The following is a 57,671-nucleotide window of genomic DNA, read 5'->3' as shown; positions in this document are numbered from 1 at the left end:
GACCGTACCGCCGCTGCAGGCGCGGGTGATGAGCAAGGCCGAAGGGGCAGCCGCTTTGGCGTCAGCCGCCAACATCGGAGCCTTCAATCTCGGCAACGCCTGCGGGGCCTGGCTCGGTGGCCTGGCCATCGGAGCACGCCTCGGCTACACCGCCCCGAACTGGGTCGGGGCACTGCTCGCAGTCGCGGGACTAGCCGTTGCGGCCTCTTCCGGACTTCTCGACCGCCGGCATACAAGGCGCCGCAACGCCTCACGGCAGGCCATGACCGACGTCGCGGCCACGCATACCTCCGTCGGCGGAGGTGTGTAAACGATGAACCCACACTCCAGAATCCGAGGTGCATGACCATGAGAGGCGTCAACCGCCGGACGATGCTGACCCGTTCCGCGGTACTGCTCGGCGGAACGGCGATGGCAGGCACGATGGCAGGTCCCGCACTCGCTGCTGCCCCTGGGCACCGCAGTCCCGCAGAGCAGACCGGGGCGACCATACAACCTGGTGACCCGCGGTATCCGCTGCTGACGACCGGTAATAATCAGCGCTTCGTGGCCCAGCCCGACTACATCAAGATGATCAGGTCGACCGCTGATGCCGAGCAAGCCCTGATTGAAGCGGTCCGGGCCGGCAAACGGATCTCGGTCCGCAGCGGAGGCCATTGCTTCTCCGACTTCGTCTGCAACCCCGAAGTCGAGGTCATCCTCGACTTCTCCGAGATGACCGACGTCTCCTACGATCCCGGCCGACGGGCCTTCGCCGTGGAACCAGGCGCCCGCCTGATGAATGTGTACGAGGCCCTGTACAAGGGCTGGGGAGTGACCATCCCCGGGGGAATCTGCTACAGCGTCGGAGCCGGAGGCCACATAGCCGGCGGGGGCTACGGCCTCCTGTCTCGCGCGCACGGCCTGGTCGTCGACCACCTGTACGCCGTCGAGGTCGTCGTCGTCGACGAGGCAGGCCGTGTCCGCACCGTGACCGCCACCCGCGAAGCCGACGACCCTAACCGCGACCTGTGGTGGGCCCACACCGGCGGCGGAGGGGGAAACTTCGGCCTCGTCACTCGGTACTGGTTCCGCTCACCGCATGCAACCGGCAGTAACCCGACCCAACTGCTGGTCCAACCGCCCTCGGAAGTGCTGGTCAGCGCCATCTCCGTCCCGTGGGACCAGCTCACGCAGAAGTCCTTCAGCCGGCTGCTGAAGAACTTCGGAGCCTGGCACGAGGCCAACAGCGCCCCCGACTCCCCATACACCAAGCTGAGCAGCCTGTTCAACGTCTGCCACAAGGCGCATGGAACCCTCGACATGTTCACCCAGGTGGACGCGACCGTTCCCGGCGCCGAGAAGCTGCTCGATGACTATCTCACCGCGATGACCGCAGGTACCGGCATCAAGACCGTGGCCATGACCAACCCTTCGGGCGAGCTGACCGCCATGCCGTTCCTGGCCAGCCCCCGCCGCATGCCCTGGCTGCAGGCCACCCGCCTCGTCGGTACCAACAATCCCACGATCACCAATCCGACCTCACGCGGTGCCCACAAATCCGCGTACATGCGGAAGAACTTCTCCGACCATCAGGTGTCCGCGATGTACCGGCACATGAGCGACCCATCGTTCGAGAACCCGAACACGATGATCGTACTGTTCTCTTTCGGCGGACAGGTCAACGCAGCCGCGGACGATGCGACCGCAAACTCCCAGCGGGAGTCCGTCTTCAAGATGTGCTTCCAGACGTTCTGGCCCGACGAAGCCGGGGACGACGCCAACCTCGGCTGGGCACGCAGCATTTACGAGGACTTCTTCTCCACTACCGGCGGAGTCCCGGTCCCCAACGACGCCACCGACGGCTGCTACATCAACTATCCGGACAAGGACGTCGCCGACCCTCACTACAACAAGTCCGGCGTCCCTTGGTCCACCCTTTACTACAAGGGAAATTACGCCAGGCTGCAGCAGGTCAAGCGGCAGTGGGACCCCGGCAACTTCTTCCGCCACTCGCTGTCCATCGAGCCGGCCGCCCACTAGGGAACCAAACTCCCGCTGCGGGGAGGATGGGCCAATTCCCCCGTCTCCCATCTCCCCGCAGCGGGTTCCCCGGCTGCCCACGAACGCGCCTGCCCACACTTTCGGTGTGGGCAGGCGCGTTCTGTTGCCTGGGCCGGCGAACTCGACCTTGGTTCTCGTCAGTGTGCAAGTAGCAACGTTGACACCGGGAATTGGGGACAGGAAAGCTGTCCGATGAGCGATAGGTGAGCAAGCCCGGATGAGTAGACCGGGCCCGCCCGGCTTCTTCAGTCGACAAGACACCGACGGCTGATACCCGATCAACTGAGCGCGTCACCCGCGACTGCTTGCCAGCCGATACTCAAACAGAGCAGCTATTACATGAACCAGGGGAGAGGGTCATGCGAACCATTGCTGTCGTTCTCGGAACCAGGCCGGAGGCTATCAAGTTCGCGCCGGTCATCCGGGCGCTCAAGGAAGATCCCCGCTTCGACCCCGTCGTCATATCGACCGGACAGCACCGACAGATGCTCGACGAGGCATTGCACGCATTCAATCTCAAGCCCGACATCGATCTGGGAATCATGGCGCCCAGGCAGACATTGTCCCAAGTCACGTACCGCGCCATCCGCGGGCTGTCGGAAAAGCTCGGACCGCTGGGCGCCGAGGCAGTGCTGGTGCACGGCGACACCGCCACCACCCTTGCCGGCGGGCTGTCTGCATTCCATCACCGGATCCCGGTCGTGCACGTCGAGGCCGGACTGCGCAGCGGCAACCTGCACTCGCCGTTCCCCGAGGAGGCGAACCGCCGCCTGGTCGGGCAGATAGCGGACCTGCACCTTGCACCGACACCGGGCAACAGCGCCAACTTGATCCGTGAAGGCATCAGCCCGCACCGCATCGTCGTCACCGGAAACACCGTGATCGACGCCCTGCGCTGGGCCAGTCAGACAGCCAACGACTACGGCCATCCGGCGCTGGAGGACCTGGACCGCGACCCTCGCCGGATCGTGCTGGCCTCCGCCCACCGGCGAGAATCCTGGAACAACCTGCCCGAGATAGCACATGCCCTGGCCCGCATTGCTACCGAACCGGGTATCCGCGTCGTCACACCGTTGCACCGAAATCCGGTCGTCAGGGAAGCCATGCTGCCCGTCATCGGCAACCACCCGAACATCACGGTTGTCGATCCCCTGCCATACCTGCCCTTCTGCCGCCTCATGCAACGCTCGGACATCATCGTCTCCGACAGCAGTGGCTCCGAAGAGGAAGGGCCTGCCCTGGGCAAGCCGACGCTGGTGCTGCGTGACATCACCGAGCGTCCTGAGGCGGTCATCGCCGGAACTGCCCGACTCGTCGGGCGGACCACGGAGGGCATTACGGCAGAGGTCATCCGACTGCTGAGCGACGCTGAGGCGTACCGCCGTATGGCGACTGCGGCGAACCCCTACGGCGACGGGAAGGCGACGGAACGCTCCGTCGCAGCGCTCGCGCATTTCTTCGACGAGGGGCCAGCGGTCATGCCGTTCGTCCCGGGCAGTGCGATCGATCAGCTTTCTGCGGAACTGGCAGACCTGCCCGCGTACATGAACGTCTGACCTCTGGATCTTCAACGGAAGGACACCTGCCCCGTGGCCAACACAGGGAACATCGTCACGCCCCTCAATTTTTCCGGGAAGAGCGTTGAAGCAGAGCTCGTCCAGAACGCTACAGATTTCCGCGTCCAGGGGCGGAACATCGTCATCAACCTGGGGATGAGCGGCATCCCCATCGGGGAAGCTCCCGGGAAAGCGATCCCGCCTCTTTCGTCCACCATCCTCGTCGACACCACCATCGAACAGGCGGATTCCCTGGTCCTCCTTCGGACAAAGCCGGACAGCATCAGCGTCATCACAGGGGAGCCCGGTTGGAGCCTGCTCGCCGATCTCCCTCCTGGCTCAAAGGCAACCCCGTTTCCCAAGGACATCCCGCTCTGGAAGAGCCCACAGGACGACGCAGGGCGCATCACCTTTGACCCTGCTGTAGTCCTGGAGGAAGCCACCGCACCCGAACAGCCGCAAGAATTCCAGATCAAGGTCAACCTGTGGTTCGCGCCCGCCGGAACCGACTGCGCCATCCATAACCAGCACGACTTCATCGAAGTCCACACCCAGGTGCACGGAACAGGCCGGATGCAGAAATTCCGGGCCCAGGACCCGAGCACGCACTATGAGGACATTCTGATGAGCCCCGGGTACACCACCCCGGATCCCTTCTGCTCGACCGGACCTGACGGGACGTTCATCTACCCCTGGCACCAGTACCACGCCGACACCGACTGCGTCTGGCTTGCCGTCGAATACCACGCACAAGCCTCCTGAAAGCTCCATGCTCCGGCCACCTGTCCCGGCAGCGACCCGGCGCATACGCCCCACTACCTTTCTGGGAAAGGAATCTGCAGTGTCCGACAAGCGTGCAGCGTGCCTGCGTGTCCCGAAGTTCGCCCCCGAGATCGTCTCCGATCAGTTGCGCGACGGTTACTGGCTGGAGGCCCCGGACATCGACAACGACTCCAGGCCGGACCTCTTCGGGTACGGACTCAGGCTCGGCGAAATCTACTGGTACCAAAACAACGAGAACTGGACTCGACGCCTCGTCGCCGACAAGATCAAGATGCCCGTCGGTGCCGACTACGCCGACATCAGCGGCAACGGCCACCCAGACATCGTCGTGTGCTACGAGCTGTACGGCCCGATCGGCACGATTCATGACCCCGACACCTCCGGCGGCAAGATCGACTGGCTGGAGAATCCCGGCAGCCCCGACAAGGACGAGTCCCGATGGAAGCGCCACTACATCGGGCGGGCAACCGGCATGCACCGCCTGCGCGTCGGCCACTTCACCCGGACCGACCGACTTGAGGTCATCGGCCTCCCCATCGTCGCCAAGGAAGACGTGCACGCCGTCCTGCCCGTGGTGATGTTCACCCAGCCCGACGACGTGCACAACGCCGACGAGTGGCCGATGACCATCATCGACGACACCCACTTCCGCATGATCCACGGAGCAGAGAAGAAGAGCGGCCTGATCCCCGGCTCCGACCTCGACTCCCTTCTGCTCGCGTCGGACGAAGGCGTCACCTGGCTCTACTACGACCCGAACACGCGGGCCTGGGTGCGGAAGCTGATCGGAGCCGGCGAGCTCACCCAGTTCGAGCAGACAGGCTTCCGTGGCAGCGGAGACCTCAACGCCGGCCGCATCGGCGACGACCCGATGGCATACGTCACGGCAATCGAGCCCTTCCACGGCAACACCGTTGCCGTGTACATCAAGCAGGACAACCTGCCCGCAGCCGAGGCTCAGTGGAAGCGCATACTCCTCGACGTGTACGGCGACCCCAACGAAAACGGCGAAGGCCCCGGACACCAGATCGTGTGCGCGGACTTCGACGGCGACGGCGACGACGAATTCCTCGTCGCCCTGCGCGGTCCATGGCCCTGGCAGGGCGTCATGTACTACAAGGCCATCGACATCGAAAACGGCGTGTTCACCAAATGGCGGGTCTCCGATGAATCCGTGGCCCGCATCGCCACCGCCGACTTCAACGGCGACGGTCGCCTCGACTTCGCCACGATCGCCTACTCGGTCGACAACTACTACGTCGCCAAGGACGCCAAGCTGATGCTCTACCGCAACCAGATCGACAGCTGATCGGCCGCGCGCACTCCCGGCTTTGCCCCGGGCCGCAGCCTTGGCTCCGCGCTGCGGCCCGGCCCTCGTCCCCGGCATCCCGAACCCCTGGAAGGTCTTCGCGCCGTGTCCTCAACCATCCCCACAGCAGCGCCCAGCGCGCCGGCCCGCCGGCCACCCCTGCCATCCCTGACCGGCCTGCGGTTCCTGGCCGCGTTGCTGGTGTTCTTCTTCCACACCTCGCTGGCCAACTCCCCGATACCGCCCAACGCGCCGATCAACCCGTTCGCAAATCGCAGCCTGGCAGCCTGGGACGAACTGGTCTTCAGCAAGGCAGGCTACGTCGGAGTCTCCTTCTTCTTCGTCCTCAGCGGCTTCGTCCTCACCTGGGCATCCAAACCGAATGAGCCGGCGACAGCCTTCCTCCGCCGCCGACTGGTGAAGATCTTCCCCAACCACCTGGCCGTGTGGGCCGTAGCCATGGTCCTCTTCGCCGGCGCAGTTACCGAGCCGTCCGCATGGCTGCCCAACCTCTTCCTGATCCACACGTTCTTCCCGCAGCCCGCGATCAACCTCAGCGTCAGCCCGCCCACCTGGTCCCTGTGCAGCGAACTGCTGTTCTACCTCTCCTTCCCCCTGCTGATCCGGCTGTTCCATCGCACGGCCGGCAAACGGCTGTGGGCCTGGTCGGCGGTCATGGTGGCCGGCATGGTCGGCATCCAGCTCCTCGCACAGTTCTGCATCCCCGCCACCCCCAAGTCGGCCATCACCCCCATCTCCGACCTCCAATTCTGGTTCGGCTACCTCTTCCCTCCCTCCCGCATCTTCGAGTTCGCCCTGGGCATCCTTCTGGCTCGCATCGTCATGACCGGACAATGGCCACGGACCCTCGGCATCATCCCTTCGACCATCTTGATGGTCCTCGGCTACGCACTGGCCCTGGTCCTGCCGTTCCAGTACGGCTTCAACGTCGCCACCATCATCCCGGTCAGCGCACTCATCGGCGCCGTGGCACAGGCCGACGCGGAAGGGCGCCGGACCCGGCTGCGCAGCCGGGTCATGGTCTGGCTCGGAGAGGTTTCCTTCGGGTTCTACCTCTGCCAAGGCATCATGATCTTCTACCTGCGCAAGCTCATGGGAGATGCCCAGTTCGGCATCCCGGCGGGCATAGCCGTCGTCATCGGCTTCTTCTGCACGGCACTGCTCGGCGGCTGGCTCCTGCACACCTTCGTGGAGCAGCCAGCCATGCGCCGCTGGAGCCGCAGTCGAAAGTCCCGGCCGCAGGTTCCGCCTGCCCCGCAGACCCCCACCCACCCAGCGGCCTACACCCCGGTCGAGTCCGGCCCGTCGACATTCGCCCCTGACCGCAGGTGACAGCCGCCCACCACCAGCTCCTGCACCACCCGCAACCAAAAGCCCGGCCACCCACCAGGCCGGAGAGAAGGAGACCAATCATGAGCACCGAGTACCTGACTGACCTACCCCTGGCCGGCGTGCTGATCGCCGAGGATTTCGAGGGCTGGCCCCCGCACATCCTCCAGGAATTCGAAGAAAACGCCTTCAGCGGCTCGGTCGGCCAGCGCCTTCTCAGCGAGACCGACCGCGTCCGGGTGTGGGAAATCCGACTTGCGCCAGGGGAGCGCGTGGCCGCCCACCGGCACGTCCTGGACTATTTCTGGACCGCAGCGACAGCAGGAAAAAGCCGCCAGCACACATTCGACGGAACCACGCGGGAAGTCAGCTACGCCCCAGGCGAGACCCGGCATTACACATTCGGTCCCGGAGAATTCCTGCTCCATGATCTGGAGAACATAGGAGCCACCACCCTGGTATTCACCACCGTGGAATTCAAGGACAGTGCCAACCAGCCGCTGCCCGTCGACAACTGACGATAATTTCCCTGAAGATAACAAGCGCGCCTCCACCATCACGCAGAACTCTCGGAAAACCAATCACGCGCGGCGCTGCCCGGAGGATGCAGCGGACCCGGGCCACACAGCGGTTGTCCACGCATTCTTCAACGGCGCGCATCCTGTCACCGACAGGGTCAGGCTCACCGCTCCCACAACGGCTTCAGGCAAGGGACACTAGTGCTCATGGACGCACCTACCGAGTTGGGAGACTTCCTCCGCAGCCGCCGCGCGCGCCTGCAACCCGAAGACGCAGGACTGCCTGCCTACGGCGGGCGGCGGCGCGTGCCGGGTCTGCGCCGCGAAGAGCTCGCTCAGCTCGCAGGCATGAGCCTCACCTACTACACACGCCTGGAGCAGGGGCAAAGCACCAACGCCTCAGAGGCAGTCCTGGACGCACTCGCCCGCGCACTGCAGCTGAGCGAAGACGAGCACGCCCACCTTCGCAACCTCGCCCACCCAGCGCGCCGGCCCCGGCGCACTGCGCCACGCGCCGAGTACGCCAGGCCGGGGATGCAACAGTTGATCAGCGCCGTGGAGGGCGTACCGGCCCTCGTCGTAGACCGACGCAGCGATGTGCTCGCCTGGAATCCGCTGGCGCATGCGCTGCTCGCCGGTCATCTTGCGCTGGACAGTCCGGATCGCCCGTCCGAGCGGCCGAACTTGCCGCAGATGCTTTTTTTGGATCCGCACACACGCGAGCTGTTCACCGATTGGGATGAGGAAGCCCGCCGCACGGTCGCGTCATTGCGTCTGGTGGCCGGCCGCTTCCCTGATGACCGGCGGCTGGCCAGTCTGATCGGGGAGCTGTCGATGAAGAGCAGCGAGTTCGCCGCCTTGTGGTCACGCCATCCCGTGCACAACTGCCTGTCGGGGGTGAAGCAGTTCCACCACCCGATCGTGGGCTCGATGGAGCTGTCCTTCGAAGTCATGCACGTACCCGACGAATCCGGCCACCGTGCTCTGATGTACAGCGCCGAGCCCGGATCTCCTTCCGAAGCAGCCCTGGGGCTTCTGGCAGCTGAGATCAGCAACCGCCGACTGTCTGAAAACACGAGCTCATACGACAGCGAGCGGCACACCGGCCTCTCCCTGTGACCGTACACAAGACCTGAGGGCGGCGGGCGCACCATCACAGGTCGCAACCGCGCATTCTCAGTCAGAGCCTTCACCGGAGCCTGCTCCGCGTTCATGCCGCGCAGCCAATGGCGATGCTCAGGAACTGCTCGCTGACCGCTCCTGCCAAGCGGGACTTTGCCGTGCCCCGACTGCCCCGCCGACGCCCGCAGCGCCGACAGCAAGGAACAGTGATGCCCGAGTTCAGACACACAGATACCGTGCGGTGGGAGTCCACCACTGTGCCCGGCCAGCATCGCGTGCCCGTCCGCATCTACCACCCGGACTCCAAGAACTACGGCTGGTTGGTATGGGCACACGGCGGAAGCTGGCGTGCAGGTTCGGCTGCTGACTGGCATCAGGCGTGCGCGGCCCTTGCCCTGGCCGCCTCATGCACCCTGGTCAGCGTCGACTACCGCCTGGCTCCGCGACACCGTCATCCGGCTGCCCTCGCCGATGTCATAGCCGCCTTGGAATGGGCACAGACCCAGGCTGCCTGCGAAAATCCACACACCCCGGTTGCCGTCGGCGGCGACAGCGCGGGAGGGACCCTCGCCGCATGCGCCGCGTTGGCATGGCGTGATCAGCAGCGGCCGCTCGCGGCCCAGGTGCTCGCCTACCCACCGCTGGACCCGCAGTGCCAGGCACCGTCCTACACCCGTACCCCGGACAGCTTCCCCACACGGGCATGGATGATCGCCGCATGGCAGGACTACCTCGCACAGATCCCGCCGGGCACTGCCTCCGGCCTGTACAGCACACCACTTCACGCCGAAGATCTCACCGGCATGGCCCCCGCGATCCTCGCCGTCGGAAAGCTTGATCCCGTCTCGGATGATGTTCGCCTCTACGCACGACGCCTGCGAGCGGACGGCAATCACGTCGAACTACGCGTGTTCCCGGAACTGCAACACGGAGCCTTCCTCCACCCCAACAACTCGGACGCCACGAGCGGTCAGCCGCAAGCCAGCCCGCTTCACCGCTGGCTCGGCACCACCTTGCGGCATCACCTGCTCGCCATCACCTCACACCGCTGAATCCCCAGCTGCCTCACCAGGAAAAACACATGAGCAACTACGGTCACACAGGCCTGTCTGCCTCCACCGCCCCGACCAGCACCGAAGCACTCCTGCGGCACTTCGCCGACCTTCGCGACGGCACCCACGGCGGCTCCGCCTCCCGACAGGGCAAGGAGCGCGCATTCCGCGACACTGTCCCGCTCCTTGACCCGTACGCCCGCGAAGCCCTGGAGGATATCGGCAGCCATCTCCTGCTGGGCAGTGGCGAGATCACCGCCACAGGCGTTCGCCGCTCGCGCGATGGCGGACTCGACGCGATCTGGGCACTCACCTGGCCCGAGCAGCGCAACACCGGCATCGCGCCGATCACCATCCACGCCTTCTACGGAGCCGGCTTTCACCACCCCCACTTGCAGGGCGCGACCGTCGGCCAATGGCCCCTGAACGTCTCCACCCCCGAGCAGGCAGCCGCCGAACTGCCCACCCTGCGTGCCATCGCCGCTGCCGACCTGCACAACCTGGTCTTCCAGCGCGACTATCGCATCATCCCCGCTACCGTGCGAGGAGCCGACCGATGAACCTGCGGCTTTCGATCCTGGACCAGTCGCCGATCCCCGCAGGTGCGACACCAGCCCACGCCCTCGCCGCCACCCTCGACCTCGCCCGCGTCGCAGACACTCTCGGGTACCACCGTTACTGGGTCGCCGAGCACCACAACTCACCCAGCTTTGCCGGAACATCGCCCGAGATACTCGCCGCCACCCTCCTTGATCGCACTCAGAACCTGCGTGTCGGCACTGGCGGGGTATTGCTGCCTCGCTATTCGGCCCTCAAAGTTGCCGAGGACTTCCGGCTCCTTACCTACCTGCACCCAGGTCGCGTCGATCTCGGTATCGGTCGTGCGGGCGGCATCGCCGACCACTTCCCCGAACAGGTGCGGGACCTCCTACACCACTTGGCCAAACCCTGCGACGGATACACGCCGCCCCCTGTGTGGCTGCTCGGCGCAGGTACCAGCTCCGCCGGACTGGCGGCCGAACTCGGCACGCACTTCTCTTACGCCCACTTCCTCAACCCGCGTCTGGGCGGCGCCGCCTTCGACGCCTTGCGACGAGGTGCTCGCAGCAACGACCCCATCGGTGCCTCCCTGGCCGTCCGCGTCATCACCGCCGACACCGAGGCCAAAGCTGCCGAGCTAGCCACTTCCTACCTGCTATGGCGCAGCCGCAAGGATCTGGGGCACGACGAGCCAATTCCCTCTCCCTCGGCCGCCCGTGCCCACCGCTGGACAGGCGACGAAGCGCAACGGGCCGCCCACAATCGACGAGCCGTCATCGTCGGAGAGCCGGAACAGGTTCACACCGCCCTCAACACCCTTGCGCAAACCTACGGTGTGGACGAACTCGTGATCAATACCATCACCCACCACCCCACTGACCGACTGCGCTCGTACGAGCTGCTTTCCGAACTCTTCCTCACACCCGCTCCCATCGCATTGAGGTAGTCCGGCGGCGCGCATCGACGACTTCACCGAACCCAAGCCGATCGGCAAGGAAGATGACGCCGGTGAACAGAGGCCCGGCCCGATCGACGACGCCGAAGCCCGCCGACCGGGGTGGGTTGGTGGTGCTTGGGCTGTTAGCCTGCTGCCGCTGATCATGTGTGGGGGAGGGGGAGTGATGAGCGATCTGAGAAGCCGTTGTCGTACCGATCACGGGGCTTGTTGATCGAACGGGAGTCCCGATCGAGTGATCGCGGAACCACCCCCGCTGCACCAGGCGTTTCGCCTTCGACCGCACCCCTTCGACCTTCGCCGGGACCGGATCGAGCCCCAGTGCGTCGGCGATCTGCTGGCAGCTGACCGGACCAGCAGCGGTCCGTTCGTGGTCGGCCACGATGTTCGTGATCCGCTGGTAGTCCACGGCCAGCACGGCTACCTCGAGCCCTTCGCGCCGCACCGGCACCACCGACCCGGGTACAGCACCAGTGCGCGACTTTGGCGCAGCCGTCGTCGCGGCCCCGGTCGCCTGCCCAGGCCCCACCTCACACGGCGCGGCCAGGACCTGATCGACCCGCTCCCGGGCGATCACCCACCGCTCCCAGTCGGTCTCCGCCTCCTGAAGCGCGGCCTGGATCCGGTCCGCTTCCTCGCGCAGTTCCTCCACCCGCTGGCGGGCAACCAGCTCGCGCTCCTCCAGCAGTCCAACCACCGACGGCACCCGCAACCTCCACGGACGAGACGACGCCACGCGTCATCTCTCCCGCGAAATCACCGAGTTCATGCCTGACCAGCAGAAACGCAACGATCACGTTCGGTACGACAACGGCTTCTCATGCATGAAGACCACCGGCCTTTTCACTCGTTGGACATCTTCGGGGAGACGACTTCACCCCGCGCAACGAGCAGTCCCGGGCGCGCGGCGGTGACCTGGACCGCCGGGCCCGCGCTCGGCAGGAACTCGCCGTGTCTGCACACAGCGCGCATCTCCTCATCGGCGAGGTACGCATGGCCTGGCAGCTGATGTGAGTGGGCCCGTCCGAGCTGGACGTGAGCCGACAACCAGGTGGTGTCGCCTCTCGCGGTTCGCGGGCCAGCTCGCGTGCTCTGCCGCCGCACCTGGCCCTTACGTATCGCGCGGCGACGTACCCTCCATCCTTACGTATTGCATGCTAGAGTCCTGACGAATAGCTCGCACGCCCTTACGTGTCTTTGTGGGATAGGGGAGTGACGGATTGTCTGAGCAGGAGCCGGGCCAGGCGTCACGGGCCGCAGAAGTGTTGCTGATCGAGGATGCGCGTAAGGCGCTGTACCAGCTGGTGGGGGCCGCGGAGACGGGCACGGTCACGCTGATCGCGCGAGGCTCCCGCACCGCCGTACTGGCGCCGCTGGTCCGCTTGGGAGAACAACACGTAGCAGCGCTGCCGTCGTTGCCGGTGACTGAGGCACGAAAGAAGCTGGGGGAGCTGGTCGATGCTGCAGCCGGGGGGGAACCGCAAGTCCTGCGACGCCGCCGGACTCCGGTCGCGGTCCTGCTTCCCGCCACGGCCATCGAGACAGACCACAGCACGCCTGCCCCCGCCGCCGCATCCCCGGCCGCCTCTGGGCGGGCGCTGGCCACACTCAGCGACGTGATGGGCGACTTCCTCGGCCCGGACACCACGGTCGGCGTCAGTTTCGGCCTGGATGGGCTGGATGCCGCCACCGGAGGGCTGTTGCCTGGCCGGTTGGTGTTGATCGCCGCTGCGCCAGGGGCCGGAGGAAGCTTGCTTGCCGCGGCAGCGGCCCGCCAGGTAGCGCTCGAGGACGGTAAGCCGGTGCTGTACGCGGCCTCGGGACTGACCCGCGCCGACGTCGCGGCCAGAGTGATCGCCGCTGAGGCGGGTGCCGATTACCGTCGCCTACGCGCCGGTGCCTTGACGGCGAGCGAGCACGTGGCGGTCGCCGAGGCGACCGCTCGCCTGTCCCAGGCTGCGCTGCACATCGATGACGGAGGCGACCTGACCGCCGAGGCGATCGCCGCTACCGCCCCGGACGTGGAGCACCTGGCGCTGATCGTGGTGGACCGCCTCCAACACCTCCATGACCCCCAAGTCCCCCTGTCCGGCCCCGTCCTGCCCGCAGCCGCCCGTACTCTGGCACACCTCGCCCGCACCCAGCAGGTGCCCGTCCTGGCCGCCGTGGACACCGACGACCCGAACGTGATTGGCACACTCAATGCTGACGTGACCTTGACCCTGGTCCGCAGCGATCAGGTGGCCGAAGTCACCATCGCCGAACGCGACTTCGGCCAGGTGGCGACGATCATGCTGCGCGCCGACTTGGCCCACGCCCGGTTCGCCGACCCCGGCGAACAGCCGCCCTCCAGCACCACCACCACTGCTGCCCACACGCCCGCCCCTGCACCCCCGCTACCAGGCAACCCTCCCGCCGAACCGGACGAGCCCCCCGCCGCGTCGACGCCGCCGGCAAGGCCCCCGCGCCGCAACACAGCCGAGCGGCCCGACCTGGTCTCCTTCATCCCCGACCGCGTCGCCAGCGCCCTGGAGTCGCATGGCGGCGATCGGGACGCGGCCCTTGTCTACCTCGCTGGTGAGCCCAACAAGGCGGGGCAGTCGATTGAGGACGTGATGGAGCTGTGGGATGCAACCCGTGTCGGCGGCCGCTATGAACCCACCGCCTACCCAGAGCTTCCCGACCCGCTGATCCGCAAGCGCCGCGGCAACGCTGACGAGGTGTGGGAAGCACGCCCGAAGTACACCAACCCCGCCAAGGAACTGATCAGGCAGACCGTGACGCCGCTCGACGTGAACGGCGCCTACCTGTCCGCCCTCGGCGCCGCAGCCCTGCCGGTGCGCTCGATCACCCACAATCCGGTCGTCACCGATCCCAAGGGCCGCGAGTGGTCGTGGGAGAACCCCGACGCTTACGGCCGCGGGGTCAACCTCGCCGGCATCGTGCTGATCGACCAACCCAAGTGGCCGCACGCGCATCTGCCGCACCCGCTCGGCGACGACCGGGAGACCGCAGGACGACTCTGGGTGCCCACCTCGGTGTATGCCAAATTGAAGGACGCCAAGAACGCCGGCCTGCTCGAGGAGCTGCCGCGCATCCGTGAGGCGTATGTGGCGAAGGGAACGGACAACCTGTTCAAGATCCTTGTGGGTATCCTGCGGGACGCCCGCTCGCGGGCCATCGCCGACGGCGACGCGCTCACCAAAACCTACGTCGCGAAAATGTACGCGGTCCTCGTCTCGACGATCGGCGACTCGGGCGCCAACCACCACATCAAGCGTCCCGATTGGGAGCACATCATCCGCGGCCACGCGTTTGCCAATCTGTGGCGCAAGGCGATCCGGGCACACAGGGCAGGGCTGATCGTTGCCTACGCCGGGGGCACCGACGAACTCCACCTGGCCGGAGGCGTCGAGGACGTCTTCGGCACGCGCCTGGACGGCAAGCCGGTCTTCGTCCAGGGCACGAGCCTGAATGAGATCAAGGTCAAGGGCGAGCCGTACGAGTGGAGCGGAAGGGCGGTGCGTAACTGATGCCACGCCCACCACGCAGCGGCGGAGACCTGGGCAACTGGGGCCGAGGCGCCGACAGCGGCGGAAGGAAGTTCGCCGCCAACCTCGACGCGCAGGTCCGCGAGGCACTCGCCTCCGGACGCCTCGTCCCCGACCGCGCCGACTCACCCTCCGTCATCCGCCAGCTGAAGTACCTGGGCACCCGCACCGGCGGTGACGAGGCGTTGCTCGCGGCAGGCGTACCGAAGAGCACCCTGCGCCGCTGGCACCGCGAAGGCAGCCGCCCGTCCGGCGCCAACCTGGAGCGCGTCAACCGCGCCTACTGGCAGCTGCGCGGCTCCAACCTCCGCTTCTCCCGCGGCCGCCCGCTGTCGGCCGAGGTCCGAGGGGCCGTCGCCCCCCAGGTACGGACACGGATGCGCGGCCGGTCCATCACCGTCATCCCCATCACTGGCGAGCAAGTCCACCCGCAGGCCCAAGGTGCCCAGCAGGTCGCCGCCGACAAGCACCACACCGCCTCGGAACGCACCATGCGGCCCAGCGCCGCACGGTGGGAGGCGTTCATCGACACCTGGGCCACCGGCGACGTCGAGGCCATGGACGTGGAGTGGATGGACTACGCCGGCGACATCGACTCGCCCCCAGAGCCCTACTTCGAGGTACGTCACGTCGGATTCATGGTCTGACCCGGATGATCGGTGGGCACCGGGCGCGGGAACGGCGCCCGGGGCCGGGAGTGGTACGCACCGTGGAAGAGGTGCCGGAGGTGCGACGCACTGGTCGAAGCGGGAGCTGGCCAAGCGGGTGGGGATCTCACCGAGCAGTGTGTTGCGCATCTGGCGGGCGTTCGGCCTCGAGCCATGGCGGACCGAGACCTTCAAGATCTCCCCGGATCCGCTGCTGATCGACAAGATCCGGGACGTGGTGGGGTTGTACCTGACGCCGCTGGCGAACGCGGTGGACGAAAAACCGCAGATCGTGTGCCACGAACGCTGAAGGAGGCGTGATGTAGCAGCTTCTGGAGGTGGCTCGATGAAGCCGTCCCGGGCCAGCTCGAGCATCTGCGGCACATACCACTTGCGCGGTGCCCGCTCACTACCCGTCCTCGCTGGTGCGGAAAAGCCGTTGCTCTGGAACCTGTTAGGGCTGATAGACAGGGGTATGGACGACAAGGTCATGCCCCCGGTCGAGCGGATGCTCGCGGAACGCGCCTGCGAGCGCATCATTGTGGACTTCATCCACCGCCTTGACCTCGGCGACCCGAGTTCGGTGGCCGAGTTGTTCACGCCCGATGGTGTCTGGCACTGGCCTTTCGGGGACCGGCGCATCGAGGGGCGCGAGGCCCTGCGCGGCTATTTCGCCTCTCGCCCGGCGGACAGGCTGTCGCGCCGTCTGATGACGAACATCCTGGTCACGGTGGAGTCCGAGGCGACAGCGCGGGCGATCTCGTATCTGACGACATATCGGGTCGATGGCTACCCAGGTGGAATGATCGAGCCCAGGCTCCCGGCGAACGTTGGCCACTACGAGGACATCTTCCGCAAGATCGACGGCGCCTGGTTCCTCGCCAGCCGCACTGTCTTCCTTCCCTTCGGCGGCGGAACGGAACGGCTCCCCGTCGCGGATGCATCACCCGCCTGACGACGCCGCTTTCGGCCCGGCGACCGAAGGTCGCCGGGCCCTGGTGATGGGTGAGGGTCAGCTGAAGTCGAGCGCGTGGTAGGCGCGAAGGAGTGGTTGAGCTCGGGGATCAGGTCGCTGATGGTGATGGTGTCGATCCAGCGGTGCGGGATGTCGCCGGTCCAGCAGAGGCTGTCGGGCTGGTCCATGGTGGTCGAGAAGACGAAGGTGCGGGTGCCGTTGTCGGCGTCGACGAGGCCGAGGAAGCCGGTGATCTCGATGCCCGAGTAGCCGAGGGTCTGCGCGAGGATGCGGTGCAGGCCGTCGACCACGGTTTCCCCTGGCAGGACCGGGCCGGCCGGAAGGCCCCAAGCCGGTAGCGTGTCCAGATCCCGGATCACCGTGCGGACGAGCAGGAACTTGGCGTCGTGCTCGATCAGCGCGGCCGCGGCGAGGTCGGTGATGCCGTCGCCGTGGCTGCGGGTGACCAACTCGTCGACCTGCGCGAGCGTGAAGGGGCCGGTCATGGGGTCCGCCGCAGCGGGACGACGTCGGTGCGGTGGTGCGGCATCGTCGGACGGGCGGCCTCCGGGGTGGCCAGCAGGGCGACGATTGTGACGGGCTGCTGGCAGTGGGGGGCAGTTCCGGGTCGCGGTCGGCTCCAGCGGGTCACGGACGGCCGCGGGCTGCCGGGAGGTGGTGCGGACCGGTGGCGGCGGAGGGAGCTCGATCCGGGCCGGCAGCGCGGGTGGTGCCTGGCCGAGGCGGCGGGCCCGATCCTCGTCCAGGGCCCGGTCGCGGCGGTGCTCGGCTTCGCGGCGGCAGACCGCCGAGCAGTAGCGGGTGCGGACCGTTCGCCCGGCCTGGAAGGGGTTCTCGCAGACCGGGCAGGTTCGGGTTTCCGTCTGGGCCTCGCGGGCGGCGGTGCGGCAGTCGGGCGAGCAGAGCATGCGCTTCGGACTGAGGGTGGTGGTGAACTCCCGCTCGCACTGGGGGCAGGTCCGCTGCGTGGGCAGGTGCGAGCGGGCCTTTTCCCGGCAGGTCGGCGAGCAGTACTTGCGCCGGCTGGTCACGGAATCGACCCTGAACCCGGTCTGGCACTCGGGGCAGTTGCGGTCCAACTCGCCGCTGGTGGTGTCGAGTTCATGAGACACGGGCGTTCACTCCCTGGCGAAGGCTGTCGGCGCGGTTCTGGTGGTGGCGGAGCCGGTAGGAGGGGCCGTCGATGCCGACCACGGCGGCCCGGTGCAGGAGCCGGTCAGCGGCGAGCTCCTGGACGAGGCGTTCCGGCTCGTCGGGGGTGATGACGGGCCTGACGCGCCGGCCGAGGTCGATCTCCGCCGAGGGTGCCCGGTTCGGCGGCTGGCTGGTAGATGGCGGCGGCCTCGAACGGGTGCAGGTCCGGCAGGGTGGGCAGCAGCAGCCGCTGGAAGTGTTCGGCGCTTTCGCGGAGCTGGCGGAATAGGTGGGCGTTTTCGATTGCGATGCCGGCGGCGGTGGCCAGGGTGATCACCGTGTGCTCGTCGGTGGCGTCGAAGGGCTGCCCGTCGTAGCGCTCGGACAGGTACAGGTCGCCGTAGATCTCGCCGCGGAAGCCGATCGCGACCCCGAGCAGGGTGCGCAGGTGAGGGTGGCCGGGTGGGAAGCCGATGGAATCGGGGTGGGAGGCGATGTCATCGACCCGCAGCGGGGCAGGATCGCGCATCAGATGTCCCAGCAGGCCCCGGCCGCGGGGGAATTCCAGCCCGTCGAGTGCGGCCCGCTCCTGTTCGGATAGGCCGGCGGTGAGGAACTGCTTCAGATACTGCCCGGACTCATCCAGTACTCCCAGCGCCCCGTAGCGGGCCCCGACCAGCTCCATGGAGGTGATCATGAGGCGGTGGAGCACCGCGTCCAGGTCCAGCTCGCGGCCGAAGGACAGTGCGGCGTCCAGAAGGTCCTGCAGCCGGTTCTGGGTCTGGCCCATCACCTGCAGTTGTTCGGCGATCTGGTCCAGCTCGGTATCCAGTCGCTGGCGCAGATCAGGAAAGCGCGGTGTCCGGGGCGGCTCTTGTGAGTCCGTCACGGGCGGGCCTGGCGTTCTTCGGCGGCCTTGCGCCGATGGCAGTCATGGCGGATCCGCTCGTACAGCTCCTCACGCGAGCGGCACACCTTCCGGCCTCCAATGGGGAGCGGCCGTGATCCAACACGACAGCGTGACACGACCGAACAGCCCAACCAACCCATTACACCAAAAGCGGCATGCCGCACCCGAACAGACCGAGGTGGCTCCCGCACACACCGCCCCACACGACTCGCCACAAGATCATCCCGACGACCCTGGCTACTAAGGCCGCGTGACAACGATGGGCCCGGGCGGCCGGTCGGTGCGGGCCCGCCGCCCGGGCTCCCGAGTGCCGCCCAGGCGTCACCGAGCTCTCGGCACGGGTCCTTCCTCATGGCTACGGGCTATTTTCGGCTTCTTGCGACACGGCGGCGTGGGCCGCGCGGATGAGGTGCTGCTGTGCTTCGGTGAGGCCGCACAGGACCACTTGTCCGCTGCCGGGAGCGACCCGGCTGCCGCAGATGGTCAGGCTGCCGACGATGCGCCGGTCCGGGTCGCCGAAGGCGGCCACGAGCGAGCTGGCGGCCGACGCGATAGGGCCAACCAGACCCGATCCGAGCGCCATCGGCCCCTGTGCCGACGCCGCCACGATGTGCGCCCTGCCAACGCACACGGGGGCGATGTGGGCGCGGTTGCCGGTGCGAACTCCGACCAGCGAGGCGGTGCCGCCCGGAGCGGTGACGGTGAGCTGGCTGTTCGAGACCACGGTGATGTTCGTGGCCGGGTTGGGACCGAACGACACGGCGCTGGCCGTCGACAGGTTGGTGCCGTTGATGGTGACGGTGTTTTCGCCGGCTGTCGGGCCCATGCCGGGATCGACCCCGGTGACGACCGGGGCCGCGACATAGAGGTATGCCACGGCGTTGCTGGTGCCGGCGGTGGTCTTCGCGGTGGACGAAAAACCGCAGATCGTGTGCCACAAACGCTGAAGGAGGCGTGATGTAGCAGCTTCTGGAGGTGGCTCGATGAAGCCGTCCCCGGCCAGCTCGAGCATCTGCAGCACATACCACTTGCGCGGTGCCCGCTCACTGCCTGTCCTCGCCGAACCAGACCAAAGACGGATCGTCGCCGTCCTCGGCGTTCGGGAGACAGCGCAGGGCCCACACCGCAACGGGTGCCCCAGCGGCAACGAGGGCGGACGCGACACAAAGGCCGGCCTGATAGCCGGAAAGGAAGGCGCCTGCGGGACCGGCTCCCGCCGACGCTGCTGCATGCTGCACGAACGTCACAATCGCACCGACGAACGCGATGCCGAAGACTCCGGATGCCTCACGAGCGGCGCTGAACAAGCCGGCGGCGATGCCGGACATATGACGCGGAGACGATTCCAGTGCCCGGGTGGTGAGTGGGATAGCCAAAGCCGAGCCGAAGCCCACGGCCGACAGGCCCGGCAGGATATGGACGAAGCTTCCACTGGTGCTCCCCAGCGCAACCAGTAGCAGACCGAGGGCCACCAGGAGCAGACCTGTGGCAGAGATTCGCCCGTCCCCCCAACGTCGCGCCATGCGGGCGATGAATGGCGCGGCGGCCAGAACGGACAAGGCCACAGGGGCGAAGGCCAGCCCGGCGGACGTCGGACGGAGGCCGAGATTGTTCTGCAGGAACTGGGAGGTGAAGAAATAGACACCGCTCACACCCAAGCCCCACAGGAGCTGAGTGATGATCCCGCCCGTGAAAGGACGCTGACGAAACAGTATCCCCAGCGCCACGCTCCGATGCAGCTTCATTTCGCACCACAAGCCTCCGGCTGACATCACAGCAAACACACCAGAGATTAAGACAGGAAGGCTGGCGAACCCGATCTCGGGTCCTTCGATCAGGCAATAGGCGACGGCCGCCAGGGAGAGACATGCCAGCACGACGGCGCGGATCGACACTGTAGACGACAACGTCTGGGAAGCACGGGACCCGCGGGCATGGCGGGGGACTGCAAGCGCAATGACGAGCAGACTCGTGAACCCCAGGGGTGCGTTCATGGCGAAGAGCCACGACCAGCCCAGGTGCTGGGTGATGACACCGGAGAGCACTGGCCCGCAGGCGAGCGCTGTGGCCATAATGGCGGTCGTGGCGCTGAAACCCGTATTTCGTGCGCGGGGCGGGAGATCGTGCGACAGGACTGCCAGGGACGCGGGCATGATGAGTGCTGCGCCCGATCCCTGCAGTCCCCGGAAGACGATCAGCGTCCCCCCCTGGGTTGCGGTGCTGCAGCCCACCGACGACATGGTGAAGAGGGCGACGCCCAGCAACAGGGTCGCGCGCCGCCCGATGGTGTCAGCCAGGCGTCCGCCCAGCAGGAGAACGCTGGCGAGCGTGAGAGGGTAAACGGCTGCGACCCACTTGAAATCGGTTCCGTCCAGTGCGAGTTCGTTGCGGATTTGAGGCAGGGCCACATTGACGATGGCGCCATCCAGTGCCGTCATAAATGTCGGCACTAGGGCAGCTACGAGGATGGCGACGCTACGCATTCGACTCATGGAACCTGCTTCGGGCTGCCGGGTGCTGGAAAGGGATCTGGTTCTCGGCGACGTTTCTGCCTCTTCATCGTGCATACACAGGGACTGGCATCCCACCGCACCATACGCTGAGCCCGACGCCGAGAGCATCCGGCCGTCGCGATGCGCGGCCCTTTGTCTGCCTCTCCTTGCGGACTGCGTGGTACGCCCTCGGCGTGTCACTGGAAGCCCGGCACGACTCCGTGTTTGGTTGAGTATTGCCGGTCGCCATGAAGAAAACGGTGAGTGGCGGCAGCGCTGACCTATGTGCTTCTCCTCCAGGCGCGCGGGCGGTAGCGAACACGTCGGGTGCGGCCTTGCGCGGGTAGGGCAGGCGCATCCGTCGCAGCAGCCAGTCGAGCTCCTCGGACAGGGCGGGGCGGCGGGACAGGTCACAGGTGGGGTTCTTAAGAAGCTGTTGTCTTTTCGATCTTGAGCGGTGGCGGTCGAACGGGAGTCTCGATCGGGTGGTCGCGGGGCGCTCGGCGCATACGAGCAGGACCTCCTGAACAGCTCGTTGGTGTCTAATCACCGAGCAGCATCAGGAGGTCCCGGTGGAGCAGTCTTCCGTGCCGGTGCCCGGGCAGTCCAACTCGGCCACCCGAGAGCGTGGCCGCCGCGCACCACCGCCTCGCGCTGATCTGGGCCGACGGCGGCTACACCGGCAGCCTCGTCGAGCACTGCCTGGCCGCGCTCGCGCTGGTGCTGGCGATCGTCAAGCGCAGCGACGACCACAAAGGCTTCGTGGTCCTGCCCAAGCGGTGGATCGTCGAGCGTCTCTTCGCCCACCTGACGCGCACCCGCCGCCTGGTCCGCGATGTCGAACGCCGCACCGCCAGTGCCGAGGCGATGGTCTACGGGTCGATGACCATGGTCATGACCCACCGCCTGGCGGGTTCACACCGCGGGCGGGCGTGAACCGGCCCGCAGCCGGCTCGGCCAGCCAGCCACGCGCCACCAGGCGTTTCGCCTTCGACCGCAGTGCCTCCACCCGCGCCGGCACCACGTCCATGCCGAACAAGGCGGCCATCTCCTGGCAGGTCACCGGCCCCTGACCGAGCCGGGCCCGATCAGCTGTCACCTGCAGAATGCGCTGGTAGTCCACCGACAACGCCGACCAGGCCAGCCCCTCGCGCCACATGGGCACCTGCGACTTCGCCTTCGCCGCCTCCGGCACCTGCGGCGTCTTTCCGGTCTGCTCCTCGGCGGCCGGCACGCTCTGGTCGGCCCGGGCGTGGTCCTGCCCGGTTTCGCCCGCCGGGGCCAGCACCTCGCAGACCCGCGAGCGGGCAATGGCCCATTCCTTCCATTCCCGCTCGGCCACGGCCAGCTCGGCCTGGATCCGGTCGGCCTCCTCCCGCAGCTCATCCACCCGACGGCGAGCACCCAGCTCACGCTGTTCCAACAGCCTAACCACCGACGGCATCCACGACCCCCACAGCAGCAACGACATGACACACCGTCACTCCCACCAGATCACCACCCCTATGCCCCACCAGCGAAAACGCAGCCCTCACGTCCGGAAAGACAACAGCTTCTAATCTGTCGTGGTGGCCGCACTGGGCGCCTTCCAGGCCGAGTTCGAGCCGGGCGGTATTCAGGAACAGATCGTGCAGGAGCCGGGGGCAGAGGCGGCCGTGGATCAGGTCGTCGGCGGCGCGGGTCAAGACGTGGGGTGCAGTTCCTGGTCTGATTGGGTGTCAGTGCCAGGGAGGGGGCGGGTGGGGTCATTGGCCCAGGGCTTGCCAGCCGCTGGTGCCGGGCTGCACCGAGTGCACCTCGTCCGCGCGGACCAGTTCGCCCGCGGGCTTGTTGGCTGCCAGGTGGTCCAGGATCGAGGGCAGGTCCTCATCGCCGAACCGTCCCGCTGCCGCTGCCAGCCCGAGCGCCTGGCCGACCTCGTCGCTGCCCAGGACGGCGGCGAGTTCGACGGCGCGGGCCATCTTCGCCCGGATCCGGCTCACACCGGCGGGTCCGGCTTCCTTCAGCCAGCGCCCGTGCCCCGGGACCCAGGCCGACAAACGCGATATCCGCATCAGTGCGGGGACGCAGCCTCGGCAGGTGGACGCTGCGGCCGTCGGGGTGGTCGGGGTAGTGCTCGTCGAGGATCTGGGGGCAGGGGTGGACAAGCGGTGCCGCCAGATCTCGGTCAGGTCGCCGCAGGCGGTGATGGACTGTTCCTCGCCGACCACCTGGCACCACACTCGCGCGCCGGCATAGCCGGGCGGGGTCAGTAGCGCACCAAACCGAAGCTGATCGTGCGGGTCGTTCGCGCACCACACGCTCCTTACCCAACGCGAGCGCCAGCGGCTCGATGGGCAGCACGTGCAGCGTGGTGCGTTCGACATCGAGGGGGCTCGCGGGTATCTGCCCGGTCGCCCGGTGCAGACGGGAGTTGACCTGCAGGCATCGGCCAGCTCGGCAAACGTCTCGTACTGCTCGCGCAGGTTCGCGCTCGTCGGCACCAGGTCGGCTTGGCGATGCGCACGGTCGCCTCCGCGCCGCCCTTTGACTGCGGGTCGGAGGCACATACGTCATCACCTGACAGCCGTAGTGACGTCCGGCGGCGACCATCTGCGGGTGGCGGACCGGGATCCCGGCGACGTGCTCGACGGTCACTTTCTGGGCGATGTCGGTCAGCACATAGCTCGGCGCCCCACCAATCCTGCGCAGCACGGTGTCCAGGCAAGCGATCAGGGTGCCGAGCGTGCAGTCCCAGACCAAGATCAGGACCCGGAAGCAGGACCAGGACAGCCACGCGCAAAACAGGCAGGTCCACCGTCCGCCGATCCGGGGCCCCTCGCCCCAGTCGAACTGCGGCCACATCCCCGTCTCGGGGATCCACGGCCGCCGTCACGTGCGTCATCGCTCGTTTCCCTTCGTGGGGAAAACAGGAGAACTTGGCGTCGAGACCGTGGCGAAAGCGTCATGTGGTCCCTGCCGGCACATACTTGTTCACTTGGCGGCGTGGGGAGTTGGCCACGCCTGGTCACGGGGGTCTCACAAGCCTTGCACGGGGTCGGGGCCCTTGCTCGCCGGCGGGCACTGCGTGCGTCGCCCGGCGATGCCGGGGGATTGTGCGGGTTCTCCATGTTTCGGGAGCTGGCACGAGGCGCCACCGTAATGCGCCTACGGCGCGGGTGGCGCCCGTACGGGGTCGCTTATACCGTGAGGCGCAAGCGGCACACCCCCGACAGAGCGAGGCGGAGATGGGTCGAACCGTAGTGATCATTGCCGCGGGGTCCCGCGGGGACGTCCAGCCGTGTCTGGCGCTGGGCGCGGGCTTGACCGCCCAGGGACACGCGGTGCGGGTGATCGCCAGTCCCCGCTACCACGACCTGATCACTGAGGCGGACTTGGATTTCCACGCCCTCTCCCATGATCCCGCTGAGATCATCGCGTCGCCCGAAGGACAGGAACTGCTGGCCGGCGGACGCAACCCAGTCGCGTTCATCCGCGGTTTCCACCGGGTTCTGGGGCCATTGCTGGCACCCATGCTCACCGAGGTTCAGGCGGGTGCCGAGCAGGCAGATCTCGTCCTGGCCCCTTCGTTCAGCTTTCTGGGCCTTCACTTGAGCCAATACCTCCATGTCCCGCACGCGGTTGTGCACCTCCAGCCGAGCCAGCCCACCAGGGCCTTCCCGCACCCCCTGGCCCCGGGCGCGCGGTTCCTGGGGGCGCTGGGAAACCGCTGTAGCTTCGAGGCGGTCGATCTGGGCTCCTGGATGGTGAGCCGTCGCATCGTCAACACCTGGCGCCGCAAGAACCTGGGTCTTCCCTCCATGTCCCCGCTCGCCCCGTTCTCCCAGGTGCGTCGCGCGCCCGTGCTGTGCGCGTTCAGCCCCGCCGTCGTACCTCGGCCTGCAGACTGGGGACCGAACGTCCACCTCACCGGCTTCTGGTTCCACGAACAGTCCCGGTGGAAACCGCCGCAACGGCTTCTCGACTTCCTGGACGCCGGACCCCCGCCTGTGTACGTGGGGTTCGGCAGCATGCGCACCGGTGACCCCGAGGCCACCGACCGCGCCGTACGGATGGCGCTTCGACGCGCCGGCCTGCGCGGTGTGCTGGCCGGAGACCCTGCCACGAGCGATGACGACACCTTCGTGGCCGAGGGAATCCCCCACCACTGGCTGTTCCCCCGGATGGGCGCAGTGGTTCATCACGGCGGGGCGGGCACCACCGCCACGGCGCTGCGGGCCGGAGTTCCGTCGCTGGTCTGCCCTTTCTTCGGCGACCAGCCCTACTGGGCCGAGCGCGTGCACCGTCTGGGCGCAGGTCCGAAGCCCCTGCCAGCCCGCCACATCACGGTCGAAGCCCTCACCGACCGGTTGCGCACTGTCACCGCCGAGCGCGGTCACACCGAGGCGGCCCGTCGGCTGAGTCTGGCGCTGAACGCCGAGGGCGGAGTCGCACACGCCTGCCGCGCCCTGAACAGGATGCTCGCCCGGTAGCTCGTCATGCCCGGCGCGGAGGGGCGGTACGCGGCCCCTCCGCGCCGGACTCTGGCCCCGGAACATCTAGTGTTCGAGTTCTCTCATCACCGTGCCCCAGATGAGATGGAGCTCGCGTTCCCAGTAGGGCCACGAGTGTGTCCCTGGGCTGTAGATGTGCGTACTGACATCGACACCTGACGCCCGGAGCGAGGCAGCGAACTTCTCCACATCGGGAAGAAGGACGCCTTCCAACGTCGAGGCAGCCTGGGCGACCGGATCACGGTTCTGGTCCAGTGGCCCCAGCCCGCCATTCCCGACGGACAGGTGCACTTTCATACCGCGGTAGGCCCACGCCATGGCGGACGGGTTGTGCGCCTCCCAGTTGGCAGCTTGCTGTGCCGGGTCGCCCCAGACCCGGCTGTAGTCGACGTCGTTGCCGGCCAGCACGTTGCCCAGGAGGATGTAAGCACGGATCGACGGGTCGTCGATGTCGACGGTCGGGCTGAAGGCGGCTACGTACCGGTACATACCGCGATGGCGCGCCGCATAGTTGAGAGCGCCGAGTCCGCCCATCGACAGGCCGATGATGGCCCGGTGGGAATTCGCCCGGAATCTCTGCTCCATGAGGCGGACAAGTTCACTGGTATGAAAGGTCTCCCAATTGGGCCAACCGGCGAACCAGTCGGAGTATTGGCCCGCTTCCCCGCCGTCGGGCATCACGATCAGCACGTCGGAATTTCGTGCCAGCGCCTCGATGTCCGTCTCCCGGGTCCAGGAGGTGTAGTCGTCGTTTCCACCGTGGAGCATGTAGAGCACGGGGAAGGTACGCGTCTTGTCGCTGTTCCAGCTCTCGGGGAGGATGACACGCACCGGCACGGAGCCGCGCATGGCCGGGGACTGGATGGTCAGATCGAGCATGCGGGCATCGAGTCGCTTGACGGCCGTGATCCGGGCATCTGCCGGGCTGGAAGCCGACGCCGCCGTCTTTGGTACCCATAGCAGCGAGAGGAGGACCAGGCAGACGAAGAGACCGCTGGTCAGTCCCGCTCGGCCGGTCGCCTTCTTGAAGGTGAATGGCATGGTCTGAGGACCTCCTGAGGAAGCCGCAACGTCGCCTCGCACTCTCCCGACACAGGTGCGAAGGGCATGTGAGGAACCCTTGCTGCAACCCGAGCGCACCTCCTGGGTCCCGTGCAGCGGTCAGGGCGGCTCATCGTTACATAACGCTGCGTCAAACCGGCCTCTCCAAGCGGCATCCTTCCTGACTGAGGCACAGGATCACTCAACCAGCGGACAAAGGATTCACGGTGACGGGAAGCCGGTTGCCGATCGCCTGGAGCACATCCTCACCGCTGAACCACGAGGTGCCGAAGTCACCGCGCAGCGCTGCCCGAGCCAGTCGAGGTACTGCACGGTGACCGGACGGTTCAGGCCCAACTGGTGGTTCTGGGCCGCTATGGCCGCAGGTGCGGCGTCCTCGCCCAGCAGTTGCCGGGCGACGTCGGTCTGGGGAAGGGAGGACAGGACGTAGGAGAGAAACGAGATCACGAACAGGAGCAGCACTCCTGCCGCGATCCTGCGCACGATGAAATGGAATCGGGGTGGCAATCGTCGGTGGGTAGCGGCCAGGGGCTACTGGGCGGTGGTGTAGTCCTAGATCGACGACACGGCCATGCCGGACTGGAGGGCGGCCTTGACGTTCTTGTCGGTCACCAGCAGGTAGGTCATCCGGTAGAGGGGTGCGAACCAGCCCTGCTGCACCAGGTGGGTGTTGAGCGCTTGGAGGTCCGCCGTCGCGGCCTGCTCGGGCTCGCTCTGGATCTTGGCGAGAAGGCCGACCACGGTGGGGTCGGTCGAGCCGAACATGTTGAACGGGCCGGGCAGGATGAGCGTCTGCGCGACGATCCACGGGTCGCAGGACTGGCCGATGTTCATGACCATGCCGGAGTAGTCCCGATCCACGAAGATCTTCTGCTCCACCGTGGAGGGGTCGGTCGGGTCCCAGACCACCTTGATACTGACGGCTGCGAGGTCGGACTGGATGAAGGAGGCCAGGGCGTCGGGGACGATGGCCGGTATCAGCGGGAACTTGAGGGTGAACCTTCGCGTAGCCGGCCTGCTGGTCGAACAGCAGCAGGCCCTGGAAGTCGAACTGCTTCGGGGTGGTGGTGAGTGACGGGTCGGCCTTGGCGGTGGCCTACTGGTGGCGGTCTGCAGCAGGGCGGTGTCGATCTGGCCGGTCTTCAGGCCGTTGACGAATCGCCGTCTCGTTGTTGAAGACGCTCATCGTTACGGTGTCGAAGGGCGGCTTGGTCCCCAGTACTTGGTGTTGCGGGTGTAGACCCACTTGGTACCGAAGGCGGTCTTGCCCGTGGAGGAGGTACGGGCCGGTGCCGTCCGGCATGGTCTTGAGCGCGTCGCCCTTGCTGAACGCGGCCGGACTGGCCATCAGCCCCGCCGAGTCGCTGAGGCGGACAGCAGCGACGGGTCCGCCTCGGCCAGGCCGAGGCGGACATGGGCGGAGATCGATGACGTCCACGGACTTCAGTGTCCGGTTGTAGCTTCAGGCGGTGGCCAGCATCGGGCTGTAGCCGCGTCGGCGTTGCGCTTGATCAGCGTGTCGTACACGGCCTGGAAGAACGGCATCGCGCGGCCCGTCGCCACCTCCGGGTCGAGGCTCTGCGGCAGCGTCATGGTGGCAATGTTGAGGGTTTTCGTTCCGCTGGCGCTGGTCGTGCCTGACGAGCCGGTGCAGCTCGTCAGGACGAGCGCAGTGGATGTCAGGACGGATGCGGCGGTGACGGCTCTGGCATATCGCTGCATGTCGGCCCTCCGATGCGAGGGCGGAAGGGATGGCTGCGCCATGGATGCAGCATGAGCATAGCCACGAAACTAACCGGCTGGTAGAATTTGGACCCAAGAAATAACCAGATGGTAGGTTTCTGTGGCCCGGAGAACGGTGTGCGGTCCTACGGTTGCTGCGCGCGCCCATCCAGGCAGTCGGCCCGCCAGACACACTTCAGTGGCAGGAGAACGACCGTGAGCCGACCGGAAGACCCGCCCGCTCCACGTCTGTCCAAGGGGGAGCGCACCCGGACACGGATCCTGGACTCGGCGACCGAGCTGTTCTCCAAGTCCGGCTTCTACGCGGTCTCGCTGCGGGACATCGCCGCGCATGCGGGACTGACCCACGCCGGACTGCTGCATCACTTCCCTGGCAAGGAGACGCTCCTGATCGAGGTGCTCAGCCGCCGCGACCGGGATGACGCCGAGGTCCTCTTCGATTCCGACCCAGCCGATGAACCGGAGCAGCTGCTCACCCACATCGTGGGGATTGTGGAGCGGAACATGCGCACGCCCGGCCTGGTCGGCCTGTACGTCAAGATCTCGGGAGAGGCGGCCGATCCGGATCACCCGGCGCACCAGTACTTCGTCAACCGCTACCGGGTCCTGCGGGGGCGACTGGCCACCGCCCTCGACTCCCTGGCGGCTCGGCAGGACCCTCCGCTCGACTACGACCCGGCCCAGGTAGCCAGCCAACTGCTGGCACTCATGGACGGGTTGCAGACGCAATGGCTGCTCGAGCCGGAGGCGGCCGGCATGCGGGCCGCGGTCGTGGACTTCCTCGCCCGCCTCGGCCTGGACCTCCGCTCGGCCCCGCTGTTCCCGGTCGGCGCCGGCCTTTGGGGCCCGGAATCGCCCACGCAGGCGGCAGCGGACAGCAGGCCGGATCGCCCCGCAGACCCTGCTGGTAGCGCCCGGCGAGCCGCAGCAGGGACGGTAGACACCCCACCCGGCGAGCACCCTCACCCGTAGGCACCTCGACATCCTGGGACAGCACATGACTGATCACGGCGTTTCCGGTCTCAGCCTGGAGCAGCAGGCCTCGTTGACCTCCGGCAGCAGCACCTGCCAGAGCACCCCGGTGCCCGATATCGTCCGCGCGGTGACTCTGGCCGACGGCCCGCATGGCATCCGCCGCCAGCCGGAGGGCGGCGACGCGCTCGGCGTCTTCCAGAGCATCCCGGCCACCTGCTTCCCGCCCGCCGTGTCGCTCGGTTCCTCCTGGGACCCGGAGCTGGTCCGCCGCATCGGAGCCGCGCTCGGCCGCGAGGCGTCCGCGTTGGACGTGGACGTGGTGCTGGGGCCTGGCGTGAACATCAAGCGGCATCCGCTGTGCGGGCGCAACTTCGAGTACTTCTCCGAGGACCCGCACTTGACCGGGGCGATCGGCGCGGCCATGGTCGCAGGCATCCAGTCGACCGGGATCGGCGCCTGCGTCAAGCACTTCGCGGTCAACAACCAGGAGACGGACCGGATGCGCGTCAGCGCGGACGTGGACGAGCAGGCGCTCCGCGAGATCTACCTGCCCGCTTTCGAGCACATCATCCGCGAGTCCACGCCCTCCACGGTGATGTGCTCCTACAACAAGATCAACGGCGTCTATGCCAGCCAGAACCGGTGGCTGCTGACCAAGGTGCTGCGCGAGGAGTGGGGCTTCGACGGACTGGTGATGTCGGACTGGGGCGCAGTCAACGACCGCGTCGCCGCACTGGCCGCCGGACTGGACTTGGAAATGCCTCCGACCGGCACGGACCAGCAGGTCGTCGACGCGGTAAAGGAGGGACGACTGGACCCGGCGGCCGTGGCCGCATCCGCCGCCCGGGTCGCTGCTCTGGCCGCCCGCACCGCATCGGCCCAGCCCTTCTCCGACTGGGACGTGGACGCCCACCACGAACTGGCCCGCGAGGCCGCCCGCGCCGGCGCGGTGCTGCTGAAGAACGACGGCGACCTGCTTCCGCTGGACCCAACCGCCCGCCAGCGTATCGCTGTCATCGGCGAGTTTGTCCGCACCCCGCGCTACCAGGGCAGCGGGAGCTCGCACGTGGTGCCGACCCGGTTGGACACCGCCTGGGACGCACTGCAAGCCGGATTCGGCCCCGAAACCGAACTGGACTTCGCCCCTGGCTACCGGCTCGACGGCACGCCCGACGACGCCCTCGTCGCCGAGGCGGTCGCCACCGCCTCCGCATGCGACACCGCCCTGGTCTTCCTCGGCCTGCCCGACGCCGCCGAGTCCGAAGGCTTCGACCGCACCACCATGGATCTGCCCGGCGACCAGCTCGCCCTGCTGCGCCAGGTATCCGCCGCCTGCCCCCGGGTCGCAGTAGTCCTCGCCAACGGTGGCGTGGTCTCCGTGGCCGAGTGGCAGGACCATACAGCCGCCATACTGGAGGGCTGGCTCGGCGGCCAGGCCAGCGGCCAGGCCCTGGCCGACCTGCTGCTCGGCGCGGCCAGCCCGTCCGGACGGCTCGCCGAGACCATCCCGCTCCGGCTCGCCGACGTGCCCTCGCACCTGCACTTCCCCGGCCGGGACGGCCATGTGGACTACGGGGAGGGCCGCTACGTCGGCTACCGCTACTACGACACGCTGGACCGGCCCGTGGCCTACCCCTTCGGCCACGGACTGAACTACACCCGGTTCGAGTACACCGACCTCACAGCCGCAGAAGTCGGCCGCAACGAGTGGCGCGTCAATCTGACGGTTCGAAACGTCGGCCATTGCACCGCCGACGAGGTCGTCCAGCTGTACGTGGCCTTCGACGAGCCTCAGCCCACCCGGCCCCGCCGGGAGTTGCGCGGCTTCGCCAAGGTCCGGCTGGAGCCGGGGCAATCCACGCCGGTCGCCTTCACCATTCGGGAGCGGGACCTGGCCCAGTGGTCCACCGGACGGGGCCGCTGGCGCACCGACGCTGGAACATTTGCGGTGGAGGTCGGGGCATCCTCACGGGACATCCGACTCCGCGCCGAGCTGGTCTGCGCAGGCGACGGGCGAGTCGACGAGCTGAGCGCGATGTCCACCCTGGGCGAGTGGCTGGACCACCCCGTCGGCAACACGATCCTGAGCGCGGTGCTCGAGAGGTCCCCCCACGTGGCTGCCTTGACTCAGGCCAACCCCACGCTTGCGGCGCTGGCCTGGGGCGTCCCGCTGGCCAAGCTCACCACCTTCGGCATCGGCCTGACCGCCGAAGGCGTGGACGAGCTGGTGGCAGCCGTCCGGCAGGCTGACGCCCAAGCCGGGTGACACCCTGGTCGCAGCAGGCGCAAGCGCCCGCTGCGACCAGGGTGCCCTGCATGCCGCGGTCTTGCGAAGGATCTCCTTCTGCTCGCGCAACTGCTTGACTTCGCAACGCAGTTGAGCGAGTTCCTCCTTCTCGTCACTGGTCAGACCGGACCGCTCGCTGGCATCCACCTGGGCCTGGTTCGCCCAGTTACGGATGGTCTGAGCAGACGGCTCGAACTCCTTGGCCAGCTCCTCCGGCGTACGGCCGGCCCTGACCAGCTCGATGATCTGGCGACGGAACTCCGGCGGATAGTCCGGGCGCGTCCTTGGCACGATGAACTCCTCCTTGCGGGGACCAGTGTCCCCAAGCAGGTAGGTGTCCACCAAACCGAAGCAAGATCATTGGCGGCTTGTGCCTTGGGGACGGTCACCGTCAGCACGCCGTCGCTGGGGGGCCGCGCTGACGTCCTCGGCCTTCACCCCGTGGGTAGCAGTGCCTGGTACTCGAAACGGCCCGTGCGGCGCGTGGTGCGGCGCAGGATGCCTTCGCTGACGCTGATGGCGGTTCGCTGGCCGACCAGCAGATACAGGTTAGTGCAGGCGCTCTTGCCACTGACGGAACCGCTGGTTCTGCCACACGACCGCCCGGTCGATCTGCACCAGTGACAGGCGAGTCATCTCTGCCAGTCGCTCCAAGGTGAGCCCTGCGGCGTGCTCGTTGAGAGCGCGGGCGATCTTCCCGACCCACAGTTCCTCATCCACGAATGGCCGCAGCCGGTAGTTCTCTTGCAGCTCGGCCAGATGGTCCGGTGAACATGCGGTCACCATGCGCACGCCGTCGAGCCTGGCGTCCACGGAGTGAATCGCCGAGGAGTCCGGGACCAGCGCATAGACCTGGGCGTCGTTGCAGATGACCGCACCGCACAGGTCGCACAGCTCAGGCCGCTGCTCCTCACCCTCCGGCTCTTCGGTGCTGCTCACTCCAGGTGTCTACCCGTGCCGAAGCGGTCGGCCCCATCTCCCGCCTGGTTCACCCGAACAGGGGTAGGGCTCTGGTCCCCTCCCGCGGCGTCCAACGCCGCGGGGGGACCGAAGGCACGCAGCCGGTCAACCGGGGCCAAACGCCGTACACCGCCGTCGACGCGTTCTCCACCAGACGAGCCCACACCGGGTCCGCCTGACTGGGGACTGTCCGGCCCGCCTGCCGCCAGTACATATCCCCAGCTCCGCGTAGATCGGCTCATCTGACCGCAGAGCTGCCTCCGGACCTCCGACACGTTGTGAACACCCATCACCATCACACGAGCCCCAACGCCGACCACACCTGCAGGAAAACGATCTACCGACGCAAAGCACCCGATCGAGGGCCACCGGCTCGCAGCACAGTTCTACGACGCGTCAGTCGGACATCGGAACTCTCCCCAGGGCCCACGTTGGACGGGTCGTAGTCGGAATGTCAACAGCGTCAATAATCACGAACGGTTGCACCGACGGGCATATGCGACCCCGGCTCGCCCCGCGCTCTGCTGGTCAGCCCCTGTGCAGTTCGTCGATCCCGGACGCATGCTGAGTGGCGTCCGCCGGTTCCCCCTGGCCCCCGTGCGGCACAGCGCCCGAGCCGCACGGGGAGGGAGGAGGCGTCGCGGCCCCCGCACAGCAGACGGGACTCATCCAGCTTGTAGACGTGCCCGCTCCTCTGCACTCTGCAACGGGCATGATCCTTGGGACCTCGCCCCCGTTGCGGCGCACACGGGCCGGGCTCGACAGCCGACAAGGCGGGGCGGGCCGTATCAAAGACGGCTTTCTTACGGGTGCTGCGCTCCGCCTGCTGGAGGCTGCTCCGTCCCGCAGGACCGGCACTTGCCAGCCGCGGCGGGAATCTCCTCGGACAGGCAGGCAGGATACGTCTTGACCGCGCCGGCCTCCTTGAAGGCCGCCACGCCGCCCCGGGCCTGGAACCTCTTGTACGGCACGACGATCAGGAAGTAAACGACGGCCATGAAGATGATGAAGTAGATGAGCGCCGAGATGAACGACCCGATGTCGAGGAAGGTCGCTTTGTTCCCGAGCCGTCCGAACTGCCACCCCAGCCCCAGCGTCCGGCCCCCTTGCGCCCACGCGTTGATCAGGTTGATCGCATTGTCCGTGAACGACTTGATGAGAGTGCTGAACGCCGGCGCGACGATCAGCCCGACCGCCACGACGACGATGTCACTTCGCATCAGGAAGTTCTTGAATCCCCTGAGCATCTTGTCTCTCCGGGCTGCCCCCCGATTTCCCTGATACGACATCAGAACGCTAATGCCCCGGCGGTGATGCGGGGCCATGTGACGCGCGCAAATCGCGGCATTCCGGTCGGCCGTGCACCGCCGGACGGCCATCCACACCACCCCGGAGCGGACCATGCGGCCCAGCAACGCCCGGTGGGAGGCATTCGTCGACACCTGGGCCACCGGCGACATCGCTGCCCTTGATGAAGGGAGGAGTGGATGGACTACGCCGGCGACATCGACTCGCCCCCCCCGTGCCCCACCACGAAGTACGTCACCTGGGCTTCATGCTGCAGAGAGGTCAAATGATCGGTGGGCCCACCCATGAGGCCGCGTTCAGCGAGCGATCGCCCGGACCACCTGTGACAGTGGAGTGTGGGTGGTCCTCGCCGACGGTTCCCCCCAATCAGGCGAGGGCCGCTCGCTCGTCGTGCCGGACCGCCGCAGGGCGGTGCTGCCGGTGCGAGCATGAGGCGATGGAGCGAGGCCAGCAGCGACGACCTGCCGCATACGCCGCCGCAGACGCGCCGGACAGCCATGGATGCTGCCCGCAACCGGCTGAGACCCTGAACAGTTACGCTTCGAAGAAGGCGCAAGCAGCTAATCATAAGCGACATTATTCTTCTCGATTCCTGCATTTTGGGGACTCTCGGAATATTGCCCTACATTCGATACCAACTTGACAGCACAGTGAACGATCGTCTCCTTCGGACGGGGATAATGCATCAGAAGGGCGAGGAAATGTTTCCGCCGCATGCCCGCCCCCGCCTCGCGGGCGCGGGGGACGCGAAGCACCGCTCCTTGGTTCCGCCGACGTCGGCCTGGTCACCGCCTCAACGCCCTCGCGGGGCGGCTTGTGGACACCCGTGGACCCGCCTGGGAAGGACGGATGCTACACGGCACGTTGCATCAACGGCCGTCGCGTGCAGACCCGCGGACACCCACCCCTGCGAAGGACCCGCCTGATGAGTGCTCACTCGCTGCCCGCTGGTAGTCCCGCTGCACAGGGCGTCGATGCGCGCGGCGTCCACGCGTTCCTCGACGCGGTCGAAGCGGCACCAGACATCGAACCGCACAGCCTGATGATCCTGCGTCACGGTAGCCTGGTCGCCTCCGGCTGGTGGGCGCCCTACACCCCCGATACCCCCCAGCTGCTCTACTCCCTCAGCAAAAGCTTCACCTCCGCAGCCGCCGGCTTCGCAGTGGCCGAGGGACTGCTGCGTCTTGACGACCCCGTGGTCTCCTACTTCCCCGAGTTCGACTCCGACATCACCGACCCTCGCAGCCGCGCCATGCTCGTACGGCATGTCGCGTCCATGGCCAGCGGCCACCTCTGCGAGACCTACGAGAAGGCGTTCACCCTCGACCGGAACGAGCCCGTCCGCGGCTTCCTCCTCCTCCCGCCGGATCGCGAACCCGGCACTGTCTTCGCCTACAACCAGCCCGCCAGCTACACGCTCGCAACGATCATCCAGCGTGTGACCGGCCAGTCGCTGACGCAGTATCTGCGGCCCCGGCTGTTCGACCCGCTGGGCATCGGCGAAGCGGCCTGGCTGCAGTACCCGGCCGGCCGCGATCTCGGCTTCAGCGGGCTGCACGCCACCACCGATGCGATCGCCCGGCTTGGCTTGCTTTACCTGCAAAACGGCGTCTGGGAGGGGAAACGGCTGCTGCCGGCCTCATGGATCGCAGAGGCGACGCGCTCGCACATCTCGAACGCGGAAGGCGCGGCCGAGGGGGCGAAGTCCGACTGGCAGCAGGGATATGGGTTCCAGTTCTGGATGTCCCGGCATGGGTACCGAGGTGACGGGGCGTACGGACAGTTCTGCCTGGTGCTGCCCGAATACGACGCGGTAATCGTGACGACCGCAGCGACCGAGCAGATGCAGGCCCTGCTGGACGTGGTGTGGGAGCACCTGCTGCCGGCGTTTGGCGCGCCGCTCGACGCCCGAAGAGACGAGGACGTCGCACTGCAGCAGCGCCTCTCCGGCCTTGAACTCCCGCCCCTCGCGGCGAAGCCGGTACCGCTGGCGGATCCTGACCTCTGGTCGGGCGCTGAGTTCGCCCCGGAGGGCGGCGCGTGCACTGACCAGCCGACCCTCACCGCGGTCGCGGTTGCGGCGGAAGACGGCGCTGCTTGGACCGTCTGCCTGACCGAGGGGGAGTCGCGGCTGGACCTGCGGTTCAACGGGACAGGGTGGACAATCGACACGCGGCCGGACGCGCCCGTCCCGACGGCAGTCAGCGGTGGGTGGACGGCCCCGGACACGCTGATCGTCGACGTGGCATTCCTTGAGACGCCCCACCACTTGGACGTGACGTGCTCGCTCGCGCGCCGCACGTTCCGGGCGCGGTGGCGCACGACGCCGCTGCACCGCGGGCCGCTTCGCTCTTTCCGCGCTCCACGGCTTTCGGACGGATGACCGCTCCGGGTTGAGTGTGGGGCCCACAAGCCGGTCCACCTTACAGTCGCAGCATCCAGCCCCCCTCCACAAATCCGAGTCGACGGGGGTCAGGTATTACCTCGGCAGCCTTGAGGGTCCCGCCGCCGCTTCCCCGGCTCTGCCCGATCTCGTTCTGCCCCAATCTCTACAGTGCACGCCATCTTGAGATATGTCTGGTAGTTATGGGCCAAGGCGGCCAAGATAGGCCCGTTGTGCGAGGCAAGGTGACGATGCGTTCTGGTCCGGAGCGCCACCGTGTCGCGGTCCGGCCCGGCCAGGATGCGCGCCGTTGGTAGGACAAGCGGCGGGTCAGGCGCGCTGGACAGGCCGTGACCTGTGTTTTGTGTAACGTGCGGTGCAAGGCATCGGCCAGCGGCCCACGTGGATGGTGCGCGTTGTGACAGCAACTGCTCGGGCGCCCGGCTCTCACCGCCGTGCCCCGTCATCACCCCTTCAGGCGATGATCTGCATTCCCGCGCTTGTGCCTTGTTGCCCGTCTGTGCGTTCAGGGTGCCCGCACAGGGGCGGCCCTGTTCGCGCACGCTTGGTGCCCGCGAGGGCCGGATCGCCTCGTGGGGGTATGCGGTAGCGGGCGTCCCGGATCACAACGGGCGAACTCCTGACCGGGGCATGGGTGCCGGGTGGTGCCCGCTGTGGGTCTGGTCGGCCGCTGCGTGAAGGTGACTGCGCGCGGGCGCGTCTGCGGGCCTGACCTGACGTGGTGTCTGCGTGCCAGTGGAGGCGGCAGAAGGCCGGTCATTACTCACAGGAGTGTCAATGCGCTGGCTGGCACCTCTGGCGCCGATATGCTGGTCCCCGCTGCTGGTGTCGTTGCTTTGGAAGAAGTTCACGGCGTCGGTGGAGCCGTTGACGTTGATGAAGTTCCCGCTGTTAATGGGATTTCCCTGGTTTGCGAAATTTCCCGTGCCTACACTATTTCCGCTGTTGACAGTTCCGTTGAGGCAGGCTGGAAAGCTGGTGAGTGGCTCTTGGTGCGGGCCCTGCTCTTGGCAGATGCCGCTGCTCTCGCCGGGCAGGCGCCCGGTGGCGGCGTGCTGAGTATGCTGGACTGCATCGGGGGCTTCCTGGGCGGCTGATGTCCCGGACGCCGCACCCAGCAAGCCGCCGACTCCGGCCATCAGGGCAATGACGCAGCCGACCGCCTTAGTCACCCTGCTCACCTTTCTGTCCCTGGCCCCGGCTGACGGGCCCCCTCCTGCGGTGCGGCCGGAGTGCTCGGCCGGTGTCGCCGCCAGCCGTCATATGCACTGGCGACAGCACTTCGTACCCGAGCGGCATCGGAATAAAACCTCTTCGGGAAAGTGTGGATCGTGGACTGATATCGTGTCGTTGAGCCCAAGTCAGCCGGACAACGCCTCTTCGCTGGACTGATCCGCCTGGGCGATAACCCAGGCCGCGTCGTGTCGCATCAAGATCGGGTCAGCCTGCACATTTCTGCTCTGTCGGCTCTGCAGCCTCCGACGGGTCCGGCGCATCGCCCTGGAGAGCGGTTTTGTGCCGGTCCGGAGCGCCTGTTCCCGGCCCGGGCGCATCACTCCTGTGGCCCCCGCCGGTGCATGTCCGGTCGGAGACGTTGCCCAGGAATCGGGCCGGACAGGGAGCGTTCTCAGCCCGCAGTGGCTGGTGGGTGATTTTGGCGGTGCGAGTCGCCGACTTTGCATGCACAGTGTTACGTGAAAAAAGAGGGACCACGAGATCAGGAGACTACGATGAAACAACTCTTGCGGACCGCGGCGGTTGTGGCAGGTGCTTGCGGTCTGGCACTGGTGGCGGCGGGGCCTCCGGCAGCCCAGGCGCTCCAGCAGCATTCCGCCAGTGGAGTCACTTCCGCGACTACTGGCCCGGGAGGCAAGGGTACCGACGGCTCGGGAGGCAAGGGTACCGACGGCTCGGGAGGCAAGGGTGTCGATGGGGGCGGCGGTTTCCGGACCGGTCCTGCCAACAATTCCTTTAATTTCTTCAACGTCAATGCCGTGAAGAACGGTGTAAACTTGTTTCAGAGCAACAATAATGCCAACGGCCGCCTTATCTTCAGTCGTTGATTGCGAGGCCTGGATCCACGTCCGTTGGGGGAGTGGTCATGCTTGAGGCCGCTGATCGGGTGACGGGGATGACCGAGAACGAACGAGGCTTCCGGGCTGTTGAGTGAGATGTCGATATCTCAACTCGCCCGCCGGGAAGCCTCGACGGTCACCTATCCGCTGCACACACTCTTTGAGTGGGGTTTTCTCAGCGGGATCATTTCCAGTGCCCGTTGAGGACAAGGGCGGCGCGTGCGATGTCGCCGGTCCGGCTGGGGCTGAGCGTGACGTCCTTCAGCGCTCACCAGCGCTCCTTGAGCTCGCGGGGTGCGGAACTGCTTGCATCTGAGTGTTCATGAGTGACCATCAGGTAGTTGACCTCGGACGTGAACCTGACGGAATGGGCCAGGGCGCAGGGCGCAGGGCGCAGGGCGTTGGGCCGCGTATTGCGTATCGCTGGTTCCGTGAGGGCGCATTGCCGGTTCCTGCGGAACGAGTCGGTCCGCGCACGATCCCGGTGAACATCGAAGCGAACACCGAGCCGTAGAAGATCGAGGGCATCGGGCTATATGCGCGGGTGTCCTCCCACGATCAGGAGGCTGATCTTGAGCGGCAGACCGCCCGGCTGCTGGAGTGGGCGGCCAAGGCCGGTCACCGCGTGGTCGAATCCGAGAACGACTCGGGGATGAACGGTGGCACCGTCACCACCGCACCCGCGGGAACCGTGTAGGTCTGTAGGTCTGCGACCCACCGGTGAGGGAGAACGTCTGCGTCACCGGTGGGGCCGCCGCCCGCGCCGCCAAGGGTGTCACCGATGCGGCGGCCGCCGGCACCAGCTGGACACCCGACAGCACCACACACATCCCGGCCACCACCCCCACACCCTGCGGCATCCCGCCCCTACCGCAGCCCGCCCCACCGGCACCGATCAGCCCAGCACGAGCAGGGTATCTGACAGGCGCTCGACTCGCGGCCTTCCGGGCGGCCGCAGCCCCCTCGACGGCAGCCCGGCGTAGCCCAGCATCACGCATGCTCATCTGCAGACGCACCTCTCCTCACAACGAGGTTCCGACACAGGCTCGGGAGAACCACAAGCGCACAGCAGGGCCTAAGGGCTAAACACAAAACCCTGGGCTGCGTGCTGATCAAGGGGAGGGCGTCCGAGGGCCGCCGGAAGGGCCGGTTCTCCCGGCTCGACTACGGCCACTACAACCTGCATCCGGGTGACGCGGATCGCCGTCCGCCGTGTGGAGTCATGAGATTATTCGAATGCCCCTTATGCCCCTTATTGGGCGCGGATCTTCCGACGTTCAGCAGGCTCTCGTCTGCGTCCGCCGCCCGAGGAGGTCATTCCCGTGAGTCTTCGCACGCGGGCCGCTGCTTCGCTGGCGACGGCGGCGCTCGCCGTCGCTGCCACCCCGACCGGGGCGTACGCCGCGCCCATGTCCGTCACCACCGACCACGCGTCCTCCGCAGCCCAAGTGCGGGGCTCGGGCCACCGCGACGACTACGACCCCTGGGGCTACCCCGACTGCCGTTCACGCGTGCGCCGCCTCATCGTCGCCAATAGGCTCAAGGCGGAGCTGTTCAACGGCCGCCGCGGCCCGACGGCGATCATCAGGTCGGCCAAGGACAACTCGGTACAGACCTTCTTGGACGTCAACTGGAACCCGGAGACCACCGGCAGCGCCCAGTTCAAGATCGAACACTTCTTCAAGATTCACCCGATCCTGGTGGTGAGGGACTTCGACAAGCACAAGCGGTTCTTCCTCTTCCCCATCCGCCACTGCCGCGACTTCCGAGGTTTCCGCCTCGGCCACCATCACCACCTCCGCTTCCGCGAGTATCCGAATCCGAGCAGCAGTCCGAGTGCGAGTAGCAGCAGCCCGAGCACGAACCGCAGGGCGTACCGGTCGGTTCCGTACGGGGTTTTCGGAACAGTTGTTGCGGAACGACTTGAGGAACGGTCGGTGAGGCGATCGGCCCAGGAATCGGCGTTCCTGACGAGGCGTCGGGTAGCCTGTTCCACTACGGGCACGCCAAGTGTCTGGCAGTTGGGGCTGCAGCGGGCATGGCGGAAGATGCGCCAGCGCTCGACAGTGGCCACGTCGCGTTCGAGGGGATACCGGGGCCGGACGTGGGCCTTGTTCTATTGGTTCAGTTTTGGAAGAGGTGGAATCGGCTCTCTCCCACGCGCGAACGGGCTGCCGGGTCCGTCACGCCCAGCCCTGGCTCCGGAGCGAGGCACAGCACTCCTACCTTCCCGACGTGCTCGTTGACCTGCACACTCCGGGCCGCCTGGGAGACTTCGGCGAAGGTGTATGTACGCGACAGTACTGGCACCACGTGGCCGAGGTTGATCAGCCGGTTTACTTCACGCTGCTCGTGCAGGTTGGCTCCGTGACTGCCGATGATGCGCTTGAGTTTCATCCACAGGTAGCGGTTGTCGAAGGCGTGCTCGTATCCGGAACTGGAGCCGCAGGTCACTACCGTGCCGCCGCGGCGGCAGACGTAGACTGATGCGGCGAAGGTGGCTTTGCCTACGTGCTCGAACACGATGTGCGGATCCTCGCCGACCGCCGCGCGTATCGCTGTGCCTAGCTTTCTCCAGCCCTCCGGCCGCTGAAGCAGCGTGCGGTCTCCTTGCTCGAGTTCCGAGCGGTCGATCACTGCAGCGCATCCGAGCTTTCGCAGGATTTCCGCTTTCTCCGCGGAGCTCACTACGCTCACCGGGATGCCCCCGCCGTTCTGCACGAACTGCACTGCGTACGATCCCAGGCCGCCGGTCGCGCCCCAGATCAGTACGACATCCCCTTGCTTCATCCGGGCTCCGCGGTCGCTGACCAGCATCCGGTACGCGGTGGCGGCACACAGCGAATTGACGGCTGCTTCCTCCCAGGTGAGCAGCGCAGGCTTGGGCAGCAGTTGGCTGGCCCGCACGACGGTGTAGTGGGCCAGACCGCCGAAGTTGGTCTCGAAGCCCCAGGCGCGCTGTTGTTCACCCATCATTCCGTCGTGATGGGTTGCGGGATCCTGCTCGTCGACGTAAGCGGGGGTGACGATTACGCGGTCGCCGACGTTCCAGCGGCGTACGGACGCTCCGGTGCGTACCACCACCCCGGCGGCATCGGATCCCACGATGTGGTGTTCGAGGTCGTGGCGGGCCTCCCACCCGCCGAGCTTGCCCATCTGCTGCAGGAAGCGGAATGTCGGGATGGGCTCGAACATCGCCGACCAGATGGTGTTGTAGTTGATGGCGCTGGCCATGACTGCCACCACCACTTCGTCCGGTGCCAGAGCGGGCATCGGTACGTCGACGATGTGCAGCGACTTGCGTACGTCCTTGTCTGTCGCACCGCGGAACATCTCGACGTCGCTGAGACGCAGCGTCGCGGCGGGGAACCGTTCGGGCAGTGGCAGGCTGCTCAGTAGCTCACCATCACAGCCAGCGACTACGGCTTCAGACAGTGTCATGTTCATGAAACAATCCGATCTCGCGTTGTCCGGATCACGATGTGGTGACCGGTGGCCGGCCGAGTGGCCCCCGGCTGGCCGAGTCAGGCGGTGCACGGTGATGAAGCAGGAGGGAAGGTGTGCTTGCTCCCTTGTCCCGCAAGCCGCAGGCGGTTGCAGGGCGTGGGGATCGGGAGCATGCCGCGCTTGTTCTCCGTATGAAGTTGCAGCAAGTGCCCAGCGCCTTATGCGGGCAACAAGTGAAGGCTCGCGTTCGAGTACGCCATCCGCCGCATCGGAGCGCAAACGCATCTCGCCCCTGCATCGTTGCCGCGCCTCCGCTCGCGTTCGGGAAAGGCCAGGTCATGGGCTAGCGGAAAGGACCGGGCGAGGGCGTGACCCGTGCCCCCCAAACGGAGTAGCGAAGAACGAGGAGCATCCCCCGCTCAGGTGTGGTCTGTGCGGTGTTCCTCCCGGTCACGCAGCGTGGAGACACCGGTTAAGGGGGGACTTGAGAGCTGGCACGCAAGGGCATCGGCCTCACCGCCCACCGCGGTGCCCATGGGGAATCCGACAGGCTTGGAGCTCGCGGAAGATCCGGTCGAGCAACTCGCGGCTTTGCAGGAGTGGGGGCAGTTCCTCACAGTCGCCCGCGCCGGTACGCACAAGGTGACCGGCCGCCGGCTCGGTGCCGCCGTCGAGGTCGTCCCCGGGACTGTCACATTCTTGGTCTCGGCCCTCGGCCGAAGGCTGCTTCATCGTATCGCACACCTCTGTGTCTGACAGGCAACAGTCAGATATCGTGTCCGCTCAACTCCCCAGGGCGGCCAGGATGGAGGGCCATGCGCGGTGCAACTCCCGTCGCCAATAGCGCCAGGTGTGGGTGCCGGTCCGGTACAGATGCGCGGTGACGTCCACGCCCGCCGCCCGGAGCCGTTCGGCAAAGGCAGCGTTCTGCTGGTAGAGGGCCGCCTCCAACAGCCCCGCCAGAGGGGGGCTGTTCTTGTCCAGGCGGCCGGGTTTCCCTCTGGCGGCGGACAGGTACACCTTTGTGCCGCGGAATTCGTCGATCATCCGGCTGGGGTTGTGGGCGTTCCAGATGGCTCTTTGGCCCTGTGGGTCGCCCCATAGCCGCCGCGGGTCCACACCCTCGCGTAGGCAGATGAGGGTGATGGCGGATTGCGTCAGCGGGTCCGAGACGTCGACAGCACCGCTGAAGGATCCGGCGAAGCGATAGGCGCCTGGGTGCCGTGCCGCGTAGTCAAGTGCGCCCAAGCCGCCCTCGGAGATGCCCACAACGGCCTGCGCTTCCGTCACACGGTTGCCGCCTCGCAGGATTTGCGGGAGTTCAACGGTGTGGAATGTCTCCCATCTCGGGCCGCCTGGATGCCCGAAATTCCACCAGTCCGTGTAAAAACCTGCGCGCCCGCCGTCCGGCATCACCACCAAAACATCGGACTTCGCCGCGAGCCGTTCGACGTCCGTCTCACGGGTCCAGGAGGTGTAGTCGTCGATGGCGCCCTGCAGCAGATACAGGACAGGGAAGGAACGGTACGGATCGCGCAGCCAGCTTCGGGGGAGAAGTACTCGGACGGGGACCGATTCGCCCATGGCCGGGGAGTAGACACTCAGATCGATCGTGTGCGCGTCGATCCGCCGGACGTCGCTGACGAAGGCACCGTCGTCGGCTTCTCCCGAGGGGAATGTGCGCGCGGCCATGAGCGCTCTGTGTGAACCTGCGGCCGCGGGAACCATCGCCGAGGCTGTGGCCGGGGCGATGGCCAGGCAGGCGACGAGAAAGGCACGGGCAGATTGCCGGCCGGCCCATGCAAGCCGACCCTCTACGGCGAAGCGGCGCCCCCGCCGCCCGCTTTCTGCGGCAGGCGGACAAGGGAGCAGCGGCCCGTGTGTGGTGTTGCCGCTAACGCGTGAGGGGGCCGGAGCCGTTGACGCAGGGGCGCGCAGCGGGTGTGGGATCGGTGAGGTCATGGCGATCGCTGCATCCGAAGAAGGGGCTGGGGCGGAAAGCGGCGACAGTAGTCCGGAATGGCATGGCACAGGTTGCTGACGCCGCGTGGTTCATCGGCGGCTTTCAGTAACTGCCAACACCTGTCGGCAGGTGGTTCGTTGTCGGTGACGACCGGTGAGTCTGGCCAGGTGATCGCGATGCAGGCGTACCGGTTTGTGCTTGACCCGGTTCCTGCTCGGGCCGTACACGCTGACGTGTCATGCCGGTGCGGCTCGCGGCGTGTGTTCGCCAGACGGCCGTCGGGACCTCAGGAGAGCTCCTGCAAGCTGGTGACAAGATGCCGTGCGATGACGGTTACGTGTGGCGGATCGATCATCGTCAGGTGATCGCCTGGCACCGGGACGACTTCCAAAGAAGGGCACAGCGGTGCCCAACCCAGGTCGGTTTCGTATCGCAGGTATCGCGGGTCGAGTGCCGTGGTCAGCACTTGGGCCTCCTGCGCGCGGTAGAGCACGACGTGGCCTGCGTACGGTTGCGGCTGGTAGTGCTCGCCGATCCGGGCATCGATGTAGGAGGTTCGTTGGTGTTCCAGAATGCCTGGGCTCATGTCGAGTCCGGTCTCGGCGACCAGGCGCATGACGATCTCGATCTGGTCGTCCTCGGCCGAGCGTGCGAGCTCCTCGTAGGGCAGTCGCAAGGGGCGGCCGTAGGTGATTTCGATGTACTCCGCGAACCGTTTGAAGCGTTCCAGCACCATCTCCTTCGAATCCGTGCCTGGCAGAGCTGCCGGCAAGATGGTGTCAATGAGGCCCAGGTAGTCCACTGGTTCGCCTGCGTCGTGCAGCCGCGAAGCCGTCTCGTATGCCAGGCAGCCGCCGAAGGACCAGCCGAGCAGCCGGTAGGGGCCGCAGGGCTGGATGTCTCGCATCATCTCCAGGTAGTGCTGGGCTTTGTCCTCCATCGACGCCAGCGTGTCGACCCGCTCGAATCCGTATACGGGCTGGTGTGCCGGCAGGAGGTGGACGAGCGGACGGTACACCGAGGTCGGCCCGCCGGCAGGGTGGAATACGAACAGTGGGGCAGTGCCGGTCCCGTGATCAGCAGAACGCAGGACACGCAGTGTGTCGCTGCCCTCGCCGTTCACCGCTGGACGGATCAGATCGGCGATGGCTGCCACGGTGGGGTGGGCGAGAATCTGCTGGCCGGTGATAACAGGTGACGTGGCGTCGAGCCGATGGTGGATACCGGCTGCCAGTGCATCAGCGACAGACTCGTCGCCGCCTGCGGCTCTCAGGTCCTGGTGGAGGCTTTCAGGTCGCCGGCCCAGGGTTTTCTCCCACACTCCCGCGACCAGTCGCTCGGAGGCGTCACGGGGTGCGAGCGTCGTTGGCAGAAGGGGGCGCACGCGGTCAGCCGGGGAGATAGCCGCCGCAGCCGCTGCGCCGAAGTCGCAGCCTTCGCCCCGCGGCGAAGCAGACGAGCCAGGACCGCCGACGTCGGCTGTCTGCGCCATGCTGTGCAGGTCGAGGGCGGCAAGTAGTTCGTCGCCCAGGTCCTCCAGGCTGGCGCCGCGCAGCAGCAGTGTGCTCGGCATCACGATGCCGAAGTCCTGCTGCACCGCATTGCGGATGCGCACGGACATGAGGGAATCGAGCCCGAGTGTGGTGAGCGGCACGGAGCTGTCCATGCCCTCGGGCTCGTAGCCCATAACGGCCGCGGCGCGCTGGCGCAGGCGTCGGCGGGCCGCGTCTGCCGCCCCGGCGCCCAGGGCGTACAGCGCCTCGGGGCCGCCCCAGGTGTCGTCGCTGACGGCGCCGCGCAGCAGGTCGGTGAAGAACGGGAGGGATTCCATGCCGGGAAATGCCTGCACGGCCCGGCGCGTATCCAGCCGCAACACCCCGGTGTGAGGGCGTTCGCCCGCCAGCAGAAGCTGCAGCGCATCCAGCCCCTGGTCCGGCCTGATGGGGTGGATTGCCAAAGCTGCTGTGTTCGGCGCTGCGCCGATCTGGGCCCAGGCTCCCCAGGCGATGGACGTCGCGGGCATACCTTGCGCGCGGCGGCGCAGAGCATGGGCGTCAAGCCAGGCGTTCGCCGCGGCGTAAGCGGCCTGGCCGGGGGAGCCGAGGAGGGCAGCCGCGGAGCTGAAGGCCAGCCACCAGTCGAGGTGGTGTCCCATGATGGCCCTCTCCAGCCGGAGGGCGCCCTCGACCTTCGGCCGGAGCACCGTGTCGATGTCGTCGGGGGTCAGATCGGTCAGGAGGCGGTCATGCAGCACTCCCGCAGCGTGGGCGACGCCACGCAGGACATGCCCCTCCGCCATCGCCGTCGCGACCATGCGCGCCGCGACGTCCGGGACGGCGACGTCCCCGAGCACGACCTCTACCGAGGTGCCACGGGCGCGCAAACCGTCGAGGACGTCCTGGGTCCGCGGGGCGGGCGGGCGGCGCCCGCCCAGGACGAGCCGGCCGGCGCCGCGTTCGGCGAGCCGCTCGGCGGTGGCCAGCCCAAGTCCGCTGAGACCGCCGGTGATGAGGTAGGCGCCGTCCGGGCGGGCGAAGGCGGCCGCGGTGGCGTCGGGCTGCGGGTCTGCTGGAGTGAGGCGGGCGACGAACCGGGTGCCGCCGCGCCAGGCGACTTCGTCTGCGGCGCTGTCCGCGAGCAGCTCGCGAACGAGGTCGTCGGCAACACCGGCAGCCCGGTCGACGTCGAGCATGCACGTTCTCAGGTGGGGATGTTCCAGGGCCAGGACGCGCACCAGTCCGCGTAGACAGGCTCGGTCGGGGTCGCCGATCTCTCCCGCTGTCACCTGCATCGTCCGCTCGGTCACCAGCCATAGGCGGGGGGGTGAGGCAGCCGTGGACCGGGCGGCGAGGTGACGGGCGACGTCGGCGGCGGCCAGGACTGTCCCCCGGGCGCCGGCGGGGCCGGCGGGCTCGGTGAAGAGCAGGACGACACCGGCCGGTGCACCCTCGGTCTGCTCGCACCAGGAGCGCAGGATACGTTCGCTGGTTTCCTGGTGGCAGTGGCGGGCGGTGACCGTGGCCCCCTGGCGCTCGAGCGCCGCGCCGAGTGGGGCAACGTAGCGGTCTGTTGTGCCGGATGCCTCGTCGCGTCCGGTGGTGAGGATGAGCCATTGGGCCGGAGGATGTTCGGCCGCGGGGGGTACCGCAGCCTTGTCCCAGAGGATTTCGTAGGTGGTCTCCCGAAGCGGCAGCGGTACCTCGCTCGGCTCCAGGGCACGCAGAGTCAGGCCCCGCACATCGACCACCGGGTGGCCGTCGCCGTCCTCCAGACCCACATCCCAGCGGCTGTGCACCGGCAGTTGCCCGCGGTCCTGCGCCAAAGGTCCGGTCGCCTCGGGGGGAAGTCGACGCAGGCGGCTGGGGCCCCGCATCGTCCCGTGGCGTCCTACACGCAGCGAGGCGACCGAGACAGGCATGATCTCCTGCACGGCGGCTGCCGAGGACTGGCCCTCCGGCTGCTGTGGCCCCGCACCGGCTGGCATCCCGGCGGTGATGGGCGCGTGCAGGCCGGCATCGAGCGGCTCGGACAGTGCCGTGATTCCGTCCCGCTCCAGCAGAGGTCTCTGCGACGCGGCGGCGTGCCGGGAGGCGACGGCGCGGCCGGTGGTGGCGGGTGACTGCGACGAGTCGGCCACCACCACGGCCGAGGCGTGACATAGCCAGGTGCCGGCCGCGGACCGTGTGTGAAGACGGACTGCGGCACGCAGGCGGTCGAGGGGATCCCACACGACGGTGACGGGCGTGCTACCGGACAGGGGCAGCAGGTGGTCCAGCGCCAGGTCCTGGACAACGACGCCGTCCGTGGACACCCCTGTGGCTTCTCCCGCCGCGGCAAAAATGATCTGCGCGCAGGCCGCGAGCGTCATGACCGCCGTGCCGTGGACGGGCCGCTGGATACTGTTCCATCCGTCGGTGCCGACGTCGCCCTGCCACAGGATGCGACTGGTGCCGGGCACGTCCACGCGCAGGCCGAGCAGCGGATGTCCGTCCGCGCGCGGCCTGCGAGCCGCCCCGCGGCCCACCCAGTGGCGTACGTGGCGCCAGGGCCAGGTCGGCAAGGCCGTGCGGCGGCCGGTCGGCCACAGCAGGTCGGGGCGGCGTTGGGCGCCGGCCAGGTGGAGCGCGGCCAGACTGGCGCGCAGAGCCAAGGGTTCGTCGTCGCCGCGGCGCAGTGTGGGCACCACGAGGGTCTTCGTGCCAGCGGCTTCCTCGAGTGTCTCGCGTACCGGCAGGGCGGCGATCGGGTGGGGCGAGATCTCCACGAAGATGCTGTGGCCGTCCGCCGCCGCGGCAGCCACGGCATGCTGCAGCCGAACCGGTCGGCGGGCGTTGGCGCACCAGTAGCCGGCGTCGGGCGCGCCGGTCGCGTGCGGGTCCTCATCTACCGTTCCGTACCAGCGGATGGTGGCCGCTGCGCCGCGGATGCCCGTAAGGGCGTCGCGCAGGGCCGGCAGGACGGGGTCCACGGCGGCCGAGTGGCCAGCGCCGTGCACGTCGAGCACGTGGGCAGAGCGGCCTGCCTGCTCCAGTTCGGCGACAAGGCGGCCGACTGGTTCCGCGGGACCGGCGACCGTGCATCGCAGTGGCGAGGCGTATACCGCAACCTCCACGCCGGGGAACCGGGCCAGGGTCTCAGCGCGCAGCTCCTCGGGCAGCTCGATGGAGGCCATGGCACCGGTGTGGGCGCCATCGACGGTGGCGAGCAGTGCGGAGCGGCGCAGCATCACGCGCAAGCCGTCCGCCGCGTCAAGAGCCCCGGCGACCACAGCCGCAGCCACCTCGCCCATGGAGTGGCCGATGACCGCCGCCGGCTCGACGCCGTAGGCCTGCCACGTGCGGGCGAACGCCAGTTGAAGCCCGTACAGCAGGGGCTGAATGCGGTCCACAGCGGTGTCGGATACGCCGCGGGTGATCAGGTCACTCAGCCGCGTGCCCGCTTGTGAGGCGAAGACGGGGTTGAGGTCCTCCACCGCTGCGGCGAATGCGGCATCTTCAGCCAGCAGGCGACGGCCCATGCCCGGCCACTGGGCGCCATAGCCAGAGAAGACGAACACTGCCCCCCGGCCGGGGCCTTGTTCCTCACGCCCGGTCTCATGGGGGCCGACGATGCCGGGCTTGGGGCGGTCGTCCGCGAGTGCCAGCAGTTGCTCGGCGAGCGCTTGGCGTCCGCGTCCCACGACGGCCGCGGCTGCCGAGCCTCGGTGGTAGTGCCCCAGAGTGTGCGTCACATCCTCAAGGGATGTCTGTCGTCCGGCGGGGGCCGTCAGCCAGTGGGCAAGACTCCGTGCGGCTTCGCCGACCCTGTCCACGGATCGCCCGGAGACGACCAGGATGTCAGGAAGGCCGGCGTCCTGCTCCGCGGCATCCGGGACGTCCTCCGGCCGGACGGCTGACGACTCCTCTGCCGGGGGGGACCACTGCTGCACGATGGCGTGCGCGTTGGTACCGCCGAACCCGAACGCCGACACGCCCGCCAGCCCCGCTCTGTGCTGCCTACCAGGCCACGAAGTGGTCTCGCTGACGACCCGCAGGTGCTGGGCCGCGAAATCGATGTGCGGGTTCGGGGTGCGGAAGTGAAGGCTGGCAGGGATGGTGCGGTGGTGCAAGGACAGGACGGTCTTGATCAGGCCCACGATGCCCGCGGCGCCTTCCAGGTGCCCCAGGTTGCTCTTCACCGATCCCATGAGCAGCGGTCGCCCAGCCGGCCGCGCAGCACCCAGCACCGTGCCCAGGGCCCCGGCCTCGATGGGGTCGCCGAGCAGCGTGCCTGTACCGTGCGCCTCGACATAGTCGACATCGGCCGGGTCGGCACCGGCGTCGCGCAGCGCGGCGCGCAGCAGCGCCTCCTGCGCAGCGGGATTGGGCGCCATGATCCCGGCCGAATGTCCGTCGGAGTTGACTGCTGTGCCGCGGATGACGGCAAGAATCGTGTCACCGGCGCGCCGCGCGTCCTCCAGCCGCTTCAGCACGACCACGCCGCATCCCTCGCCGCGGACGATGCCGCCTGCGGCGGCGTCGAACGCCTTGCACCGGCCGTCCGGGGAAAGACCACCGGCCTGGTCGAAGCTCGCGGTGATCGCCGGGGAGAGAAGGACGTTGACCCCTGCGGCCATCGCCAGGTCGCATTCGCCACTGCGCAGGCTTCGGCACGCCTGGTGCACCGCGACCAGCGACGACGAGCAGGCGGTGTCGATCGTCATGCTGGGGCCCTGCAGATCGAGCAGGTAGGACAGGCGGTTCGCGGCGACGCTTGCGGCCGCGCCGGTAGCGGTCCAGGCGGTCACGCCGGTCACATCGGCCGTGGTCAGATGGCCGTAGTCCACGGAGCTGAGGCCGACGAACACTCCTGCCGAGGTACCGCGCAGGGACGACGGCGGCACGGCGGCGTGGTCGAGTGCCTCCCACGCCACCTCCAGCAGCAGACGCTGCTGGGGGTCCATCAGTTCCGCTTCGCGGGGCGTGATCCCGAAGAAGTCCGCATCGAACCCGGCGACATCCTCCAGGAACGCTCCCCACCGCGTCGTACGGGCGAGTGCCGCCGCGGTACCGGGCGACCCGTCGTCGAAATCCTGCCAGCGGTCAGAGGGCACCTCGCCCACGGCGTCGCCACCGGCGATCAGGTAATCCCAGAAAGCCTGCGGTCCCTCGATTCCGCCGGGCAAGCGGCAGCCGATGCCGACGACGGCCAGAAGTCCGCCGGGCTGCTTGGTGTCCGGCTGGGGTGCGTACGCCTCCGTGTGCGGGACAGGCGCCGACTCCTCGCCTGCGCCACTTCCCCTGGATCCGGTGGTCAGGCTGCGTGCCAGGTCCTCGACGGTGGGGTTCTGCCACAGCAGCGTGGCCGGCAGGCTCGTGCCGAGCGTCTCCTCCAACCGTCCTGAGATCGCGACGGCGTCCCGGGACGTCAGACCGTACTCGATGAGCGGGCGGTCGGCGTCGATCTCGTCGGGAGCCACGTCACACAGTTCGGCGACCAGCCGCCGCACAAGTGCGCGAATCCCGGCGTCATCTGCCGACGCCGGCGTGCCCGCCTCCGAGCTGCCCGGTCCTCCCCTTTCGCCCGCGCCTCCAGCCCCCGTCATGCCGTCCTGTCCTCAGCAGCCGGCTCCGCGTCCTGGGCGCTCTTCCACATCCCGCTCAGATAGCGTTCCCGGCAGGCGCGACGGGCGACTTTGCCGCTGGTAGTGCGGGGTACGGTGTGCGGCGCAGCGAGCACGAAGTCCGTGACGGACACCGCGTGGGCCGTGGCGACGGCGGCGCGCACCGCTCGGGCGGCGGTGTCGCGTACAGCCTCCGGATCGGTGATGTGCCGGGCATGCTCGGCGACAACAACGAGTCCCTCGCCGCCCTCGGTGGCCACCGCGAACGCCGCGACATGATCGCAGCGAATAGCCGGGTGCGCATTTTGCACCGTCAGTTCGATGTCCTGGGGATAGTGGTTGGTCCCATCGACGATGACCAGATCCTTGATGCGCCCGGTGATGTACAACTGCCCGTCGTACCAGACCCCCAGGTCGCCGGTGCGCAGCCACCCGCCGCCCCTACCTGACTGGCCGTCGTCCAACTCCGCGCCGAAGGCCTCCATGCTGGCCTGCGCCTGCCGCCAGTACCCGCGTGCGACATTGGGACCGCGGACCCAGATCTCTCCCACCCTTCCGTCCGGTTGCCGGCGACAGGACATCGCATCGACGACCGCGACCTCCTGGTCGACGGGACGGCCGCACGCGACAAGTTCGGTGACGGGTACGCAATCGGCCGCTGTGGTGGCACGTGCGACGCCTCCCGCCAGCAGGTCCCGATCGAAGGCGGTGACCCGTGGCCGCTGGCCGTGCGGCGAGCCGGAGACGAACACCGTCGCCTCGGCCAGACCGTACGACGGACGCATGACCTCCCTGCGCAAACCACAGCTTTCGAACGCCTCCTGGAAGCGGTCCAAGGTCACAGCCCGGACCGGCTCACTACCGTTGATCATTACCGACGTCCGGTCCAGGGAAAGTTCCCGCCGATCCACATCAGCCACGCGCCGTGCGCAGTAGTCGTATGCGAAGTTCGGCGCGGCGGTGACAGCCCCCGCGTACTGGGACAGCAGCCGCAGCCACCGCACCGGCTGCTGCACAAAAGCCATCGGATCAGTGATCACCGAATGGACGGCGCCGACGACCGGAACCGCGACCATCAGGACCAGACCCATGTCGTGGTACAGCGGCAGCCAACCGACCACGTGATTGCAGTCCCGGCGGATGTCGTACGCCTTTGCGATGTGCCGGGCGTTGGCGACAACGTTGGCATGGGTGATCTCAACACCGGACGGGCTTCGTGTCGACCCGGAGGTGTACTGAAGGTAGGCGCAGTCCTGCGGCCCCGGCTGAACACCGGCAAGCTCCTCCTCAGCGCCGGGGTCCCGATCCAGTGCAAGATCGTCAACAGCGAGCACAGGTGGGCCGCCGCAAACGGCTCTCGCAGCACAGAAGTCCACCACCAGCTGCCGCTGGGCACGCGTCGTGAGGATATGTGTGGGACGCGCATCATCCAATGCGGCGGCAAGCTTGTCGGCATGGCCGGGAAGGTCGGGGGGGAACAAGGGCACGGCGATCGCCCCGGCACACATGGCCGCGAGGAAACCGATCACGTAGTGAGGGCCTTGCGGGGCCAGGACAGCCACCGGCTCGGCTCCGGCACCGGCACGGCGAAGCGCCGCGGCCATCGCCCGTACCTCACGGTCGAGACGCGCCCAGGTGTGCGCGGCAGGTCGCCCGGTGCCGTCAACGGCGAAATCCACGAAGGTGAACGCGGGGAAGTCCGGGGTCTGCGCCGCGGAACGGGCCAGATGGCCGATGAGGGTGTCCTGCTTCATCGCCGACGCATTCATGCGTCCATGGTCACGTTCATCGAGGCTGGACAACGCCAATCCCTCCAACTGGGTCGGGGGCTTCGGAACCCCCTCCGCACGAGCCATGGATGAGATGCAGAGAAGAGGGTTTCGATCCCGCCGTCCGGGCATAACACGCGGACCCCGTTACCGTTCGGGACCGTGCGAATCCTGAGTATAGGGGAAACCGGATGCCCCACTGGAGAGTTTGCTGCGTGTCGCATTGCTTCCTGATGCGGAGAGAGTCACTTGAATGTACTACGCCCCATGGCAGCGCCCCGCCAAATGTGTCGGCACTGCGTGAACTACCCGGTATGCCAGGGAGTCTCTGGATTTACATCCGGACGCCGTACGGCAGGGCCGAAGTAATTCAGTCGATAGCATGCGAAGCGGGGCCGCAACGTACCCGAGCGGCGTACGCCGAGCTGTCGAGCCTGCGGCAGACGTGCTCGCCCGAATCAAGAGTCAGGACCTCATGAGTCAGCTGCGCGGTCCTTGTGTCCTGACGGCGCTCGCCCTGGTTGCATTCATGACTGTGCTGGACAGCATCGTCCTCAACGTGCCCCGCATTCAACGAGACCTCGGGCTTGGTCTTTCCGACCTCGAATGGGTCGGTGGTCTACCCGCCCACCTTTACCAGCCTGCTGTTGGTGGGCGGCCACTGGGGGATGCATGGGGAGCGCCGACCGACACTGGTGACGGGCCTCGCGGTTTCACAGCCTCCTCGCTTCTGTGCAGCCTCGCGCACAGCGGTACAGCTCTGACGTTCTATCGGGCCCCCCAGGGCATCGGAGCTGCCCTGATCCTCCCCGCCTCGCTGGCTGTGCTCACCCATGACGTCCCACCGCGTACCCGCAACATCGGTGTTGCGGTCTGGACGATCGCGCCGGCAGCGGCACTCGCCCTCGGGCCGGTGGCCTCCGGCCTTATCAGTCAGCGTCTCGGATGGCACTGGTGCGCACCGCCTCGGCGGCCTGCCGGTCAGTGAGGTTCTCCGCCTTCAGCAAGGGCGCCCCGTGGAGCACCTCAGGCCGGGCAGGAATCCGGTTCACGCACAGATTCGGCGTCCACCGCAGGGCTGAACGTCAACGCGCTGCAGAATTCTGTCCACCTGCGAACGCCAACGCCTCGGGGCCGGGGCCGCATTCACATAGCCCCGGCCCCATGCGTATCCTCAAAACGTAGTGTACGCGATGACTACTTATCGGGAGGGAAACGGCGGAAGGGCGTCGGATGCGGCGGCAAGGACCGCGATGAAGAGGCTGGCGCGAGGACCGATCGCCAGGCCCGGCAGCCCGAGCGATTCTACGTTGATGCCGTAGCCGCGGGTGCGGGCTATGATGAGCGGATCCGCCGTGATGCCCGCGATGTTCCTCAGGTGCAGCGGAGCCGGACCCGGCACAGCGATGGTGGATGAGTGCTGGTGAAGGCCCCCGGTGGCGGATGCCCCTTTCTGCCGGCATACCGGACAGGGACCGGCGCCGTCTCGGCCGCCGTCGTGACGCTGCGCCAAATTGGCATGAGGAACACTGATGCGGCGAGCAGCAGCGATTCGAACTAAAATGTAAACGTGGATATGGCGATTACTCGCGCATTGAGCTCCAACCGGTGCGTGAGGCACCGATTGGAGCTCAGTTGGTGACACGAGGCGGCGGCGTGTCGCCCGGTGGGCACTCACTCATCGAATCCCGCTATGCATGGCTCCGTGGAATTCGGGAGGCCGGATTCCCTAGAGGTAGGTGAAAGCGGCGGCGTTGCTGGTGCCCGCGGGGGCGACCACGGTGACCTCGACTGTGCCCGTTCCGGGCGGAGATGTCGCCAGGATGGCACCATCGCCGAGGACGGTGAAACTGGTCGCTGGCTTACTGCCGAAGAGGACTGACGTGGCAGCGGACAGGTGATTGCCGGCGATCAGCACCGGAATGCCGCCCAATGCCAATCCAATCGGCGGCACCAGGGCGAAGATGACGGGTGCCGATGGGGCCTGGTAGGTGTAGGTGAGCGAGTTGCTCACACCCGAAGATGTGGTCACCGTCACCGGGACGCTGCCCGTGCCTGCCGGGACAGTTGCCAGAATGGCACCGTCGAATTGTACGGTGAAAGTGGTGGCCGGTGTAGTGCCGAAGAGGACCGACGTGGCACCGGAAAGCCCAAAGCCGATGAGCGTGACGGTGTTGCCCCCAGTGGTTGGGCCCTGTGCGGGTACATCCGCGAGAAGGATAGGCGCCATGACATTCCCTTTCAGAGTGCTGGATCGCCTGAACGGTTCCCCAGACCGGGGCTCGTTGATTTAAAAGTAAAATCGGCCGCCACCGAAAGGCAATGGGTTGTTTCAAAGTTGATGGGTTGTCAGGTCGCGAGTAGGGGTTAATGCTATTGTCGTTAATGCGCGGGGGCGTGCAAAAAATTTCGGACGCAACCGGCTCCCGAGGCGACCTGCAGCGGATGCGCGACATCGTCCGCCGCTTCCAAACCAGCCACGGCATCACCCGCGCCGCCTTCACAGGCCTCCCCCCGGATGGAACGAGGGTCCTTGGGAAGTTCCCCAGGCTTCGCATAGGGGCGGGTTCCTCTGGCGTCCCTTCTCGTGGCCCCAGATCTCTCTTCGCTGCGGTGATCACGGATTCTGTCCAGAGCGAGAGTTGGCGCACGACCAGGCTCTGTCCGACCTGGCCAAGGGCAAGCTTCGCTCCAAGATCCCGCTGCTGCGCAAGGCGCTGGACGGACGTTTCGGCCACGTACACGCGGTGCTGGTCGCCGAGACCCCAGCGAAGCTGGAGTACCTGGACGAGGTGATCGTCAGCCTCAGCGAGCAGATCGGCCAAGCACTGGCGACGCACCTGGCCCCGATCGAGCTGCTGGTCACGATCCCCGGGATCGGTCTGCGCAGCGCGCAGATGCTGGCCGGTGAAAATCGGGACGGACATGAGCCGCTTCGGCTCGGCCAAAGCGTTCGCCTCGCGGGCCGGAGTCTGCCCCGGCAACTGGGAGTCGGCCGGCAAGTCCCGCGCCGGCCGTTCCCGCAAGGGCCCGAAATGGCTGGGAGCCTGCCTGCACGCATGCGCCATGGCCGCGATCCGCTCCAAGGACACATACCTGCACGCCCAGTACATGCGGCTCAAGCCGCGCCGCGGTCACGCGAAGTCGATCAAGGCCGTTCAGCACTCCATCATCGTCTCGATCTCCCACATGCTCGACAGCCGCCAGCCCTACCGCGACCTCGGTGGCGCCTACTTCACTCAGCTCTACTCACCCGAACGCCTGGCGGCCCATCACCTCGCCACACTGCGCGAACTGGGCTGTGAGGTCACAGCCAACCCTCCCGCGGAGCGAACAGGGTGGATGGCCACATCCGCGTGCTTACCGACGCGCTCGCACAGATCCCGGGCTCGTCGGCCGCGAAGATCCTCATCCGGGTGGATGGTGCAAGGGTGAGGTCGACTCGATCCGCAGCCAGCGACGGCGGGCGTGATTGGCGAGGCGGGCGGGCAGGTGGTAGAGGCGGAAGCGCATGGTGTCCGGCTCGGCGCCGGCTAGGCCGTCGATGTCATGCAAGGCCAGCAGCCGCAGCCACGCGTCGAGATCGGCAGCAAGGTTCGCGGCGAGCACCCATCCGCGGTTGACCTCCCATGAGCTGGAGGGCAGATTACCCAGACAGTGGGGAGGCGGCTGGCCGCCCTGCCGGCCGTCACCTGATGGCCGACCCAACATCCCCGACAAGGCGCAGGAAGAAGTACCCGCACCACCTCCGCGTGCCGTGGAACCCAGGCGCAGTCGCAGCGACACGCGAAGGCCCACCATCCAGACCCGCCGTCAGCACTTAGGAAGATCATCAACATAGTCACGGCGTTGACTTCAACGGCACCGTCCATACGCCGTTGCGGCTGCCGTGTGGGCGGGGCTTCATGCTGCCTGCCCGCGTCTCCGGCCGATTGGCCGCTGGACTTGCCCGACGCGGGACCCGGACCGGGGGCTCAAGTCTCGTAGGCCGTCCGCCCAGGCCACTGCGTGTCAGCCTCAGGCGGGACGGACGTTCGAGGCCCGGTTGGTGGTGGGGTCGCCGCGCTGTGGCTCGACGGGCTTGGAACCTGTTGCGGCCTGCTTGTATGGAATGGCCTCCACCGTAATCAGCGCTGCGCCCCGCCGCTCGGGCGACAGGGCACAGCGGTCGGAGGACTCCACGTCGCGGTTGTCCGCAGTCCTCCGGGCGAGCGCGGGGGCGGAGAAGAAGGCGCCCTCGGCCCGGCCGTTGTTGTTAGCGGTTGAGGCAGACCTTGCCGAAGGCTCGGTTGAGCAGGCCAACCGTATTGAAGCTGTTACCGCAGATGTTGATCGGCATGTCGATCGGATGCTGGAAGAGATTTCCCGACAACACGCCGGGCGAGTAGACCGCGGCTCCCCATGTACCGGTGTCGGCGGCGGCGGAACCCGCGGCGGCGATGACGACCGCACCTGTGGTGGTGACGAAGGCGACCGCCTTGGCAATACGGGACATCTGTGAACTCCATCATGTAAGGCGAATGCTGATCAGCATCCCCAGGTCCTGACACGTCTCGGGGATTCTGATCTACCGTGAGGCGGCCGTTTCGATACGACCTTGCGGCTATTCGTATGGCATATTCCACTCGTTGTGGCGTACTGCTCTCCCGCAGGCGAGGGAAAGGCGGAGGCGGCTGGGCGTCGGGGTGTTGCCGGCCTGTGGCCACCGAGGGGCGGCGGGCGGTTTGCGGAGAGCTTCGACAGCTGGCGCTCGGCGGCATCACCGTCCCGCTCAGCATGTGCGACACGGTCCCCAGCCCGCTGCTGTCCGCGGCGAGCTGCCTCAAGCTGCAGCGCGAGCTCTTCGACCTGCTGCGCGGACTCGGCTGCGCGCTGCTGTGCATCGCGCAGCCGCTCCTCGCACGCCGCCAGCTCGGCCACGGCGGCCCGCACCGCCCGATCCGCCCGCCCGTCGGCCTGCGTCGCCTCGGCGATGGCCCGCTCGCGTGGTCGGTTCTCCGCCCGTTCCCCCGCAGCAGGGCGGCGCTTTGACAGCCCGTGGGGTGCCGGACGGTGGGGGCCGGGGAGTGCATCTGGGGCGCGCAATGCCGTAGTGAGCCGCGCTTGCGCTACCTGGTCGGCGGGTGCCGACGAACCGCCACGTGT

The 57,671-nt window shown here is 67.4% G+C and carries 47 protein-coding genes and 2 pseudogenes (1 of these 49 cut by a window edge); 27 read left to right on the top strand and 22 right to left on the bottom strand.

The annotated features are described in order from the left end of the window. From NGB36_RS03920 to NGB36_RS03870, 11 genes are all read left to right on the top strand, one after another. Nucleotides 1–310, top strand: partial view of an MFS transporter gene (locus NGB36_RS03920; RefSeq protein ID WP_255918621.1) — the 3' end only. Its footprint begins 911 nt before the window's first position; only the last 310 of its 1,221 coding nucleotides appear in the window; the start codon falls outside the window, past its left edge; the stop codon is at nucleotides 308–310. Nucleotides 311–348: 38 nt separating this feature from the next. Beyond that, the gene (locus NGB36_RS03915; RefSeq protein WP_255918620.1) at nucleotides 349–2,022 is read left to right on the top strand and encodes an FAD-binding oxidoreductase; all 1,674 of its coding nucleotides are present in this window, start codon (nucleotides 349–351) and stop codon (nucleotides 2,020–2,022) included. 380 nt (nucleotides 2,023–2,402) lie between these two features. Continuing rightward, nucleotides 2,403–3,599 carry a non-hydrolyzing UDP-N-acetylglucosamine 2-epimerase gene (gene wecB, locus NGB36_RS03910; protein ID WP_255918619.1) on the top strand — a complete coding sequence of 399 codons (1,197 nt, stop codon included), beginning with the start codon at nucleotides 2,403–2,405 and terminating at the stop codon, nucleotides 3,597–3,599. Between the two features lie 33 nt (nucleotides 3,600–3,632). Then, nucleotides 3,633–4,361: a hypothetical protein gene (locus NGB36_RS03905; RefSeq protein ID WP_255918618.1), complete on the top strand. Its 729-nt coding sequence runs from the start codon at nucleotides 3,633–3,635 to the stop codon at nucleotides 4,359–4,361. Between the two features lie 79 nt (nucleotides 4,362–4,440). Continuing rightward, nucleotides 4,441–5,691: an FG-GAP repeat domain-containing protein gene (locus NGB36_RS03900; protein WP_255918617.1), complete on the top strand. Its 1,251-nt coding sequence runs from the start codon at nucleotides 4,441–4,443 to the stop codon at nucleotides 5,689–5,691. Between the two features lie 105 nt (nucleotides 5,692–5,796). Further along, the gene (locus NGB36_RS03895) at nucleotides 5,797–7,044 is read left to right on the top strand and encodes an acyltransferase family protein (RefSeq protein WP_255918616.1); all 1,248 of its coding nucleotides are present in this window, start codon (nucleotides 5,797–5,799) and stop codon (nucleotides 7,042–7,044) included. Between the two features lie 80 nt (nucleotides 7,045–7,124). Then, nucleotides 7,125–7,559 (top strand): cupin domain-containing protein, encoded by a 435-nt coding sequence (locus NGB36_RS03890; protein WP_255918615.1) that lies wholly within the window; start codon nucleotides 7,125–7,127, stop codon nucleotides 7,557–7,559. Nucleotides 7,560–7,766: 207 nt separating this feature from the next. Next, nucleotides 7,767–8,678 (top strand): helix-turn-helix transcriptional regulator, encoded by a 912-nt coding sequence (locus tag NGB36_RS03885; RefSeq protein WP_255919010.1) that lies wholly within the window; start codon nucleotides 7,767–7,769, stop codon nucleotides 8,676–8,678. A 212-nt stretch (nucleotides 8,679–8,890) separates the two neighbouring features. After that, a complete protein-coding gene (locus tag NGB36_RS03880; protein WP_255918614.1) occupies nucleotides 8,891–9,733 on the top strand; it encodes an alpha/beta hydrolase in 843 nt (280 codons plus the stop codon). Nucleotides 9,734–9,762: 29 nt separating this feature from the next. Then, nucleotides 9,763–10,293, top strand: a complete 531-nt coding sequence (locus tag NGB36_RS03875; protein WP_255918613.1) for a hypothetical protein — start codon at nucleotides 9,763–9,765, stop codon at nucleotides 10,291–10,293. Continuing rightward, nucleotides 10,290–11,219, top strand: a complete 930-nt coding sequence (locus NGB36_RS03870; RefSeq protein ID WP_255918612.1) for an MsnO8 family LLM class oxidoreductase — start codon at nucleotides 10,290–10,292, stop codon at nucleotides 11,217–11,219. Before NGB36_RS03875 ends, NGB36_RS03870 begins: the two co-directional genes overlap by 4 nt. On the opposite strand, the gene NGB36_RS03865 is transcribed toward NGB36_RS03870, so the two are convergent. Beyond that, nucleotides 11,191–11,925, bottom strand: coding sequence for a hypothetical protein (locus NGB36_RS03865; protein ID WP_255919036.1), 735 nt, complete (start codon nucleotides 11,923–11,925; stop codon nucleotides 11,191–11,193). The genes NGB36_RS03870 and NGB36_RS03865 overlap by 29 nt on opposite strands. 523 nt (nucleotides 11,926–12,448) lie before the next feature. Here NGB36_RS03865 and NGB36_RS03860 point away from each other — a divergent pair. From NGB36_RS03860 to NGB36_RS03845, 4 genes and pseudogenes are all read left to right on the top strand, one after another. Further along, a complete protein-coding gene (locus tag NGB36_RS03860) occupies nucleotides 12,449–14,761 on the top strand; it encodes a type II toxin-antitoxin system prevent-host-death family antitoxin (RefSeq protein ID WP_255918611.1) in 2,313 nt (770 codons plus the stop codon). Then, entirely contained in the window at nucleotides 14,761–15,426 is a 666-nt protein-coding gene (locus NGB36_RS03855; protein WP_255918610.1) for a hypothetical protein, read from the top strand. The genes NGB36_RS03860 and NGB36_RS03855 overlap by 1 nt, the downstream gene beginning before the upstream one ends. Nucleotides 15,427–15,476: 50 nt before the next feature. Beyond that, nucleotides 15,477–15,718, top strand: a pseudogene (locus NGB36_RS03850) (IS630 family transposase); the annotation flags it as partial. Nucleotides 15,719–15,901: 183 nt separating this feature from the next. After that, on the top strand, nucleotides 15,902–16,381 hold the full coding sequence (locus NGB36_RS03845) for a nuclear transport factor 2 family protein (RefSeq protein ID WP_255919009.1): 480 nt from the start codon (nucleotides 15,902–15,904) through the stop codon (nucleotides 16,379–16,381). On the opposite strand, the gene NGB36_RS33355 is transcribed toward NGB36_RS03845, so the two are convergent. The 4 genes from NGB36_RS33355 to NGB36_RS03825 all read right to left on the bottom strand — a co-directional run bounded on the left by NGB36_RS33355 (nucleotide 16,264) and on the right by NGB36_RS03825 (nucleotide 20,884). Next, on the bottom strand, nucleotides 16,264–17,514 hold the full coding sequence (locus NGB36_RS33355) for an NUDIX hydrolase (protein ID WP_255918609.1): 1,251 nt from the start codon (nucleotides 17,512–17,514) through the stop codon (nucleotides 16,264–16,266). The genes NGB36_RS03845 and NGB36_RS33355 overlap by 118 nt on opposite strands. A gap of 104 nt (nucleotides 17,515–17,618) precedes the next feature. Beyond that, nucleotides 17,619–18,425 carry a GAF domain-containing protein gene (locus tag NGB36_RS03835; protein WP_372509362.1) on the bottom strand — a complete coding sequence of 269 codons (807 nt, stop codon included), beginning with the start codon at nucleotides 18,423–18,425 and terminating at the stop codon, nucleotides 17,619–17,621. Between the two features lie 376 nt (nucleotides 18,426–18,801). Beyond that, nucleotides 18,802–19,458, bottom strand: a complete 657-nt coding sequence (locus NGB36_RS03830; protein ID WP_255918608.1) for an IPT/TIG domain-containing protein — start codon at nucleotides 19,456–19,458, stop codon at nucleotides 18,802–18,804. Nucleotides 19,459–19,489: 31 nt separating this feature from the next. Next, on the bottom strand, nucleotides 19,490–20,884 hold the full coding sequence (locus tag NGB36_RS03825; protein ID WP_255918607.1) for an MFS transporter: 1,395 nt from the start codon (nucleotides 20,882–20,884) through the stop codon (nucleotides 19,490–19,492). 681 nt (nucleotides 20,885–21,565) lie between these two features. On the opposite strand from NGB36_RS03825, the gene NGB36_RS03820 reads away from it, so the two are divergent. Beyond that, a complete protein-coding gene (locus NGB36_RS03820) occupies nucleotides 21,566–21,874 on the top strand; it encodes a transposase (protein ID WP_255918606.1) in 309 nt (102 codons plus the stop codon). On the opposite strand, the gene NGB36_RS03815 is transcribed toward NGB36_RS03820, so the two are convergent. Then, nucleotides 21,831–22,382 carry a hypothetical protein gene (locus NGB36_RS03815; protein WP_255919008.1) on the bottom strand — a complete coding sequence of 184 codons (552 nt, stop codon included), beginning with the start codon at nucleotides 22,380–22,382 and terminating at the stop codon, nucleotides 21,831–21,833. The genes NGB36_RS03820 and NGB36_RS03815 overlap by 44 nt on opposite strands. A 301-nt stretch (nucleotides 22,383–22,683) precedes the next feature. Beyond that, nucleotides 22,684–23,238 (bottom strand): hypothetical protein, encoded by a 555-nt coding sequence (locus tag NGB36_RS03810; RefSeq protein WP_255918605.1) that lies wholly within the window; start codon nucleotides 23,236–23,238, stop codon nucleotides 22,684–22,686. Nucleotides 23,239–24,165: 927 nt separating this feature from the next. On the opposite strand from NGB36_RS03810, the gene NGB36_RS03805 reads away from it, so the two are divergent. Beyond that, nucleotides 24,166–25,410 carry a glycosyltransferase gene (locus tag NGB36_RS03805; RefSeq protein WP_255918604.1) on the top strand — a complete coding sequence of 415 codons (1,245 nt, stop codon included), beginning with the start codon at nucleotides 24,166–24,168 and terminating at the stop codon, nucleotides 25,408–25,410. 66 nt (nucleotides 25,411–25,476) lie between these two features. Here the strand turns inward: NGB36_RS03805 and NGB36_RS03800 are convergent, their stop codons facing one another. From NGB36_RS03800 to NGB36_RS03790, 3 genes are all read right to left on the bottom strand, one after another. Continuing rightward, on the bottom strand, nucleotides 25,477–26,472 hold the full coding sequence (locus tag NGB36_RS03800; protein WP_255918603.1) for an alpha/beta hydrolase: 996 nt from the start codon (nucleotides 26,470–26,472) through the stop codon (nucleotides 25,477–25,479). A 222-nt stretch (nucleotides 26,473–26,694) separates the two neighbouring features. Continuing rightward, nucleotides 26,695–26,976 carry an ABC transporter permease family protein gene (locus NGB36_RS03795; RefSeq protein ID WP_255918602.1) on the bottom strand — a complete coding sequence of 94 codons (282 nt, stop codon included), beginning with the start codon at nucleotides 26,974–26,976 and terminating at the stop codon, nucleotides 26,695–26,697. A gap of 69 nt (nucleotides 26,977–27,045) precedes the next feature. Continuing rightward, complete coding sequence (locus NGB36_RS03790; RefSeq protein ID WP_255918601.1) at nucleotides 27,046–27,402, bottom strand: periplasmic substrate-binding domain-containing protein; 357 nt, start codon at nucleotides 27,400–27,402, stop codon at nucleotides 27,046–27,048. A gap of 31 nt (nucleotides 27,403–27,433) precedes the next feature. Here NGB36_RS03790 and NGB36_RS03785 point away from each other — a divergent pair, with 31 nt between their 5' ends. Then, nucleotides 27,434–27,568, top strand: coding sequence for a hypothetical protein (locus tag NGB36_RS03785; protein ID WP_255918600.1), 135 nt, complete (start codon nucleotides 27,434–27,436; stop codon nucleotides 27,566–27,568). 368 nt (nucleotides 27,569–27,936) lie between these two features. On the opposite strand, the gene NGB36_RS03780 is transcribed toward NGB36_RS03785, so the two are convergent. Further along, nucleotides 27,937–28,086, bottom strand: coding sequence for a hypothetical protein (locus tag NGB36_RS03780; protein ID WP_255918599.1), 150 nt, complete (start codon nucleotides 28,084–28,086; stop codon nucleotides 27,937–27,939). 345 nt (nucleotides 28,087–28,431) lie between these two features. Here NGB36_RS03780 and NGB36_RS03775 point away from each other — a divergent pair, with 345 nt between their 5' ends. After that, complete coding sequence (locus tag NGB36_RS03775) at nucleotides 28,432–29,208, top strand: TetR/AcrR family transcriptional regulator (RefSeq protein ID WP_255918598.1); 777 nt, start codon at nucleotides 28,432–28,434, stop codon at nucleotides 29,206–29,208. Between the two features lie 25 nt (nucleotides 29,209–29,233). Continuing rightward, entirely contained in the window at nucleotides 29,234–31,477 is a 2,244-nt protein-coding gene (locus NGB36_RS03770) for a glycoside hydrolase family 3 C-terminal domain-containing protein (protein ID WP_255918597.1), read from the top strand. Nucleotides 31,478–31,570: 93 nt separating this feature from the next. Here NGB36_RS03770 and NGB36_RS33660 read toward each other — a convergent pair. From NGB36_RS33660 to NGB36_RS03760, 3 genes and pseudogenes are all read right to left on the bottom strand, one after another. After that, nucleotides 31,571–31,789 (bottom strand): annotated as a pseudogene (locus NGB36_RS33660) (transposase); the annotation flags it as partial. A gap of 258 nt (nucleotides 31,790–32,047) precedes the next feature. Continuing rightward, entirely contained in the window at nucleotides 32,048–32,437 is a 390-nt protein-coding gene (locus NGB36_RS03765; protein ID WP_255918596.1) for a hypothetical protein, read from the bottom strand. 824 nt (nucleotides 32,438–33,261) lie between these two features. Then, complete coding sequence (locus NGB36_RS03760) at nucleotides 33,262–33,705, bottom strand: large conductance mechanosensitive channel protein MscL (RefSeq protein WP_255919007.1); 444 nt, start codon at nucleotides 33,703–33,705, stop codon at nucleotides 33,262–33,264. 986 nt (nucleotides 33,706–34,691) lie between these two features. Here NGB36_RS03760 and NGB36_RS03755 point away from each other — a divergent pair. From NGB36_RS03755 to NGB36_RS33655, 4 genes are all read left to right on the top strand, one after another. Continuing rightward, nucleotides 34,692–36,149: a serine hydrolase domain-containing protein gene (locus tag NGB36_RS03755; RefSeq protein ID WP_255918595.1), complete on the top strand. Its 1,458-nt coding sequence runs from the start codon at nucleotides 34,692–34,694 to the stop codon at nucleotides 36,147–36,149. Between the two features lie 674 nt (nucleotides 36,150–36,823). Then, a complete protein-coding gene (locus tag NGB36_RS03750; protein WP_255918594.1) occupies nucleotides 36,824–37,267 on the top strand; it encodes a hypothetical protein in 444 nt (147 codons plus the stop codon). A gap of 633 nt (nucleotides 37,268–37,900) precedes the next feature. After that, nucleotides 37,901–38,233: a hypothetical protein gene (locus tag NGB36_RS03745; protein WP_255918593.1), complete on the top strand. Its 333-nt coding sequence runs from the start codon at nucleotides 37,901–37,903 to the stop codon at nucleotides 38,231–38,233. Nucleotides 38,234–38,789: 556 nt separating this feature from the next. Beyond that, complete coding sequence (locus NGB36_RS33655; protein ID WP_372509361.1) at nucleotides 38,790–38,942, top strand: hypothetical protein; 153 nt, start codon at nucleotides 38,790–38,792, stop codon at nucleotides 38,940–38,942. A gap of 808 nt (nucleotides 38,943–39,750) precedes the next feature. On the opposite strand, the gene NGB36_RS03735 is transcribed toward NGB36_RS33655, so the two are convergent. The 5 genes from NGB36_RS03735 to NGB36_RS03715 all read right to left on the bottom strand — a co-directional run bounded on the left by NGB36_RS03735 (nucleotide 39,751) and on the right by NGB36_RS03715 (nucleotide 52,526). Continuing rightward, nucleotides 39,751–40,041 (bottom strand): hypothetical protein, encoded by a 291-nt coding sequence (locus NGB36_RS03735; protein ID WP_255918592.1) that lies wholly within the window; start codon nucleotides 40,039–40,041, stop codon nucleotides 39,751–39,753. Nucleotides 40,042–40,369: 328 nt separating this feature from the next. Then, nucleotides 40,370–41,686, bottom strand: coding sequence for a crotonyl-CoA carboxylase/reductase (gene ccrA, locus NGB36_RS03730; protein WP_372509377.1), 1,317 nt, complete (start codon nucleotides 41,684–41,686; stop codon nucleotides 40,370–40,372). Between the two features lie 789 nt (nucleotides 41,687–42,475). Continuing rightward, nucleotides 42,476–43,384, bottom strand: a complete 909-nt coding sequence (locus tag NGB36_RS03725) for an alpha/beta hydrolase (RefSeq protein WP_255918591.1) — start codon at nucleotides 43,382–43,384, stop codon at nucleotides 42,476–42,478. Between the two features lie 557 nt (nucleotides 43,385–43,941). Next, nucleotides 43,942–50,739 carry a type I polyketide synthase gene (locus NGB36_RS03720; protein ID WP_255918590.1) on the bottom strand — a complete coding sequence of 2,266 codons (6,798 nt, stop codon included), beginning with the start codon at nucleotides 50,737–50,739 and terminating at the stop codon, nucleotides 43,942–43,944. Next, nucleotides 50,736–52,526, bottom strand: coding sequence for a fatty acyl-AMP ligase (locus NGB36_RS03715; RefSeq protein WP_255918589.1), 1,791 nt, complete (start codon nucleotides 52,524–52,526; stop codon nucleotides 50,736–50,738). Before NGB36_RS03715 ends, NGB36_RS03720 begins: the two co-directional genes overlap by 4 nt. A gap of 382 nt (nucleotides 52,527–52,908) precedes the next feature. Between NGB36_RS03715 and NGB36_RS33650 the strand changes: the two genes are divergently transcribed. Next, a complete protein-coding gene (locus tag NGB36_RS33650) occupies nucleotides 52,909–53,514 on the top strand; it encodes an MFS transporter (RefSeq protein WP_372509360.1) in 606 nt (201 codons plus the stop codon). A 741-nt stretch (nucleotides 53,515–54,255) separates the two neighbouring features. Here NGB36_RS33650 and NGB36_RS03710 read toward each other — a convergent pair. Then, nucleotides 54,256–54,756, bottom strand: a complete 501-nt coding sequence (locus NGB36_RS03710; RefSeq protein WP_255918588.1) for an IPT/TIG domain-containing protein — start codon at nucleotides 54,754–54,756, stop codon at nucleotides 54,256–54,258. Between the two features lie 695 nt (nucleotides 54,757–55,451). On the opposite strand from NGB36_RS03710, the gene NGB36_RS03705 reads away from it, so the two are divergent. After that, a complete protein-coding gene (locus tag NGB36_RS03705; RefSeq protein ID WP_255918587.1) occupies nucleotides 55,452–55,961 on the top strand; it encodes a transposase in 510 nt (169 codons plus the stop codon). Here NGB36_RS03705 and NGB36_RS03700 read toward each other — a convergent pair. Next, entirely contained in the window at nucleotides 55,935–56,135 is a 201-nt protein-coding gene (locus NGB36_RS03700) for a hypothetical protein (RefSeq protein ID WP_255918586.1), read from the bottom strand. The two genes, NGB36_RS03705 and NGB36_RS03700, sit on opposite strands and share 27 nt — an antisense overlap. Nucleotides 56,136–56,781: 646 nt before the next feature. Then, the gene (locus NGB36_RS03695) at nucleotides 56,782–57,021 is read right to left on the bottom strand and encodes a chaplin (protein WP_255918585.1); all 240 of its coding nucleotides are present in this window, start codon (nucleotides 57,019–57,021) and stop codon (nucleotides 56,782–56,784) included. 203 nt (nucleotides 57,022–57,224) lie between these two features. Between NGB36_RS03695 and NGB36_RS03690 the strand changes: the two genes are divergently transcribed. Continuing rightward, nucleotides 57,225–57,557 carry a hypothetical protein gene (locus NGB36_RS03690; protein ID WP_255918584.1) on the top strand — a complete coding sequence of 111 codons (333 nt, stop codon included), beginning with the start codon at nucleotides 57,225–57,227 and terminating at the stop codon, nucleotides 57,555–57,557. The last annotated feature ends 114 nt before the right edge of the window (nucleotides 57,558–57,671 follow it).

This window comes from Streptomyces humicola (assembly GCF_024436035.1).
Taxonomy (GTDB): Bacteria; Actinomycetota; Actinomycetes; order Streptomycetales; family Streptomycetaceae; genus Streptantibioticus_B; species Streptantibioticus_B humicola.
This window is presented reverse-complemented; position numbering and strand designations above follow the sequence as displayed.

What these genes read in the sequence shown, in the direction of transcription:
- NGB36_RS03800 (WP_255918603.1), bottom strand. Translation starts at nt 26,472, where the DNA reads ATGCCATTCACCTTCAAGAAGGCGACCGGCCGAGCGGGACTGACCAGC.
- NGB36_RS03830 (WP_255918608.1), bottom strand. Translation starts at nt 19,458, where the DNA reads ATGCTCGAGCTGGCCGGGGACGGCTTCATCGAGCCACCTCCAGAAGCT.
- NGB36_RS03715 (WP_255918589.1), bottom strand. Translation starts at nt 52,526, where the DNA reads ATGAATGCGTCGGCGATGAAGCAGGACACCCTCATCGGCCATCTGGCC.
- wecB (WP_255918619.1), top strand. Translation starts at nt 2,403, where the DNA reads ATGCGAACCATTGCTGTCGTTCTCGGAACCAGGCCGGAGGCTATCAAG.
- NGB36_RS03780 (WP_255918599.1), bottom strand. Translation starts at nt 28,086, where the DNA reads ATGACGCTGCCGCAGAGCCTCGACCCGGAGGTGGCGACGGGCCGCGCG.
- NGB36_RS03770 (WP_255918597.1), top strand. Translation starts at nt 29,234, where the DNA reads ATGACTGATCACGGCGTTTCCGGTCTCAGCCTGGAGCAGCAGGCCTCG.
- NGB36_RS03915 (WP_255918620.1), top strand. Translation starts at nt 349, where the DNA reads ATGAGAGGCGTCAACCGCCGGACGATGCTGACCCGTTCCGCGGTACTG.
- NGB36_RS03720 (WP_255918590.1), bottom strand. Translation starts at nt 50,739, where the DNA reads ATGACGGGGGCTGGAGGCGCGGGCGAAAGGGGAGGACCGGGCAGCTCG.
- NGB36_RS03695 (WP_255918585.1), bottom strand. Translation starts at nt 57,021, where the DNA reads ATGTCCCGTATTGCCAAGGCGGTCGCCTTCGTCACCACCACAGGTGCG.
- NGB36_RS03855 (WP_255918610.1), top strand. Translation starts at nt 14,761, where the DNA reads ATGCCACGCCCACCACGCAGCGGCGGAGACCTGGGCAACTGGGGCCGA.
- NGB36_RS03745 (WP_255918593.1), top strand. Translation starts at nt 37,901, where the DNA reads ATGAAACAACTCTTGCGGACCGCGGCGGTTGTGGCAGGTGCTTGCGGT.
- NGB36_RS03885 (WP_255919010.1), top strand. Translation starts at nt 7,767, where the DNA reads ATGGACGCACCTACCGAGTTGGGAGACTTCCTCCGCAGCCGCCGCGCG.
- NGB36_RS03845 (WP_255919009.1), top strand. Translation starts at nt 15,902, where the DNA reads ATGGACGACAAGGTCATGCCCCCGGTCGAGCGGATGCTCGCGGAACGC.
- NGB36_RS03785 (WP_255918600.1), top strand. Translation starts at nt 27,434, where the DNA reads ATGAAGGAGGCCAGGGCGTCGGGGACGATGGCCGGTATCAGCGGGAAC.
- NGB36_RS03725 (WP_255918591.1), bottom strand. Translation starts at nt 43,384, where the DNA reads ATGGCCGCGCGCACATTCCCCTCGGGAGAAGCCGACGACGGTGCCTTC.
- NGB36_RS03805 (WP_255918604.1), top strand. Translation starts at nt 24,166, where the DNA reads ATGGGTCGAACCGTAGTGATCATTGCCGCGGGGTCCCGCGGGGACGTC.
- ccrA (WP_372509377.1), bottom strand. Translation starts at nt 41,686, where the DNA reads ATGACACTGTCTGAAGCCGTAGTCGCTGGCTGTGATGGTGAGCTACTG.
- NGB36_RS03710 (WP_255918588.1), bottom strand. Translation starts at nt 54,756, where the DNA reads ATGGCGCCTATCCTTCTCGCGGATGTACCCGCACAGGGCCCAACCACT.
- NGB36_RS03870 (WP_255918612.1), top strand. Translation starts at nt 10,290, where the DNA reads ATGAACCTGCGGCTTTCGATCCTGGACCAGTCGCCGATCCCCGCAGGT.
- NGB36_RS03875 (WP_255918613.1), top strand. Translation starts at nt 9,763, where the DNA reads ATGAGCAACTACGGTCACACAGGCCTGTCTGCCTCCACCGCCCCGACC.
- NGB36_RS03705 (WP_255918587.1), top strand. Translation starts at nt 55,452, where the DNA reads ATGAGCCGCTTCGGCTCGGCCAAAGCGTTCGCCTCGCGGGCCGGAGTC.
- NGB36_RS03890 (WP_255918615.1), top strand. Translation starts at nt 7,125, where the DNA reads ATGAGCACCGAGTACCTGACTGACCTACCCCTGGCCGGCGTGCTGATC.
- NGB36_RS03815 (WP_255919008.1), bottom strand. Translation starts at nt 22,382, where the DNA reads ATGCCGTCGGTGGTTAGGCTGTTGGAACAGCGTGAGCTGGGTGCTCGC.
- NGB36_RS03760 (WP_255919007.1), bottom strand. Translation starts at nt 33,705, where the DNA reads ATGCTCAGGGGATTCAAGAACTTCCTGATGCGAAGTGACATCGTCGTC.
- NGB36_RS03755 (WP_255918595.1), top strand. Translation starts at nt 34,692, where the DNA reads ATGAGTGCTCACTCGCTGCCCGCTGGTAGTCCCGCTGCACAGGGCGTC.
- NGB36_RS03825 (WP_255918607.1), bottom strand. Translation starts at nt 20,884, where the DNA reads ATGACGGCACTGGATGGCGCCATCGTCAATGTGGCCCTGCCTCAAATC.
- NGB36_RS03880 (WP_255918614.1), top strand. Translation starts at nt 8,891, where the DNA reads ATGCCCGAGTTCAGACACACAGATACCGTGCGGTGGGAGTCCACCACT.
- NGB36_RS33650 (WP_372509360.1), top strand. Translation starts at nt 52,909, where the DNA reads ATGCGAAGCGGGGCCGCAACGTACCCGAGCGGCGTACGCCGAGCTGTC.